This is a genomic window from Streptomyces sp. NPDC012888 (assembly GCF_042900645.1).
Lineage (GTDB): Bacteria > Actinomycetota > Actinomycetes > Streptomycetales > Streptomycetaceae > Streptomyces.
The window spans coordinates 457,662-513,529 of sequence record NZ_JBIBBM010000001.1; the positions used below are offsets into that span (position 1 = coordinate 457,662).

At 73.0% G+C, this 55,868-nt stretch carries 52 protein-coding genes, 1 pseudogene and 1 riboswitch (2 of these 54 cut by a window edge); of the genes and pseudogenes, 28 read left to right on the forward strand and 25 right to left on the reverse strand.

The window, feature by feature from the left end:
- Together tal and tkt are read right to left on the reverse strand one after the other, a co-directional pair.
- Positions 1-264, reverse strand: the beginning of a protein-coding gene (gene tal / locus ACFY61_RS01970) for a transaldolase (protein ID WP_389465635.1). 855 nt of this gene lie to the left of the window's left edge; only the first 264 of its 1,119 coding nucleotides appear in the window; the start codon lies at positions 262-264; the stop codon falls past the left edge of the window.
- Positions 265-301: 37 nt separating this feature from the next.
- Positions 302-2,389 (reverse strand): transketolase, encoded by a 2,088-nt coding sequence (gene tkt, locus ACFY61_RS01975; RefSeq protein WP_389465637.1) that lies wholly within the window; start codon positions 2,387-2,389, stop codon positions 302-304.
- A gap of 279 nt (positions 2,390-2,668) precedes the next feature.
- On the opposite strand from tkt, the gene ACFY61_RS01980 reads away from it, so the two are divergent.
- From ACFY61_RS01980 to ACFY61_RS01990, 3 genes and pseudogenes are all read left to right on the forward strand, one after another.
- Positions 2,669-3,616, forward strand: coding sequence for a heme o synthase (locus tag ACFY61_RS01980; RefSeq protein WP_389465640.1), 948 nt, complete (start codon positions 2,669-2,671; stop codon positions 3,614-3,616).
- 15 nt (positions 3,617-3,631) lie between these two features.
- Positions 3,632-3,961: pseudogene (locus ACFY61_RS01985) on the forward strand (hypothetical protein); the annotation flags it as partial.
- A gap of 197 nt (positions 3,962-4,158) precedes the next feature.
- A complete protein-coding gene (locus ACFY61_RS01990) occupies positions 4,159-5,346 on the forward strand; it encodes an amidohydrolase family protein (protein WP_389465642.1) in 1,188 nt (395 codons plus the stop codon).
- On the opposite strand, the gene ACFY61_RS01995 is transcribed toward ACFY61_RS01990, so the two are convergent.
- The 4 genes from ACFY61_RS01995 to ACFY61_RS02010 all read right to left on the reverse strand — a co-directional run bounded on the left by ACFY61_RS01995 (position 5,339) and on the right by ACFY61_RS02010 (position 9,252).
- Positions 5,339-6,331: a heme A synthase gene (locus ACFY61_RS01995; protein WP_389465644.1), complete on the reverse strand. Its 993-nt coding sequence runs from the start codon at positions 6,329-6,331 to the stop codon at positions 5,339-5,341. The two genes, ACFY61_RS01990 and ACFY61_RS01995, sit on opposite strands and share 8 nt — an antisense overlap.
- A 4-nt stretch (positions 6,332-6,335) precedes the next feature.
- Entirely contained in the window at positions 6,336-7,496 is a 1,161-nt protein-coding gene (locus tag ACFY61_RS02000; protein ID WP_389465646.1) for a hypothetical protein, read from the reverse strand.
- A 65-nt stretch (positions 7,497-7,561) separates the two neighbouring features.
- Positions 7,562-8,329 (reverse strand): ABC transporter permease, encoded by a 768-nt coding sequence (locus tag ACFY61_RS02005; protein ID WP_389465649.1) that lies wholly within the window; start codon positions 8,327-8,329, stop codon positions 7,562-7,564.
- Complete coding sequence (locus ACFY61_RS02010) at positions 8,326-9,252, reverse strand: ABC transporter ATP-binding protein (RefSeq protein WP_389465650.1); 927 nt, start codon at positions 9,250-9,252, stop codon at positions 8,326-8,328. The genes ACFY61_RS02005 and ACFY61_RS02010 overlap by 4 nt, the downstream gene beginning before the upstream one ends.
- Before the next feature lie 165 nt (positions 9,253-9,417).
- Between ACFY61_RS02010 and ACFY61_RS02015 the strand changes: the two genes are divergently transcribed.
- The 10 genes from ACFY61_RS02015 (at position 9,418) to ACFY61_RS02060 (ending at position 17,059) form a co-directional block, all read left to right on the forward strand.
- Positions 9,418-10,173: a helix-turn-helix transcriptional regulator gene (locus ACFY61_RS02015; protein WP_389465653.1), complete on the forward strand. Its 756-nt coding sequence runs from the start codon at positions 9,418-9,420 to the stop codon at positions 10,171-10,173.
- The gene (gene sufB / locus ACFY61_RS02020) at positions 10,170-11,585 is read left to right on the forward strand and encodes a Fe-S cluster assembly protein SufB (protein WP_389465656.1); all 1,416 of its coding nucleotides are present in this window, start codon (positions 10,170-10,172) and stop codon (positions 11,583-11,585) included. Before ACFY61_RS02015 ends, sufB begins: the two co-directional genes overlap by 4 nt.
- A 71-nt stretch (positions 11,586-11,656) precedes the next feature.
- Positions 11,657-12,835, forward strand: coding sequence for a Fe-S cluster assembly protein SufD (gene sufD, locus ACFY61_RS02025; protein WP_389465658.1), 1,179 nt, complete (start codon positions 11,657-11,659; stop codon positions 12,833-12,835).
- A complete protein-coding gene (locus ACFY61_RS02030) occupies positions 12,835-13,152 on the forward strand; it encodes a bifunctional 3-phenylpropionate/cinnamic acid dioxygenase ferredoxin subunit (protein WP_389465660.1) in 318 nt (105 codons plus the stop codon). The genes sufD and ACFY61_RS02030 overlap by 1 nt, the downstream gene beginning before the upstream one ends.
- Positions 13,153-13,159: 7 nt before the next feature.
- A complete protein-coding gene (sufC, locus tag ACFY61_RS02035) occupies positions 13,160-13,924 on the forward strand; it encodes a Fe-S cluster assembly ATPase SufC (protein ID WP_389465663.1) in 765 nt (254 codons plus the stop codon).
- A complete protein-coding gene (locus ACFY61_RS02040; RefSeq protein ID WP_389465666.1) occupies positions 13,921-15,177 on the forward strand; it encodes a cysteine desulfurase in 1,257 nt (418 codons plus the stop codon). The genes sufC and ACFY61_RS02040 overlap by 4 nt, the downstream gene beginning before the upstream one ends.
- A 15-nt stretch (positions 15,178-15,192) precedes the next feature.
- Positions 15,193-15,657, forward strand: a complete 465-nt coding sequence (gene sufU, locus ACFY61_RS02045; protein WP_389465668.1) for a Fe-S cluster assembly sulfur transfer protein SufU — start codon at positions 15,193-15,195, stop codon at positions 15,655-15,657.
- Complete coding sequence (locus ACFY61_RS02050) at positions 15,654-15,998, forward strand: metal-sulfur cluster assembly factor (RefSeq protein WP_389465671.1); 345 nt, start codon at positions 15,654-15,656, stop codon at positions 15,996-15,998. Before sufU ends, ACFY61_RS02050 begins: the two co-directional genes overlap by 4 nt.
- A 111-nt stretch (positions 15,999-16,109) precedes the next feature.
- On the forward strand, positions 16,110-16,430 hold the full coding sequence (locus ACFY61_RS02055) for a DMT family transporter (RefSeq protein WP_389465674.1): 321 nt from the start codon (positions 16,110-16,112) through the stop codon (positions 16,428-16,430).
- A complete protein-coding gene (locus tag ACFY61_RS02060) occupies positions 16,430-17,059 on the forward strand; it encodes a TetR/AcrR family transcriptional regulator (RefSeq protein WP_389465677.1) in 630 nt (209 codons plus the stop codon). Before ACFY61_RS02055 ends, ACFY61_RS02060 begins: the two co-directional genes overlap by 1 nt.
- Here the strand turns inward: ACFY61_RS02060 and ACFY61_RS02065 are convergent.
- Positions 17,022-17,897: a winged helix-turn-helix transcriptional regulator gene (locus ACFY61_RS02065; protein ID WP_389465678.1), complete on the reverse strand. Its 876-nt coding sequence runs from the start codon at positions 17,895-17,897 to the stop codon at positions 17,022-17,024. The genes ACFY61_RS02060 and ACFY61_RS02065 overlap by 38 nt on opposite strands.
- A 99-nt stretch (positions 17,898-17,996) precedes the next feature.
- Here ACFY61_RS02065 and ACFY61_RS02070 point away from each other — a divergent pair, with 99 nt between their 5' ends.
- Entirely contained in the window at positions 17,997-19,229 is a 1,233-nt protein-coding gene (locus ACFY61_RS02070) for an MFS transporter (protein WP_389465681.1), read from the forward strand.
- Between the two features lie 9 nt (positions 19,230-19,238).
- On the forward strand, positions 19,239-20,219 hold the full coding sequence (dapD, locus tag ACFY61_RS02075) for a 2,3,4,5-tetrahydropyridine-2,6-dicarboxylate N-succinyltransferase (RefSeq protein WP_389465684.1): 981 nt from the start codon (positions 19,239-19,241) through the stop codon (positions 20,217-20,219).
- Between the two features lie 109 nt (positions 20,220-20,328).
- Here the strand turns inward: dapD and ACFY61_RS02080 are convergent, their stop codons facing one another.
- From ACFY61_RS02080 to ACFY61_RS02095, 4 genes are all read right to left on the reverse strand, one after another.
- The gene (locus tag ACFY61_RS02080) at positions 20,329-21,294 is read right to left on the reverse strand and encodes an MAE_28990/MAE_18760 family HEPN-like nuclease (protein ID WP_389465687.1); all 966 of its coding nucleotides are present in this window, start codon (positions 21,292-21,294) and stop codon (positions 20,329-20,331) included.
- Between the two features lie 86 nt (positions 21,295-21,380).
- Positions 21,381-22,625, reverse strand: a complete 1,245-nt coding sequence (locus ACFY61_RS02085; RefSeq protein ID WP_389465690.1) for a DUF262 domain-containing protein — start codon at positions 22,623-22,625, stop codon at positions 21,381-21,383.
- 96 nt (positions 22,626-22,721) lie between these two features.
- Entirely contained in the window at positions 22,722-22,976 is a 255-nt protein-coding gene (locus ACFY61_RS02090; protein WP_389465693.1) for a hypothetical protein, read from the reverse strand.
- A gap of 287 nt (positions 22,977-23,263) precedes the next feature.
- Complete coding sequence (locus ACFY61_RS02095) at positions 23,264-25,105, reverse strand: endonuclease/exonuclease/phosphatase family protein (protein ID WP_389465696.1); 1,842 nt, start codon at positions 25,103-25,105, stop codon at positions 23,264-23,266.
- Between the two features lie 278 nt (positions 25,106-25,383).
- On the opposite strand from ACFY61_RS02095, the gene ACFY61_RS02100 reads away from it, so the two are divergent.
- Both ACFY61_RS02100 and ACFY61_RS02105 read left to right on the forward strand, forming a co-directional pair.
- A complete protein-coding gene (locus ACFY61_RS02100; RefSeq protein WP_389465699.1) occupies positions 25,384-26,904 on the forward strand; it encodes a hypothetical protein in 1,521 nt (506 codons plus the stop codon).
- Positions 26,905-27,092: 188 nt separating this feature from the next.
- Positions 27,093-28,526 (forward strand): alkaline phosphatase PhoX, encoded by a 1,434-nt coding sequence (locus tag ACFY61_RS02105; protein ID WP_389465937.1) that lies wholly within the window; start codon positions 27,093-27,095, stop codon positions 28,524-28,526.
- 13 nt (positions 28,527-28,539) lie between these two features.
- On the opposite strand, the gene ACFY61_RS02110 is transcribed toward ACFY61_RS02105, so the two are convergent.
- The 4 genes from ACFY61_RS02110 to ACFY61_RS02125 all read right to left on the reverse strand — a co-directional run bounded on the left by ACFY61_RS02110 (position 28,540) and on the right by ACFY61_RS02125 (position 31,934).
- Positions 28,540-28,722, reverse strand: coding sequence for a hypothetical protein (locus tag ACFY61_RS02110; protein ID WP_389465702.1), 183 nt, complete (start codon positions 28,720-28,722; stop codon positions 28,540-28,542).
- Positions 28,723-28,824: 102 nt separating this feature from the next.
- Positions 28,825-30,072 (reverse strand): TerD family protein, encoded by a 1,248-nt coding sequence (locus tag ACFY61_RS02115; protein WP_389465939.1) that lies wholly within the window; start codon positions 30,070-30,072, stop codon positions 28,825-28,827.
- A 73-nt stretch (positions 30,073-30,145) separates the two neighbouring features.
- Positions 30,146-30,373 carry a hypothetical protein gene (locus ACFY61_RS02120; RefSeq protein WP_389465704.1) on the reverse strand — a complete coding sequence of 76 codons (228 nt, stop codon included), beginning with the start codon at positions 30,371-30,373 and terminating at the stop codon, positions 30,146-30,148.
- A 43-nt stretch (positions 30,374-30,416) separates the two neighbouring features.
- Positions 30,417-31,934, reverse strand: a complete 1,518-nt coding sequence (locus ACFY61_RS02125) for an aldehyde dehydrogenase (NADP(+)) (protein ID WP_389465706.1) — start codon at positions 31,932-31,934, stop codon at positions 30,417-30,419.
- A 127-nt stretch (positions 31,935-32,061) separates the two neighbouring features.
- Between ACFY61_RS02125 and ACFY61_RS02130 the strand changes: the two genes are divergently transcribed.
- The 7 genes from ACFY61_RS02130 (at position 32,062) to ACFY61_RS02160 (ending at position 39,313) form a co-directional block, all read left to right on the forward strand.
- A complete protein-coding gene (locus ACFY61_RS02130) occupies positions 32,062-32,847 on the forward strand; it encodes an IclR family transcriptional regulator (RefSeq protein WP_389465708.1) in 786 nt (261 codons plus the stop codon).
- Between the two features lie 91 nt (positions 32,848-32,938).
- Positions 32,939-33,940, forward strand: a complete 1,002-nt coding sequence (locus tag ACFY61_RS02135) for a hypothetical protein (protein WP_389465710.1) — start codon at positions 32,939-32,941, stop codon at positions 33,938-33,940.
- The gene (locus tag ACFY61_RS02140) at positions 33,937-35,247 is read left to right on the forward strand and encodes a sensor histidine kinase (protein WP_389465711.1); all 1,311 of its coding nucleotides are present in this window, start codon (positions 33,937-33,939) and stop codon (positions 35,245-35,247) included. Before ACFY61_RS02135 ends, ACFY61_RS02140 begins: the two co-directional genes overlap by 4 nt.
- Positions 35,244-35,906 carry a response regulator gene (locus ACFY61_RS02145; RefSeq protein WP_389465715.1) on the forward strand — a complete coding sequence of 221 codons (663 nt, stop codon included), beginning with the start codon at positions 35,244-35,246 and terminating at the stop codon, positions 35,904-35,906. The genes ACFY61_RS02140 and ACFY61_RS02145 overlap by 4 nt, the downstream gene beginning before the upstream one ends.
- A gap of 62 nt (positions 35,907-35,968) precedes the next feature.
- Entirely contained in the window at positions 35,969-37,417 is a 1,449-nt protein-coding gene (locus ACFY61_RS02150; protein WP_389465718.1) for a peptidoglycan D,D-transpeptidase FtsI family protein, read from the forward strand.
- A 59-nt stretch (positions 37,418-37,476) separates the two neighbouring features.
- On the forward strand, positions 37,477-38,193 hold the full coding sequence (locus tag ACFY61_RS02155) for a DsbA family oxidoreductase (protein ID WP_389465721.1): 717 nt from the start codon (positions 37,477-37,479) through the stop codon (positions 38,191-38,193).
- A 70-nt stretch (positions 38,194-38,263) separates the two neighbouring features.
- On the forward strand, positions 38,264-39,313 hold the full coding sequence (locus tag ACFY61_RS02160; RefSeq protein ID WP_389465722.1) for an aminotransferase class V-fold PLP-dependent enzyme: 1,050 nt from the start codon (positions 38,264-38,266) through the stop codon (positions 39,311-39,313).
- 91 nt (positions 39,314-39,404) lie between these two features.
- On the opposite strand, the gene ACFY61_RS02165 is transcribed toward ACFY61_RS02160, so the two are convergent.
- Positions 39,405-40,493, reverse strand: a complete 1,089-nt coding sequence (locus tag ACFY61_RS02165) for a pyridoxal-phosphate-dependent aminotransferase family protein (protein WP_389465725.1) — start codon at positions 40,491-40,493, stop codon at positions 39,405-39,407.
- Between the two features lie 85 nt (positions 40,494-40,578).
- Here ACFY61_RS02165 and ACFY61_RS02170 point away from each other — a divergent pair, with 85 nt between their 5' ends.
- The gene (locus ACFY61_RS02170; protein ID WP_389465727.1) at positions 40,579-41,670 is read left to right on the forward strand and encodes an amidohydrolase family protein; all 1,092 of its coding nucleotides are present in this window, start codon (positions 40,579-40,581) and stop codon (positions 41,668-41,670) included.
- Between the two features lie 283 nt (positions 41,671-41,953).
- Positions 41,954-42,895 (forward strand): SCO1860 family LAETG-anchored protein, encoded by a 942-nt coding sequence (locus ACFY61_RS02175; protein WP_389465730.1) that lies wholly within the window; start codon positions 41,954-41,956, stop codon positions 42,893-42,895.
- Between the two features lie 62 nt (positions 42,896-42,957).
- Here the strand turns inward: ACFY61_RS02175 and ACFY61_RS02180 are convergent, their stop codons facing one another.
- Both ACFY61_RS02180 and cobC read right to left on the reverse strand, forming a co-directional pair.
- Positions 42,958-44,175, reverse strand: coding sequence for a CapA family protein (locus tag ACFY61_RS02180; RefSeq protein ID WP_389465733.1), 1,218 nt, complete (start codon positions 44,173-44,175; stop codon positions 42,958-42,960).
- Between the two features lie 111 nt (positions 44,176-44,286).
- Positions 44,287-45,705 (reverse strand): Rv2231c family pyridoxal phosphate-dependent protein CobC, encoded by a 1,419-nt coding sequence (gene cobC, locus ACFY61_RS02185; protein ID WP_389465736.1) that lies wholly within the window; start codon positions 45,703-45,705, stop codon positions 44,287-44,289.
- Between the two features lie 91 nt (positions 45,706-45,796).
- Between cobC and ACFY61_RS02190 the strand changes: the two genes are divergently transcribed.
- Positions 45,797-46,525, forward strand: a complete 729-nt coding sequence (locus ACFY61_RS02190; protein WP_389465739.1) for a ZIP family metal transporter — start codon at positions 45,797-45,799, stop codon at positions 46,523-46,525.
- 2 nt (positions 46,526-46,527) lie between these two features.
- Here the strand turns inward: ACFY61_RS02190 and ACFY61_RS02195 are convergent, their stop codons facing one another.
- The 7 genes from ACFY61_RS02195 to ACFY61_RS02225 form a co-directional block, all read right to left on the reverse strand.
- Positions 46,528-47,943 carry a cobyrinate a,c-diamide synthase gene (locus ACFY61_RS02195; RefSeq protein WP_389465741.1) on the reverse strand — a complete coding sequence of 472 codons (1,416 nt, stop codon included), beginning with the start codon at positions 47,941-47,943 and terminating at the stop codon, positions 46,528-46,530.
- Complete coding sequence (cobO, locus tag ACFY61_RS02200) at positions 47,937-48,536, reverse strand: cob(I)yrinic acid a,c-diamide adenosyltransferase (protein ID WP_389465744.1); 600 nt, start codon at positions 48,534-48,536, stop codon at positions 47,937-47,939. The genes ACFY61_RS02195 and cobO overlap by 7 nt, the downstream gene beginning before the upstream one ends.
- Positions 48,536-50,677, reverse strand: a complete 2,142-nt coding sequence (locus ACFY61_RS02205) for a putative cobaltochelatase (protein WP_389465746.1) — start codon at positions 50,675-50,677, stop codon at positions 48,536-48,538. Before ACFY61_RS02205 ends, cobO begins: the two co-directional genes overlap by 1 nt.
- Before the next feature lie 166 nt (positions 50,678-50,843).
- Positions 50,844-52,367 carry a cobyric acid synthase gene (locus ACFY61_RS02210; protein ID WP_389465749.1) on the reverse strand — a complete coding sequence of 508 codons (1,524 nt, stop codon included), beginning with the start codon at positions 52,365-52,367 and terminating at the stop codon, positions 50,844-50,846.
- Complete coding sequence (locus ACFY61_RS02215; RefSeq protein WP_389465751.1) at positions 52,364-53,353, reverse strand: cobalamin biosynthesis protein; 990 nt, start codon at positions 53,351-53,353, stop codon at positions 52,364-52,366. Before ACFY61_RS02215 ends, ACFY61_RS02210 begins: the two co-directional genes overlap by 4 nt.
- 58 nt (positions 53,354-53,411) lie before the next feature.
- Positions 53,412-53,503, reverse strand: a riboswitch (cobalamin riboswitch).
- Between the two features lie 141 nt (positions 53,504-53,644).
- On the reverse strand, positions 53,645-53,866 hold the full coding sequence (locus ACFY61_RS02220) for a hypothetical protein (protein WP_389465752.1): 222 nt from the start codon (positions 53,864-53,866) through the stop codon (positions 53,645-53,647).
- 23 nt (positions 53,867-53,889) lie between these two features.
- Positions 53,890-55,152, reverse strand: coding sequence for an anion permease (locus ACFY61_RS02225; RefSeq protein WP_389465754.1), 1,263 nt, complete (start codon positions 55,150-55,152; stop codon positions 53,890-53,892).
- Between the two features lie 284 nt (positions 55,153-55,436).
- Here ACFY61_RS02225 and ACFY61_RS02230 point away from each other — a divergent pair, with 284 nt between their 5' ends.
- Positions 55,437-55,868: the 5' end (the start) of an alpha/beta hydrolase family protein gene (locus ACFY61_RS02230; RefSeq protein ID WP_389465756.1), read on the forward strand. The gene runs 696 nt beyond the window's last position; 432 of the gene's 1,128 nt are visible here — the first part of the coding sequence; the start codon lies at positions 55,437-55,439; its stop codon lies off the right edge, out of view.

The following is a 55,868-nucleotide window of genomic DNA, read 5'->3' on the forward strand; positions in this document are numbered from 1 at the left end:
CGCGTCGCGGACGTCCGCCGTGGTGATCATGCGGATGGCCTCGTCGACCGTGACCCGGCGGGCCGCCAGGTCGGCGAGCTGCTGCTCGTAGCCCTCGCCGCCGCTGATGGCCTTCTGGAAGATCGCCGGGTTGGTGGTGACGCCTACGACGTGCTGCTGGTCGATCAGCTCGGCCAGGTTGCCCGACGTGATGCGCTTGCGGGACAGGTCGTCCAGCCAGATCGCCACGCCTTCGTCGGAGAGGCGCTTGAGTGCGTCTGTCATGGGAATTGCATCTCCTACTTGCTACTCGGTACGGGCGTCAGCGCGCGGCGTCGGCCAGCGAGGCCTTCGCGGCGGCGGTCACGGCCTCGGCGGTGAAGCCGAACTCGCGGAACAGCACCTTGGCGTCGGCGGAGGCGCCGAAGTGCTCCAGCGAGACGATCCGGCCGGCGTCGCCGACGTAGCGGTGCCAGGTCAGGCCGATGCCCGCCTCCACCGCGACGCGGGCCTTGACGGAGGCCGGCAGCACGCTCGCCTTGTAGGCCTCGTCCTGCTCCTCGAACCACTCGACGGACGGCATGGAGACCACGCGGGTCGGGATGCCCTCGGCCTGGAGCTGCTCGCGGGCCGCGACGGCCAGCTGCACCTCGGAACCGGTGCCGATCAGCACGACCTGGGCGTCGCCGCCCTCGGCCTCGAAGAGCACGTAGCCGCCCTTGGCCGCGTCCTCGTTCGGGGCGTAGGTCGGCACGCCCTGGCGGGTCAGCGCCAGGCCGTGCGGGGCGCCCTTGCCGAACACCTTGGTGTGGCGCCGGAGGATCTCGCGCCAGGCGATGACGGTCTCGTTGGCGTCGGCCGGGCGGACGACGTTCAGGCCCGGGATGGCGCGCAGCGAGGCCAGGTGCTCGACCGGCTGGTGGGTGGGGCCGTCCTCGCCGAGGCCGATGGAGTCGTGCGTCCACACGTAGGTCACCGGAAGGTGCATCAGCGCGGACAGGCGGACGGCGTTGCGCATGTAGTCGGAGAACACCAGGAAGGTGCCGCCGTAGATGCGGGTGTGGCCGTGCAGGGCGATGCCGTTCATGGCCGCGGCCATGGAGTGCTCGCGGATGCCGAAGTGGACGGTGCGGCCGTACGGGTCGGCCTCCGGCAGCGGGTTGCCCTTCGGCAGGAACGAGGAGTTCTTGTCGATGGTGGTGTTGTTGGAGCCGGCCAGGTCGGCCGAGCCGCCCCAGAGCTCCGGGATGACGGAGCCGAGCGCGGCGAGCACCTTGCCGGAGGCGGCGCGGGTGGCGACACCGGTGCCCGGCTCGAAGACGGGGAGCTTGTCCTCCCAGCCCGCGGGGAGCTCGTTGGCGTTGATGCGGTCGAACTCGGCGGCGCGCTCGGCGTTGGCGCCGCGCCAGGCGGAGAACTCCTTCTCCCACGCGGCCCGGGCCTCGCGGCCGCGGTCCAGCAGGGATCGGGTGTGCGCGATGACCTCGTCGGAGACCTCGAAGGTCTGCTCCGGGTCGAAGCCGAGGACGCGCTTGGTGGCGGCCACCTCGTCGTCGCCGAGCGCCGAGCCGTGCGCCGCCTCGGTGCCCTGGGCGTGCGGGGCCGGCCAGGCGATGATCGAGCGCATGGCGATGAAGGACGGGCGCTCGGTCTCGGCCTTGGCCGCCTGCAGCGCCTCGTACAGCGCCTTCGGGTCGAGGTCGCCGTTGGCCTGCTGCGCGACGCGCTGGACGTGCCAGCCGTACGCCTCGTAGCGCTTGAGGGTGTCCTCGGAGACGGCCGTCTCCGTGTCGCCCTCGATGGAGATGTGGTTGTCGTCCCACAGCAGGACCAGGTTGCCGAGCTTCTGGTGGCCCGCGAGGGAGGAGGCCTCGGCGGCGATGCCCTCCTGGAGGCAGCCGTCACCGGCGATCGCGTAGACCATGTGGTCGAACGGAGAGGTGCCGGGCGCCGCCTCCGGGTCGAACAGACCGCGCTCGTACCGGGCGGCCATCGCCATGCCCACGGCGTTGGCGACGCCCTGGCCGAGCGGGCCGGTGGTGGTCTCCACACCCGCGGTGTGGCCGTACTCGGGGTGGCCGGGGGTCTTCGAACCCCAGGTGCGGAACGCCTTGAGGTCGTCCAGCTCCAGTCCGAAGCCGCCCAGGTAGAGCTGGGTGTACAGGGTGAGGGACGAGTGGCCCGCCGAGAGCACGAAACGGTCGCGGCCGACCCACTCGGGGTCGGCCGGGTCGTGCCGCATCACCTTCTGGAAGAGCGTGTAGGCGGCGGGGGCGAGGCTCATGGCCGTGCCCGGGTGGCCGTTTCCGACCTTCTGTACCGCGTCAGCGGCCAGGATGCGGGCGGTGTCGACGGCCCGCTGATCCAGTTCGGTCCACTCGAGCTCTGTGGTCGTCGGCTTGGTGCTCACCGTGCGTCAGGGCTCCTCTCCACATGTCTGATGTCCCGGTGACGAACGGTGCACCGGCGCGGTTCCGAGCCTACCCTCGACGGGGCGTGCAGCTATTCGAGTGCCTCCGCTCCGTCACTACCCTGTCACGTCTGTCCGGCGGTCGGCCCAACACGAGGCGACCCCGGCGCGGGGCCACGTGAGGGCAGCGTCTAGAGTGGCGTGGTACGCGCAAGTCCTTACCGGACGTCCACGGCCTGATTCCGCGGTCCGGGGCTTGCCAGGAGTCTTTCGTCAGGGGTGTGCGTGACGGCCGTCGAATCCCGTCCAGCGGGGGTGCTCGGGACGAGCCCCGATCACCGGCCGTTCGGGGCCCGGGTCATGGCTTTCGTGGCATTGACCAAGCCGCGGATCATCGAACTTCTGCTGATCACCACAGTGCCGGTGATGTTCCTCGCCGAGCAGGGCGTCCCGTCGCTGTGGCTGGTGCTCGCCACGTGCGTCGGCGGCTACCTGTCGGCGGGCGGCGCCAACGCGCTGAACATGTACATCGACCGGGACATCGACGCGCTGATGGACCGCACCTCGCAGCGGCCCCTGGTGACCGGCATGGTCAGCCCGCGCGAGGCCCTGGTCTTCGGCATCACCCTCGGCGTGGTCTCGACGCTCTGGTTCGGCCTGCTGGTCAACTGGCTGTCGGCCGCGCTGGCGCTCGGCGCGCTCCTCTTCTACGTGGTCGTCTACACGATGCTGCTCAAGCGCCGGACCACGCAGAACATCGTCTGGGGCGGTATCGCCGGCTGCCTGCCGGTGCTCATCGGCTGGTCCGCGGTGACCAACTCCATGTCCTGGGCCGCGGTCATCCTCTTCCTCGTCATCTTCTTCTGGACCCCGCCGCACTACTGGCCGCTGTCCATGAAGGTGAAGGAGGACTACGCGCGGGTCGGCGTGCCGATGCTGCCGGTCGTCGCCGGCAACAAGGTGGTGGCGCGGCAGATCGTCCTCTACAGCTGGGTGATGGTCGGCGTGTCGCTGCTGCTCACCCCGCTGGGTTACACCGGCTGGTTCTACACCTCGGTGGCGCTGGTCGCGGGCGGCTGGTGGCTGTGGGAGGCGCACGCGCTGCAGGCGCGGGCGAAGGCGGGCGTGACGGGCGCGAAGCTCAAGGAGATGCGCCTGTTCCACTGGTCGATCACCTATGTGTCGCTTCTCTTCGTCGCCGTGGCCGTGGATCCCTTCCTCCGCTGATTACTCGCCGGTAGCATGGCTGCCATGGGTTCTACGGACGACACCAAGCAGCAGCGCACCGCGGCGAAGCTCGCCAAGCAGATCGGCGCGTTCGGCAAGCAGCACGGCGGGGCGGAGGGCCAGCTGGCGTACATCGGCCAGGGCGGCACCCGCATCGTCCTGGTCGGCGAGGACGGCGGCTGGGGTGACCTGGTGGCCCCCACGCACGAGGTCGCGCGGCTGGCGGCGGAGAAGGCAGGCCTGAAGCTCCACGAGGAGTTCGACGGCGAGTTCGCGGCGAAGGTGCGGACCGGGCCGTACGAGTGGACCCGCATGGCCGGCATCCAGCTCGGCGGCCCCGCCAACCCGGCGCCGGCGCCGGCGCCGGTTGTCTCCGCGCAGCCCGAGCCCGAGCCCGAGCCCGCAGCCGAGGCGGAGCCGAAGCCCGAAGCCTGACGGGCGCGCCCCCTCGGGCACCTGCGCGAGCAACACCTTGACGCGGGGTCACCCGTTAGGACGTGTGGAAGAAGCGCACAGCCCACGTCCGCAAACGGGATGCCCGGATGATCGAAACGCCGCCCCTGGTGGACCAGCACTGCCACGGCGTGCTCCGCACCGAGCTCGGACTGGCCGCCTTCGAGGCCCAGCTGAGCCGCTCCGCGGCCCCGCCCGCCCCGGGGACCACCTTCTTCGACTCCCAGGCCGGCTTCGCCGTGCGCCGCTGGTGCCCGCCGCTGCTGGGGCTGGAGCCGCACTGCCCGCCCGTCCGCTACCTGGCCAGGCGGCGCGAGCTCGGCGTACTGGAGACCGGCCGGAGGCTGCTGCGCGGCTCCGGTACCGGCACGTACCTCGTGGACACCGGGGCCGCGGGCGACCTCACCCGGCCGGGTGAACTCGCCTCCGCCGGCGCCGCCCGGGCCCACGAGGTGGTCCGTCTCGAAACCCTGGCCGAACAGACCGCCGACACCTCCGGCACCGTCGGGGCGTTCCTCACCAACCTCGCCGAGGCCGTCCACGCGGCCGCCGCCACCGCCGTCGCCTTCACCTGTGCCGCCTCCGCGGCCTCGGCCGCCTCCGCCACCTCGGCACTCCCCGGCGGCGACGCCCCGGACTCCGCGGACACCCGTGCCGCCGCCGGCCGCTGGCTGGCCCACCGCGCCCGGGGCGGCCCGCTGCGGGACCCCGTACTGCTGCGGCACCTGCTGTGGAGCGCCGTGGAGACCGGCCTGCCGCTCCAGCTGCGCACCGGTGCCGGCACGCCGTACGAACGGCTCGACCGGACCGACCCCGCCCTGCTCACGGACTTCGTATGGGCCACCGCCGGACTCGGCACCGACCTGGTGCTGCTGCACGGCTACCCGTACCACCGCCAGGCCGCCCACCTGGCGGCCGCCTTCCCGCACGTGTACGCCGACCTGGGCGCGGCCCTCGGCCACACCGGGCCGCGGGCCGCCGAGGTGCTCGCCGAGCTCCTCGAACTGGCGCCGTTCGGCAAGCTGCTGTTCTCCAGCGGCGGCCGGAACCTGCCCGAGCTGCACGTGGTGGCCGCCCGGGTGTTCCGGGAGGCGCTCGGGCGCGTGCTCGGCGGCTGGGTGGCCGACGGGGCGTGGTCGCTGCGGGACGCCGAGCGGGTGGCCGGGATGCTCGCGGCGGGCAACGCCCACCGCGTCTACCGGCTGCCGGCCGGGACCGGGACGCCGTGCCCGCGCCGGCCGGTCCCGGCGGGAGCCGAGCCGGAAGGGCCTAGTTGACGGCGGACAGCGCCGGGTCGTTCTGCGCCGGGATGCCGGCCCGCTCGACGGGCCGTTCGCGCAGGGACAGGGCCAGCCGGAGCACCGCGATCCACACCAGGCAGGAGCCCAGCATGTGCGCCCCGACCAGGACCTCGGGCAGCTCGCTGAAGAACTGGACGTAACCGAGGGCGCCCTGGGCGAGCAGCACGAGGAGCAGGTCCCGGGCCCGGGCCCGGGTGTCGTCGGGGGCGTCGACCACCCGCAGCACCAGCCACATCGCCAGGGCCAGCGCGCACACCGCCCAGGCGGCCACGGCGTGCACGTGCGCGGTGGTCTCCCAGTCGAAGCCCATCCGCTTCACCTCGCTGCTGTCACCGGCGTGCGGACCGGAGCCGGTCACCACGGTGCCGGCGGCGATCAGTACGAAGGTGGTGACGAGCAGCGCCCGCGAGAGCTGACGGACCGGGGCCGGGACCCGGGGCCTGGCGGGGCCGTCCCCCTCGCGGGTGCGCTGCCAGGCGAGGGTGGTCACGCCGATCAGCGCGGTGGCGAGCAGGAAGTGCCCGGCGACGCTGTACGGGTTGAGGCCGGTCCGGACGGTGATGCCGCCCAGGACGGCGTTCGCGCAGACGATCCAGAACTGCGTCCAGCCGAGCCGGGTCAGCGAGCGGCGCCAGGGCTTGGCGGACCGGGCGGCGAGGATGTACCAGCCGACGGCCCCGCTGACCACGTAGGTCAGCATGCGGTTGCCGAACTCGATGATGCCGTGGAAGCCCTGTTCCGGAGTGGTGATCAGGCTGTCGTCGGTGCACTTGGGCCAGGTGTCGCAGCCGAGTCCGGATCCGGTCAGCCGCACCGCGCCGCCGGTGACGACGATGACCACCGTCATGACGAGCGCGGCGAGCGCGGCCCGCTGGACGATCCGGGGTGACGGGGTCCAGCGGGCGGCGATGAAGGCGAGGGGGTTCAACACGCCCCATATCGTAGGCGAACCCTTGTGCAAACTTTCACGAGGGGGTGCCGGACGGTGTCGGGGCGGCGGTGTCGGGGCCGGCCAGCAGCCGGAACCGGGCCCCGGCCGGGTCGCCCTCCTCCTGCCACCAGACGTGGACCCGCCAATAACCGGACGGACCCGGATAGTCCGGGCAGTTCATCCAGCCGTGCAGCAGCTCGGCACCCACGTCCTCCGCCGTCCGGTTCCGCACTTCCGCGGTGCTGTGCCAGGGATGTGACAGTACGTTCCACAGCCCGTCCGGGCCGCGCACCTCGAACCGCCACACCGCCAGCCACGGGGTGACCTCCAGCATCGTGGCCACGTGCTCCGGGTCCAGGCCCAGTCCCGCCGCGATCCGGTCCTCCTCGACGCCCTGGATCCTGGCCGCCACCACCGCCTGCGGCAGCAGCCGCTCGGGCAGCAGCCCGCCGGACCGCAGACCGGCCAGGGAGTCGAAGGACAGGTACCGCAGCCGCAGTTCCAGCTGCCGGCCGACGTGGTCCAGCGCCTCCTCGGCCTCCTGGAGCACGGCCGGATCCGTCTCACCGCCGGGGCCGGCCAGCAGCAGCCGGCGGAAGTCGCCCTCCGCGTCCACCGCCCAGGCCACGGCCTCCTCGGTCAGCCCCAGCTCGGCGAGCCGGTCCCCGAGGAACACCTTGGCCTGGGCCAGGCCGCGCCGGTTCACCTGGTCGTGCTGGTCGAGCCCGGCCCAGATCTCCACCGCGGTCCGGGTCAGGTCACGGGCCCGCTCGCCGGCTGCCCGCTCCATCGGGTTCGGGGACTCCTCGCCGGCCGCGCCCAGCGGGTACCGGGGCAGCCGCAGGGCGTCGCTGAGCGGCCAGGCCAGCCAGACCCCCTGGTTGATCAGGCCGCGGGCGTACCAGCGCGCGTACTCGGGGGAGTGGCCGGCGGCCTGCTGGGAGTGGTGCAGCCCCTCCTCCACCGCCGAGAGCGCCCCCGGCCGGTCGCCGCGGCCGAACCGCCGGGCCGCCAGATCGGCCAGCCGCAGGCCCAGCCGGGCCGCGCACTCCGGATCGGTCCGGGCGGGCTCGCGCAGCGCCGTGATCAGCTCGTCCAGCAGCCGGTCGGCCTCCGCCGGCTCGGCGTCCACGCCCTGCGCCCTGATCCGCGCCCACTGTTCGTCCAGCCGTAGAACGGCCTCTCGCTGCGCCATGCCCGCCCCCCGGCGTCACGTCCTGTGGTCAGGCGTACATCCTGGCACGGCCGGGGCGGAGGGGTTCATTCCCAGCGGAAGAAGCGGGCCGCGGCCCCCAGGCCCAGCACCGCCCAGCCCGCCAGCACCGCCGCCGCGCGCCAGGGCAGCACGGCCCCGTGCTGCAGCACGTCGCGCAGCCCGTCCGACAGCGCGGTGATCGGCAGCAGGCCCAGCACCGCCCGGGCGGCCTCCGGGAACTTCTCCAGCGGCACGATCACCCCGCCGCCGACCAGCAGCAGCAGGAAGACCAGGTTGGCCGCGGCCAGGGTCGCCTCGGCCCGCAGGGTGCCGGCCATCAGCAGCCCCAGCCCGGAGAACGCGGCCGTCCCCAGCAGGAGCAGCACGGCCACCGACAGCGGGTCGCCCTGCGGGGACCAGCCCAGCGCCAGCGCGATCACCGTCAGCAGCGCCACCTGGAGCACCTCGGTGACCAGCACCGACAGGGTCTTGGCGGCCATCAGCGCCCAGCGCGGCAGCGGCGAGGCGCCCAGTCGCTTGAGCACCCCGTAGCGCCGGTCGAAGCCGGTGGCGATGGCCTGGCCGGTGAAGGCGGTGGACATCACGGCGAGGGCGAGGACACCCGGGGCCAGGAAGTCCACGGACCTCTCCGCCCCCGTGTCGACGATGTCGACGGCCGAGAACAGCACCAGCAGCAGCGCCGGGATGACGACCGTCAGCAGCAGCTGCTCGCCGTTGCGCAGCAGCATCCGGGTCTCCAGCGCGGTCTGCGCGGCGATCATCCGGGTGACCGGGGCGGCCCCGGGGTTCGGGGTGAACGTACCGGCGGTCATCCGCGCAGCTCCTTGCCAGTCAGTTCGAGGAAGACGTCCTCCAGGGTGTGCCGCTCGACGGCGAGGCTGTCCGGCAGCACCCCGTGCTGGGCGCACCAGGACGCGACGGTGGCCAGCAGCTGCGGGTCCACGTCGCCGGCCACCCGGTAGACGCCCTGGGTGATCTCGGCCGCGCGGACCCCGTCGGGCAGGGCCTTGAGGAGGGAACCCAGGTCGAGTCCCGGGCGCCCGGTGAAGCGCAGGGTGTTCTCGGCGCCGCCACGGCACAGCTGCTCGGGGGTGCCGTGGGCGATCACCCGGCCGGCGTCGACGATGGCGACCTCGTCGGCGAGCTGCTCGGCCTCGTCCATGTGGTGGGTGGTGAGCACGACCGAGACGCCGTCGGCGCGCAGCTCCCGGACGAGGTCCCAGGTGGCGCGGCGGGCCTGCGGGTCCAGTCCGGCGGTGGGTTCGTCCAGGAAGACCAGCTCGGGGCGCCCGACCACGGCCATGGCCAGGGAGAGTCGCTGCTGCTGGCCGCCGGAGAGCCGGCGGTAGGGCGTACGGCCGCAGCCGCCCAGGCCCAGCCGTTCGACCAGGGCGGGGACGTCGAGGGGGTCGGCGTGCAGGGCGGCCATGTGGCGGAGCATCTCGACGGCCCGGGCGCCGGAGTAGACGCCGCCGGACTGGAGCATGACCCCGATGCGGGGGCGCAGGGCGGCGGCGTCGGCGAACGGGTCGAGCCCGAGCACGCGGACGGTGCCGGCGTCGGGGCGGCGGTAGCCCTCCGCGGTCTCCACGGTGGTGGTCTTGCCCGCGCCGTTCGGCCCGAGGACCGCGGTGACCGCCGACCGCCGTACGGTCAGGTCCAGGCCGTCCACCGCGGTCTTGGTGCCGTACCGCTTCACCAGTCCGCGGATCTCCACCGCGGGGTCGTTGCTCATGCGGGTGAGTCTACGGAGGGCGACAAGAGTGCCTCCGGGCCGGGGCGGCAGCCTCGTCCCTTAACTCTCCGTACATTAATTAGGTAACCCTTAGTGATGGATGCCACCAGTAGTGGCGTCCATCACGGCTTGTCGCCCCTCGGTTAATTACGCAACAATGGCGTTGTGAAAAACGGCGAACGGCTGATCGAGACCCCCCAGGGGGAACTCGCTACCGGGGAGCGGTCAACCCGCAACCGGGTCGCGCGGTCCATCCTGGACCACGGTCCGTCCACCGTCGCCGACCTCGCACAGCGTCTCGGCCTCACCCAGGCCGCCGTCCGCCGCCACCTCGACGCGCTCGTCGCCGACGACGTCGTCGCACCCCGTGAGCAGCGTGTGTACGGAGCGCGCACCCGGGGCCGGCCCGCCAAGGTCTTCGCGCTCACCGACTGCGGCCGCGACGCCTTCGACCAGTCCTACGACTCCCTCGCCGTGGACGCGCTCCGCTGGATCGCGCAGTCCGCCGGCGGCGGTGAGCGCGGCGAGGCGGCGGTGGCCGCGTTCGCCCGTGCCCGCCTGGAGTCGCAGGCCGAGACCTACCGGGAGGCCGTGGACGCGGTCGCCCCCGCGCAGCGCACCGAGGCCCTTGCCAAGGCGTTGACGGCGGACGGGTACGCTGCTACGGCGAAGAGCGCTCCCGGTCCGCACAGCGGTGAACAGCTCTGTCAGCACCACTGCCCGGTGGCCCATGTCGCCGAGCAGTACCCGCAGCTCTGCGAGGCGGAGACCGAGGTCTTCTCCCGCCTGCTCGGGACGCACGTGCAGCGACTCGCCACCATCGCCCACGGCGACGGGGTGTGTACGACCTTCATCCCGCGAGGCGCGGCACCCGCAACCACATCAGCATCTGCAAGCACGGCCGGGAGGAACCCCGCATGACCACGGAGACTGCTCACCCTGAGCTCGAGGGTCTGGGCAAGTACGAGTACGGCTGGGCCGACTCCGACGCGGCCGGTGCCGCTGCCAAGCGAGGCCTGGGCGAGGACGTCGTCCGCGACATCTCGGCGAAGAAGAACGAGCCCGAGTGGATGCTGAAGCTCCGCCTCAAGGGCCTGAAGCTCTTCGACAAGAAGCCCATGCCGACGTGGGGCTCCGACCTGTCCGGCATCGACTTCGACAACATCAAGTACTTCGTGCGTTCCACCGAGAAGCAGGCCGCTTCCTGGGAGGAACTGCCCGAGGACATCAAGAACACGTACGACAAGCTCGGCATCCCGGAGGCGGAGAAGCAGCGCCTCGTCGCCGGTGTCGCCGCCCAGTACGAGTCCGAGGTCGTCTACCACCAGATCCGCGAGGACCTGGAGGCCCAGGGCGTCATCTTCCTGGACACCGACACCGCGCTGAAGGAGCACCCGGAGCTCTTCCAGGAGTACTTCGGCACCGTCATCCCGGTCGGCGACAACAAGTTCGCGTCGCTGAACACCGCCGTGTGGTCCGGTGGCTCCTTCATCTACGTGCCCAAGGGTGTCCACGTCGACATCCCGCTGCAGGCCTACTTCCGGATCAACACCGAGAACATGGGCCAGTTCGAGCGGACGCTGATCATCGTCGACGAGGACGCCTACGTCCACTACGTCGAGGGCTGCACCGCCCCGATCTACTCCTCGGACTCCCTGCACAGCGCCGTCGTCGAGATCATCGTGAAGAAGGGCGGCCGCTGCCGCTACACGACGATCCAGAACTGGTCGAACAACGTCTACAACCTGGTCACCAAGCGCGCCGTGGCCTACGAGGGCGCGACCATGGAGTGGATCGACGGCAACATCGGCTCCAAGGTCACCATGAAGTACCCGGCCGTCTACCTGATGGGCGAGCACGCCAAGGGCGAGACCCTCTCCATCGCCTTCGCGGGCGAGGGCCAGCACCAGGACGCCGGCTCCAAGATGGTCCACATGGCGCCGAACACCTCCTCGAACATCGTGTCCAAGTCGGTGGCCCGCGGCGGCGGCCGCACCTCCTACCGCGGCCTGGTCGAGATCGGCGAGGGCGCGGCCGGATCGAAGAGCAACGTCCTCTGCGACGCCCTGCTCGTCGACACCATCTCCCGCTCGGACACCTACCCCTACGTCGACGTCCGCGAGGACGACGTGACGATGGGCCACGAGGCGACCGTCTCCAAGGTCTCCGACGACCAGCTCTTCTACCTGATGCAGCGCGGTCTCACCGAGTTCGAGGCCATGGCCATGATCGTGCGCGGCTTCGTCGAGCCGATCGCCAAGGAGCTGCCCATGGAGTACGCGCTGGAGCTCAACCGGCTGATCGAGCTGCAGATGGAGGGCTCGGTCGGCTGACGCCGCCCGCAGGCCCCCGCAGCGCAGATCCCCTTTGACGCAAGACGCAGGAAGAGAGCAAGACGACAGCCATGGCTGAGGCCCAGAACATTCCGGTGGGTTCCACCACCGCCGGCTCGATCGCGGTGGCCGCCGAGTCCACCGTCGCCACCAGGATGAGCGCGCCCCCGTCCTTCGACGTGGCCGACTTCCCCGTGCCGCACGGCCGCGAGGAGGAGTGGCGCTTCACCCCGCTGGAGCGGCTGCGCGGACTCCACGACGGCACCGCGGTCGCGAACGGCACCATGAAGGCCCAGATCGACGCGCCCGAAGGGGTCACCGTCGAGTCGGTGGAGCGCGGCGACGAGCGCATCGGCAAGGCCGGCACGCCGGTCGACCGGGTCTCCGCCCAGGCCTTCTCCTCGTTCGCCAAGGCCACGGTCGTCACCGTGCCCAAGGAGACCGTGCTCGCCGAGCCGATCCGGGTCGCCCTGCACGGCGAGGGCGGCACGACCTTCGGGCACACCGTGTTCGACATCAAGCCGTTCGCCGAGGCGATCATCGTGATCGACCACACCGGTGACGGCGTGCGCGCCGCCAACGTCGACATCCTCGTGGGCGACGGCGCCAAGGTCACCTTCGTGTCCGTGCAGGACTGGGACGACACCGCCGTCCACACCTCCCAGCACAACGCGCTGGTCGGCCGTGACGCCACCTTCAAGTCCGTCGTCGTGACCTTCGGCGGCGACCTGGTCCGCCTGCACCCCCGCGTCAGCTACGCCGGTCCCGGCGGCGAGGCGGAGATGCTGGGCGTGTACTTCACCGACGCCGGGCAGCACCAGGAGCACCGCCTGCTGGTCACCCACGACGCCCCGCACTGCAAGTCCAACGTGGTCTACAAGGGTGCCCTGCAGGGCGAGGGCGCCCACGCGGTGTGGATCGGCGACGTCCTCATCGAGAAGACCGCCGAGGGCACCGACACCTACGAGATGAACCGCAACCTCGTCCTCACCGACGGCGCGCGGGTCGACTCGGTGCCGAACCTCGAGATCGAGACCGGCGAGATCGTCGGCGCCGGCCACGCCTCGGCGACCGGCCGCTTCGACGACGAGCAGCTGTTCTACCTCCAGGCCCGCGGCATCCCGGCCGACGAGGCGCGCCGCCTGGTCGTGCGCGGCTTCTTCGCCGAGCTCGTCCAGCAGATCGGCGTCGCGGACATCGAGGAGCGTCTGATCGCCAAGATCGAGGCCGAGCTCGAGGCGTCCGTCTGATGACGTACCTCAAGGCCTGTGCGCTGAGCGAGCTGGAAGAGAACTCCCCCAAGCGGGTGGAGCTCGACGGCACGCCGGTGTCCATCGTCTCCACCGAGGGCGAGGTGTTCGCCATCCACGACATCTGCTCGCACGCGAACGTCTCCCTCTCGGAGGGCGAGGTCGAAGACTGCATGATCGAGTGCTGGCTGCACGGCTCGGCGTTCGACCTGCGCACCGGCAAGCCGTCCGGGCTCCCCGCGACGCGCCCCGTCCCCGTATACCCCGTAAAGATCGAAGGGGACGACGTTCTCGTCTCCCTCACCCAGGAGTCCTGAGGCACCCATGGCAACGCTTGAAATCCACGACCTGCACGTCTCCGTCGAGGCCGAGAACGGCGCCCGCGAGATCCTCAAGGGCGTCGACCTCACCGTCAAGCAGGGTGAGACGCACGCCATCATGGGCCCCAACGGCTCCGGCAAGTCCACCCTGGCGTACTCGCTGGCCGGTCACCCGAAGTACACCATCACCGGCGGCACGGTGACCCTCGACGGCGAGGACGTGCTGGCCATGGAGGTCGACGAGCGCGCCCGTGCCGGCGTCTTCCTCGCCATGCAGTACCCGGTCGAGGTCCCCGGCGTCTCGGTCTCCAACTTCCTGCGCACCTCCGCCACCGCCATCCGCGGCGAGGCCCCCAAGCTGCGCACCTGGGTGAAGGAGGTCAAGGAGGCCATGGAGCGTCTCCAGATGGACCCTGCCTTCGCCGAGCGCAACGTCAACGAGGGCTTCTCCGGCGGTGAGAAGAAGCGCCACGAGATCCTCCAGCTCGAGCTGCTCAAGCCGAAGATCGCGATCCTCGACGAGACCGACTCCGGCCTGGACGTCGACGCGCTGCGCATCGTCTCCGAGGGCGTCAACCGGGTCCGCGAGAGCGGTGAGGTCGGCACCCTGCTGATCACCCACTACACGCGCATCCTGCGCTACATCAAGCCCGACTTCGTGCACGTGTTCGCGAACGGCCGCATCGCCGAGTCCGGCGGCGCCGAGCTCGCCGACCAGCTGGAGGCCGAGGGCTACGACAAGTACGTGAAGGGTGGCGCGACCGCGTGACACAGCTGCCTGGCCTCCTCGACATCGAGGCGATCCGCAAGGACTTCCCCCTGCTGGATCGTGTGGTCCACGACGGGAAGAAGATCGTCTACCTGGACTCCGCGGCGACCTCGCAGAAGCCGCGCCAGGTGCTCGACGCGCTGAACGAGTACTACGAGCGGCACAACGCCAACGTCCACCGCGGCGTGTACTTGGTCGCCGAGGAGGCCACGGCCCTGTACGAGGGCGCCCGCGACAAGGTCGCCGCCTTCGTCAACGCGCCGAGCCGCGACGAGGTGATCTTCACGAAGAACGCCTCGGAGTCGCTCAACCTGGTCGCCAACATGCTCGGCTGGGCCGACGAGCCCTACCGGGTCGACCACGAGACCGAGATCGCCATCACGGAGATGGAGCACCACTCCAACATCGTCCCGTGGCAGCTGCTGTCGCAGCGCACCGGCGCGAAGCTGAAGTGGTTCGGCCTCACCGACGACGGCCGGCTCGACCTGTCGAACATCGAAGAGGTCATCACGGAGAAGACGAAGATCGTCTCCTTCACGCTGGTCTCCAACCTGCTCGGCACCGTCAACCCGGTCGAGACCATCGTCCGGCGGGCGCAGGAGGTCGGCGCCCTGGTGCTGATCGACGCCTCGCAGGCCGCTCCGCACATGCCGCTGGACGTGCAGGCCCTCGGCGCCGACTTCGTGGCCTTCACCGGCCACAAGATGTGCGGCCCGACCGGCATCGGCGTCCTCTGGGGCCGCCAGGAGCTGCTGGAGGACCTGCCCCCGTTCCTCGGCGGCGGCGAGATGATCGAGACCGTCTCGATGCACTCGTCGACGTACGCCCCGGCCCCCCACAAGTTCGAGGCCGGCACGCCCCCGATCGCCCAGGCCGTCGGCCTGGGAGCGGCCGTGGACTACCTGTCCGCGATCGGCATGGACAAGATCGCCGCCCACGAGCACGCGATCACCGAGTACGCCGTCCGGCGCCTGGCGGAGGTCCCCGACCTGCGGATCATCGGCCCCACCACGGCCGAGGACCGCGGCGCCGCGATCTCCTTCACGCTGGGCGACATCCACCCGCACGACGTCGGCCAGGTGCTGGACGAGCAGGGCATCGCGGTCCGCGTGGGTCACCACTGCGCCCGTCCGGTCTGCCTGCGGTACGGAATTCCCGCGACCACGCGAGCGTCTTTCTACCTGTACTCCTCTCCCGCCGAGGTCGACGCGCTGGTCGACGGGCTGGAGCACGTACGGAACTTCTTCGGCTGACGAGGACGAGGCGCTGTGAAGCTGGATTCGATGTACCAGGAACTGATCCTGGACCACTACAAGCACCCGCACGGGCGTGGCCTGCGCGACGGTGACGCCGAGGTGCATCACGTCAACCCGACGTGCGGCGACGAGATCACGCTGCGCGTGAAGTACGACGGCGAGACGCTCACCGACGTCTCGTACGAGGGCCAGGGCTGCTCCATCAGCCAGGCCAGCGCCTCCGTCCTGAACGAGCTGCTGGTCGGCAAGAAGCTGGACGAGGCGCAGCGGATCCAGGACACGTTCCTGGAGATGATGCAGTCCAAGGGCAAGATCGAGCCCGACGAGGCGATGGAGGAGGTGCTGGAGGACGCGGTCGCGTTCGTCGGCGTCTCCAAGTACCCGGCTCGTGTGAAGTGTGCTCTGCTGAGCTGGATGGCGTGGAAGGACGCGACGGCCCAGGCTCTGGGCGACGCCGCGGAGAGGAAGACGGCATGACCGAGAACGCGACGCCCGAGGCGTCGATCAAGCCGGCCACCGAGGAGGAGGTCCGCGAGGCCCTCTACGACGTGGTCGACCCCGAGCTGGGCATCGACGTCGTCAACCTGGGCCTGATCTACGGCATCCACATCGACGACTCGAACGTGGCCACGCTGGACATGACCCTGACGTCGGCGGCCTGCCCGCTGACGGACGTGATCGAGGACCAGGCCAAGTCCGCGACCGAGGGCATCGTCAGCGAGCTGCGGATCAACTGGGTGTGGATGCCGCCGTGGGGCCCTGACAAGATCACCGACGACGGCCGCGAGCAGCTCCGCGCGCTCGGCTTCAACGTCTGATCCGGTTCCTCCGGCCGAGAAGCCCCCGAAACCCCCGGCACCGCCGTGCCGGGGGTTTTGTCGTCCCACCGTTGCGTACGCTCGTACACAACGATGTGTACAGTCGTACGCATGCCTTACGTACTGCTCGCCGCAGCCATCGCCGCCGAGGTCGCCGGGACCACCGCCATGAAGTACAGCGAGGGGTTCAGCCGGCTCTGGCCCTCGCTCGGGACCGTGCTCGGCTACGCCATAGCCTTCACCCTGCTCGCCCAGACCCTGAAGAGCATGTCCGTCAGCACCGCCTACGCCATCTGGTCCGGGGTCGGCACCGCGGCCATCGCCGCCATCGGGATGTGCTTCCTGGGGGAGGCCGCCACGGCCGCGAAGATCGCCGGCATCGCGCTGGTGATCGGCGGAGTGGTGCTCCTGAACGTGGGCGGGGCCCACTGATGGCCGGCTCCGCGCGCCGCTACGACCCCGGCCGCCGGGACCGGATCATCGACGCCGCGATCCGCGTGGTCGGGGCCCGGGGGATCGCCGGGCTCAGCCACCGCAGCGTGGCCGCGGAGGCCGACGTACCGCTCGGCTCCACCACCTACCACTTCAAGACCCTCGACGAGCTGCTGGTGGCGGCCCTCCGCCGGGCCAACGAGGGCTTCGCGGCCGCGGTGGCGGCCAGCCCGGCCGTCGCCGACCCCCGGGCCGTTCTCGGGGAGGCCCTGGCCCGGCTGCTCGGCGAGTTCCTCGCCGCCGACCGCGGCCGGGTGGAGCTGGAGTACGAGCTCTACCTGGCCGCGCTGCGCCGGCCCGCGCTGCGCCCGGTCGCGGCCGAGTGGTGCGAGGCGGTGGCCGGGGCGCTGGCCGGCCGTACGGACCCGGTCACCGCCCGCGCGCTGGTGGCGGTGATGGACGGGATCTGCCTCCAGGTGCTGCTCACGGGCGGTGCGTACGACGAGGAGTACGCCCGCGATCTGCTGGACCGGGTCCTGGCCGGCCCGGCCGCCGGCCCGGCCGCCGGCGCGGCTGCCGGCCGCGGCCCCGTCAGCCCGCCGCCCGCACCGCGGCCAGGGCCGCGCTGACGCCCGCCTCGACGTCCGGGACCGGGTAGAACACCTCGCGGACGGTGCGGGAGCGGTCGACCACCAGGGTCAGCCGCTTGAGCCGGCTGACCCCGGCCGCGCGGAAGGTGGGCAGCCGCAGGGCCGCGGTCAGCTCCAGCCCCGCGTCCGAGAGCAGGGGGAAGCGGAGCCCCTCGTGCTCGGCGAACTCCCGCTGCTCGTCGGGACGCTGCGTGGACACGCCGTGCACGGTCGCGCCCGCGGCGGCGAACTCGGCCAGCCGGTCCCGGTAGGTGCAGGACTCCAGCGTGCAGCCGCGGGCCCCGGGGATCCCGGCCCAGCCGGGAGGGTAGGACTCGGCGCGGGCGTAGGCGCCGGGGAAGCAGTACAGGACGGTGAAGGCGGTGTCGGCGACCGGGTCGCGATGCTCGCCGAAACGGTCCGGCAGCCGCAGTTCCGGGATCCGGGTGCCGCGCAGCCCGTGCACGCGTTCCGCCTCCCGCGAGGCCTCGTCGGTGGTCGCCATCGTCTCTCCTTCGCCCAGGACCCAGGTGTCCCCCCAGTCCTGGAGGGCCACGAGCACCGGGAGCAGCGCCCGCCCGCGGGCGGTCAGCCGGTACGCGTGGCGCACCGGTCGCTCCTGGTACGGCTCCCGGGTCAGCACGTCCGCGTCGACGAGCAGCTTCAGCCGTTCCGCCAGCACCTTCCTGGAGACGCCGAGCTCGCTCTGGAACTCCTCGAAGCGGTGCAGGCCGCGGGCCGCGTCGCGCACGATCAGCAGCGTCCACCAGTCGCCCACCACGTCCAGTGCCTGGGCGATGGCGCAGTCGGCGTCGGCGAGCCGGGTGCGCTGGGCCATGGGAGCTCCTCCGTCGTGAACGTCCGTTGACCCGAGGCTGCCATGCTGACATAGTCAGTTCCCAAAAGGAACTTACGCGGCCTCGGGGGGAGATCCGGCGTGCGCCAGGGATTCAAGGACGTGCCGCGGGTGGTGTGGCTGCTCTCGGCCGGCGTGTTCGTCAACGCCGTCGTCAGCTTCACCTTCGTCTTCGTGTTCCTCTGGCTGACCGGCCCCCGCGGACTCGGCGCCCCCGAGGCCGGCCTGGTCACCGGCATCGGCGGGATCGGCCTCGTGGCCGGCAACTTCACCGGCGGCTGGTACGGCGACCGGTTCGGGCACCGACGGGTGCTGCTGGCCGCCGCCGTGGTCACCGGCCTGCTCCTGGCCCTGCTGCCGACGCTGCCCACGGCGGCGCTGTACCTCGCGCTGCCCGCCGCCCAGTACGCCGCCGGGGTGATCAGGGCCGCCAACTCGGCCCTGGTCGCGGTCACCGTGCCGGACGGGGCCCGGCGGCAGGCCTTCGCGGTCGTCCGCTGCGCCTCCAACGCGGGTTTCACGGTCGGCCCGCCGCTCGGCGCGCTGGTCGCCGTGGGCCTCTCGTACGACTGGCTGTTCGTCGCGGACGGGCTCGGCACCCTCTTCTTCGCGCTGTGGACCGCCCGGGTGGTCCCCGCCCGCGGAGCCTCCCGCCCCGCCGAGGCCCCGGACGGGGGTCGGGGCCGCGGCGGGGTGTGGCGGGAGCTGCGCGCCCGGCCGGCCGTGCCGGTCCTGCTCGCCGCCGTGCTGGTGACCGACGTGGTCTACCGGCAGCAGTACTCCACCTTCCCCGTCTACCTCCAGGACCACGGCCTGGACGTCTCCGCCTTCGGGCTGATCGTCGCGCTGAACGGCGCGGTCATCCTGCTGCTCGAACTCCCGGCCGCCGTCGCCCTGCGGGACCGCCCGCCGCTGCCCGTCATCGGCACCGGGCTGCTGCTGGTCGCCGCCGGGTACGCGGTCCTGCCGGCCGGCCCGGGCGCGGCCGCGGCGGTGGCCATGATGGTGCTGCTCAGCCTCGGCGAGATCCTCTACAAGACCACGGCCACGGCGTACGTCGCCGACCAGGCCCCCGAGCACGCCGCCGGGCGGTTCCAGAGCCTGTACGCCGGGGTCTCCGTCAGCGGCACCGTGCTCGCCGCACCCCTGGGCGGCACGCTGTACGCCGCGGCCCCCGGACTGCTGTGGCCGGTGTGCGCGCTGCTGGCCGCCGGGGCCGGGGCGGCCGTACTGCTGGCGGGGCGGACCCCGGGGACCGGACCGACACGACCGGCACATGAGACCGGTTCGCGACCTCGGGCCGTCGCCGGTTAGGTTTCCCGTATGACTGCTACGCGTACCACCGGCGCCGTCGCCGCCGGACTTGCCACCATCGCCGCCGACGGCACCGTCCTCGACACCTGGTTCCCCGCCCCCGAGCTGGTCGAAGAGGCCGGCCCGGCCGGCACCGAGCGCCTCTCCGCCGAGCGCGCCGCCGAGCTCCTCGGGGCCGCCGCCGCGAAGGCGGTGCGCTCGGACGCGGTCCGCGGTGTCGAGGTCGTAGCCGTCCGCACCGTCATCTCCTCCCTGGACGACAAGCCGCTCGACGCGCACGACGCGTACCTGCGCCTGCACCTGCTGAGCCACCGCCTGGTCAAGCCGCACGGCCAGAGCCTCGACGGTCTCTTCGGCGTGCTCGCGAACGTCGCCTGGACCTCCCTGGGCCCGGTCGCCGTCGACCAGGTCGAGACGGTCCGCCTGAACGCCCGCGCCGAGGGCCTGCACCTCCAGGTCACCTCGATCGACAAGTTCCCGCGGATGACGGACTACGTCGCCCCCAAGGGCGTCCGCATCGCCGACGCCGACCGCGTCCGCCTCGGCGCGCACCTCGCCGAGGGCACCACCGTCATGCACGAGGGCTTCGTCAACTTCAACGCCGGCACGCTGGGCGTCTCCATGGTCGAGGGCCGCATCTCCGCGGGCGTCGTCGTCGGCGACGGCTCCGACATCGGCGGCGGCGCCTCCACCATGGGCACCCTCTCGGGCGGCGGCAAGCAGATCATCTCGATCGGCGAGCGCTGCCTGGTCGGCGCCGAGGCAGGCGTGGGCATCGCCCTGGGCGACGAGTGCATCGTCGAGGCCGGCCTCTACGTCACCGCCGGCACCCGGGTCACCCTCCCGGACGGCCAGGTCGTCAAGGCCCTGGAGCTCTCCGGCGCCAGCAACATCCTCTTCCGCCGCAACTCGGTCACCGGCGCCGTCGAGGCCCGCCCCAACAACGCGGTCTGGGGCGGCCTCAACGAGGTCCTGCACAGCCACAACTGATGCGGTGGGTCGGCGAACCTCCGTGGGTCGCCGGCTGTGAACGTACCCGCCCGCTCCTTCCGTCTGGCGACCGAAGGAGCGGGCGGGCGCGTTCCGTGCCCGAGCGCCGTCAGTTCGCGTCGCGGGGCAGGAGGTACCCGCTGCCGTCCGGCATCAGGAAGAGCCTGCTGCGCTGTGTCAGCGGCGGTCCGATGGACACCCCCGTCGAGGCGCCCAGTTCCGCATGGGCCACCTGGGCGTTCTCAACCTGGATCGACGTCACGCGGGCGCACCGGGCGCGCCCTTCCCCGTCGATGACGGCGACGATGTCGCCTACGGCGACACGCTGCGGCAGCTGTTCGAAACCTGCTATCGAGTGCCTGAACACCCGGTCCGGTTTTCCGAGCTGGCGTCCGACGTGCGGGACGACCGCGTTGACCAGGTGTGAGGTGACGTCTTCCAGCAGGGCCTGGGCGAAGGACTCCACTACGTCCAGATAGGACTCCAGGATCTCGGGGGAGAGCAGCTCGCTGGCCGCCCCGTGTGCGACCTCGTTCCGGCGTTCGGCCAGGTCGTCCACGACGAAGAAGGGGCGGGACGAACCGGGGAAGTGCCGGTCCATTGCCTGGACGAGGGACGCTGAGCGAGAGAGCTTCTTCAGGTCCACGCCGACGCGGTTGAAGCAGAACAGGATGACGTCCGACCGGAAGTTCGCCGTGTGATGGGCGAAGACCACGTCGTTGAGCGTGAACGTGTGGGCGCCCGAGAGGCAGCTGTGCAGGCTCGCGATGAGGGTTCGCTCGTCGAGCTTCCCCTGGTATTTTCCGGTACCCAGCTTCCCCAGCACTTCCAGGGTGAGGGGAAGGTGGTGCGCCCTGATCGGCTCCGGTAGGTCGTCGTAGGTACGGGATGCGGCCGACACCCGCCTGACGAACTCGGAGAGCAGGCCTTCGACGAAGTGCTCGAGCAGGCCGTACAGCCCCACGATGACGCCGTTGTAGTAGAAGGTGTGCAAGTTGGCGGTGGAGCCGGCTGACGCATGCAGGTCGTTGAGCTTCGCGGACTCGGGGTGCCCCTCGAAGGTGGCAGGGGACATCCGGACGAAGGACCTCAGCCCGCTCAGCACCCTTAACTGGTGGCGGAGATCACGCACCCCGGCTGACAGCGCGGTGAAGTGCTCCCTCACGCCGACCCTCGGCTCAGCACCTTGTCCACGAAGAGGGAGACGAGGGAATCCCTTTCACGCAGATTGCGCATGTTCGTCATCCGTGCATCGAAGTACTCCACGTACTGTTCGTAGAACGCGGGGATCTCCTTCCGGAACGCATCGGATGCCGCCCGCAGGGCAGGGGCCCGGTGCAGGTTCTGGCTGAAGACGAACATGAAGGCGTCATAGGCGGTGGTGGTCGGGCGCTCGAGCCACCCCCACTTGTTGTGCCGGAACCGCCAGAGCCAGAAGGCGCGGTCGCCCAGCACCTCGTGGACGAGGGCGATGGTCTCGACGAACAGGGACTCCAGGTTGTCCAGGGTCTCCTCCGGGTAGAGGTTGCCCTTCTTCAGGTACGAGTCCAGGTAGGTGCGGAGGGCCCCGGTGCCGATCCGGCGCCGCTGGCGGTGGGCGAAGAACCGCAACACCAGTTCCACGTCGTGCATGGTGCGGTAGTGAGTGTTCTGTTCGAGCTCATCCGGGATGTCCCCGGCCTCTTCCTCGGGGGTGGGCAGCGGAATGCCCCACATCCGGCACAGGTGCTCGTTCCGGGAGAGCTTGATGCACAACTTGTTCAGGCGGCCGTTGTAGATGGCATTTCGCGTCTCCTGCTCCTTGAGGGCGACGCCGCCGCTGTTGATGCGCTCGAACACCAGCTGCTTGAGCCGCTCGGCCTCCAGCGCGGTCTTCGCGGTCTCCCGGAGCAGGATGATCGACGAAAGGTAGCGGCGGTCGACGCCGCGCCGGATCTGCTCCGGTAGGTCGCTGTACTTACGGCCGTTGAGCTCCGGCCATTCCTCCAGGCCGACCAGCGTGAGCTCGTCGTTGTAGAAGGCCGAGATCGCCGTCAGCCGCTGAAGGCCGTCCATCACCTCGTAGTGGGAGAATTCGTCCTCGTAGAGGAAGATCGGCGGCACGGGGACGTTCATGATGAACGACTCGATCAGCCGCGACTGCTTTCCCGCGTTCCAGCGGTGCCTTCGCTGGAACTCCGGGTTGAGCTCGTAGTCGTCGCCGCTCACCATGCCGGAGATCGTGTTCAGCGGGTAGCGGGCCTGCTCCGTGACGATCCGCACCTCTCCGGTGGCGTAGCGGAGGTTGAGATCGTCGTCACCCGAGGAGCGGGTGGCTCCCAGCTCCGCGTCGCTGAACGAAAGCTGCTCACCGTGAAAGTAGTTGGGCTCGGGCGGCGACGGGAGATCTCCCAGCGGCTCCAGCATGCTGTTCCCTCTTCACACGTAGGCGATCGGAAGGTTCATCGTAAGAGCCGGTGATGCCCGCTGGTCGGCTTCGTTCGTCCTGCCGGAGCCCGGGCCTCAGGGGCGGGGGAGGCGGCGGACGAGGTGGGCGAAGGCCTGCTGCTCGGCTTCGGTGAGCTCGACGCGCTCCATGGGGTGGGAGGAGGAGCTCCGTTGGGACGGGATGACCTTCAGCCCCTCGAACGCGGCCGGCTCGGGCTGGTGGAAGCGGCTGTCCCACAGCACGTGACCGAGGCCCACGACCCATACGAGGCCGGCCCCGAACAGGACGATCAGGCCGATTTCCTGGGCGAGCGAGATGGAGGGGAACACGCGGTCCTCCAAACGGGAGAGCGGGGGCGGTGCAAGATCGGGCTTTGGGCCACTCAACACCACAAAACGCCCTTTGAGTAGGGGTGTGTCCAGTATCACGCCAGGGTCGAAGGTCCCGAACCTGCCCGCGACCGGTCCCGATTCCCGGCCGTCGGTGCTGGAGGTGCAGCCCGCAGCCCCGCTCGCGGGCCCGCTCCGCCGCCGGCCGCATCAGCGACCACTGCCCGGAACGTGGCAGAGGGCCCCGGCCGGGACGGCGGCCGGGGCCCTCCTTCCGTCCGTGGTGGTTACGGGCGGAAGCGCAGGACCTGCGGGTCGTGGTCGCTGTCCTGCTCCGCGAACTCCGCGTTGACGTGAACGCTGTCGTACGTGAACTTCTTGATCGCCGGGCTGGTCAGGATCTGGTCCAGTACCTGCGAGTTGCCCTGGAAGACGTACGAGTAGCGCTCCGACTTCGGCAGCGACTGGATCGCCGGGTAGAGGACCCCGCCGTCGGTCAGTGCCTTGGTGGTGTCCGAGAAGTCGAAGTCGTTGATGTCGCCGAGGACCACGACGTTGGCGTTGTGCTGCGCGGCGAGGAGCTCCTTCACGAAGGAGTTGACCGCCTGCGCCTGCTGGAGCCGCTTGACCTCCGACGGGCGGGCCGGCGGCTGGTGGTGCGAGGTCAGGGACTCGTCGCCGCCCTTGGAGCCGAAGTGGTTGGCGATCACGAAGACCGTGCGGCCGCGGAAGACGAACTCGCCGGCCAGCGGCTTGCGGCTGCTCTCCCAGGCGGTGTTCGCCGGGTCGATCCGGCCGGGGGAGTGGGTCAGGGCGGCCTTGCCCTCCTCCTGCACCACGCCGGTGGGCGTGGTCGCGCCGCCGGCGGCGCGGTCGGTGAAGGAGACCCGCTCCGGGTTGAACAGGAAGACCTGGCGGATGTTGCCGCCGGGCTCGCCGCCGTCCTTGTTGTTCTCCGGGTCGACGGTGCGCCACTCGTACGCCGGGCCGCCCGCGGCCTTGATCGCGTCGGTGAACTTGGTGAGGGTCTGGTCCGCGGAAACGATTCCGTCGTTCTTGGCGCCCGTGTTGTCCTGGATCTCCTCCAGAGCCAGGATGTCGGGCGCGGCCAGGTTCTCGACGACGGCCTTCGCCAGCGCGTCGAACTTCTCCTGCGGGTCGCTCGGGTCGAGGTTCTCGACGTTGTACGTCGCGATCGCGAGTTCGCCCTGGGCCTGCGGCTTGGTCTTCTCGCGCTGCAGGTCCTTGGAGACCACGGTGCCCATGGTGCGGGCGGTCAGCGTGTAGCCGCCGAACTGGTTGAAGTCGAGCGGGCCCTCGGTGGTGCCGGTCAGCCGGTCGCCGACGTTCGCCACCGGGAACGGCTGCTGGGCGAGCGGGGCCAGCTGCTGGACCATGAGGCGGCCGGTGTTCTGGGACTCGTAGGAGCCGTAGAGGGTGCCGCCGCGGCGGGTGCTGTTCTCCCAGCCCTTCACGGTGACCCAGAGGTCGGCGTACGGGGAGGTCGCGCCGACCACCCGGGAGGTCCCGATGCGGACGTTCGTGCCCTCCAGGGACTCGTAGTAGTCCAGGGCGAACCGGGACGGGTCCAGGGTCAGGCCGTTGATGCTGCCGCCGGCGGCCGGGTCGCCGGCCGGGGCGTACTCGGCGGGCACCGAGTACTCGTTGATGTGGACGGCCTCGGGCAGCGGGTTGCCGGAGGAGACCACGGTGACGGTGGGCTTGGAGATCTGCGTCACCGACTGGTTGCCCGAGTTGAGGCCGCCGGGGACGTACTCGCCCACCAGGCCCGAGACCTTGACGGCGTCGCCGACGGCCACGGTCGGGACCGAGCTGGTGAAGACGAAGATGCCCTCGCTGGTCGCGTCGTCGTCGTCGGCCTGCGGGTCCTGGATCCAGAATCCGCGCGAACCGTACGTCCGCACACCGGTGACGATGCCCTCGACGTCGGCAACCTGCTTGCCCACCAGGGGGGATATGCGCGTGGTGCCCTGGATGTCGTGGATGCGCACGGGGGCGGCGGAGGTGTCGGTGTCGGCGGCACCGGCGGAGCCGGCGAGCAGGCCGGAGGCGATGGCGGTCGCCACCAGGGCCGCTACCGCGGCGGAACGGGGATGCGAGGAGCGCATGGTCAGTGACTCCGGTGTGTGGAGGAGGGTGAATGGGGCGGCGGTGCGATGAGTCGCATCTACGCGCGTCAAATTTCTGTGCGACCAGGACAGTTGTCAAGGCCTCCAGGGCATACGTCGGATTACTGTCGGATGAACCAACGTCATCCCCCCGCCAGGGGCGGCCGGAAATGCGTCTACGCTGGACCGCGCAGTCGCCCTGCAACCGCCCTCCAGCCGCCCCTCCGGCCGCCCGGGCACCAGCCGTCGCAGCCCCACCGCCGAGGAGAGCACGTTCCATGACCGCGGACCCGCACCGGTCGTACGCCACCCTGCCGCCGGTACGGCTGCCCTCCGACACCGAGCTGGCCCGCCAGGCCCTGGCCGCACCGCTGTTCTCCGGAGCCGTACGACTGGCCCGCTGGGCCCGGCCCGGCCTGCGGGTCGGCGCGGGCGGCGAACTGCTCGACGCCCGGCTTCCGGAGGCCGCCGCACTCCTCGGGCTCGCCGCCGACCCGGACGGACCCGCCCTGGCCGCCCAGACCTGGCGGATCGCGGTGGAGACCGGACTGGTCGACGTAGACGAGCCGGGGGACGCCGCCGGTGACGGCCCGGAAGGCGGACCTGGGGACGCCACCGCGGCCGGAGCCGGTACGGACGGGTTCGCCACGGCCGGCCCGGGCGAGGACCTGGCCCTGGTCACGGCGGGCGGCCCCGCCGACGTCCTGGGCCTCTGGCTCGCCGCGCTGGACTCGGTGCTCGCCGAGGCGGCCGTGCCCGACCTGGACGACCTGGTCGACGCCCTGGATGCCGGCGGCGGCGTCGACTTCGGGCACCTGGACTGGGACCCCCAGCGCGAGGCCGACTTCCTCGACGACGTCCTCGCCAACCTCTACCTGCTCACCGTCTCCGAGGGCGGCGCCGGCGACGGCCCGGTGCCCCTGCCCGTGCTGGCCGCGTCGCTGGTGATGCCCGAGGACATGGGCGAGCCCACCGAGGAGGTACTGGAGCGCATCTCCGACGCGATGATGCGGCTGGACGACCAGTTCCGTCAGCTGGAGCCCGTCGGACTGGTCGAGTTCCACCCGGTGGACGAGGCGCTGATGGCCGAGGCCGACGACGAGGAGTTCGCCGGCCGCGACCTCGACGAGGAGGACGTCTCCCGCTACGGGATGGTCCGCCTGACCCCGCTCGGCCTCTACGGGGTCCGCGCCCGCATGCTCGACGCCGGGGTGGAGGCGCCGGCCGTCGGGGACCTCGCCGACAAGGGCGCGGACCTGCTGCTGGACGTCACCTCGGGCTGGCCGGAGGCGACGGCCCAGGCCGAGTTCGAGCACTGGCTGGATGCCGGCCGTGAACTGTCGGCGGCCGTGGCCGAGCTGCTCGCCGCCGCCCGCGGCGCCGACGAGGGCGCCCCGCTGCGCCGGCTGCGCTGCCAGCAGGCCCTCGCCCTGGCCGGGGCCGGGGCGGAGCCGGTCGTCCGGGGCGTCCTGGGCGATCCGGAGCTCGGCGGCCTCGCCAGGGTCTGGCTGGCCGCGCGCGGTGCCGCCGACGTACCCGCACCCGACGACGCGATGGTGTTCTGGCTGACGGTCGACACCATCGCCGCGCAGCTCGCGGCCGACGGCGAGACCGATGAACTGCCCGAGCTGATGGCCGGCCTGACCGAGCGCTACGCCGGGTTCTTCGACGCGGCGTGGCGGGTGGAACACCCCGCGACGGCGGAGGTGCTGGAGGCCATGGGGCGGCTGCACCCCGACCGGAAGGCCGCCAAGGAAGCCCGCAAGGCCGCCTTCAAGGCTCGCTCCCGGCACTCCTGAGGTGGCCCCCGGCACGGCAGTGTGCACCGGTAACTGGCCTTTCTGAGGCAGGAGTTGGCCATTCCGCCCGGGGGTGAGGGGTCGTTCGCCGGCCGTAGGGAATTCAGCCGCCGTTCACGTGCGGGCGGGAACCTGTGCGCCGACCGCACGTCAGGCGTACCACTCCCACCCCTGGAGGACCGATGCCGATGCCGCTCAGCCGCAGAGACTTCGCCGCCCGCTCCGTCCTGGCCGGTGCGGGCGTCGCCCTCACCGGATCGGTCGGGGCGCTCGCCACCGCGCCCGGCGCCCTGGCGGCCGACGAGAGCACGCTGCGCGACGCGGACGGCCGGCCCTGCGAACCCGGGTACGGCCCGCTGCTGCCCGACCCCGCGGGGATCCTGGCCCTCCCCGCCGGGTTCCGCTACCGCGTCCTGACGCACAGCGGGGTCACCCGGCTGGAGTCCGGCGAATCCACCCCCGAGCGCCACGACGGGACGGCGGCCTTCGAAGGCCGCCGCGGGGTCACCCTGCTGGTCAACAACCACGAGCTGAAGGGCCGGCGGTCGGACTGGAGGTACCCGGTGCCGGCGGCCGAGGGCCTCGTCTACGACCCGGCGGCGGCCGGTGGCTGCACGGTCGTCGAGGTCCGGCGGGACGGCGCCGTCGCCGAATGGGTCGGCATCGCCGGTACGTCGACCAACTGCGCGGGCGGCACCACGCCCTGGGGGACCTGGCTGACCTGCGAGGAGAACTCGGACCTGGCCGGCAAGAACGGCATGACCAAGGACCACGGCTACGTCTTCGAGGTCGACCCTCAGGACCGCCGTGCCAACCTCGACCCCAGGCCCGTCAAGGCCTTCGGCCGGTACGACCACGAGGCCGTGGTCATCGACCCCCGGCGCGGCCACGCCTACCTGACCGAGGACGCCTCCGGGCCCAACGGGCTGCTCTACCGCTGGACCCCGCCCGAGGGCTTCCGGCACGGCCGCGGCCGGCTGCGCACCCTCGCGGACGACGCCGGTGTGCTCGCCGCCGCCAAGTGCTTCGACAGCACGGGCCGGCTCGTGGACGACCTGTCGCGCGCCACCAGGATCGGCACCGTCTACGGGGTGGACTGGGCGGTGGTGCCGGACCGCGACGCGCGGACCGTGCCGGTGCGCAAGCAGTTCGCCGACGGGGCGGTCACCCGTGGCCGGAAGCTGGAGGGCATGTGGTGGGCGGACGGCGGTGCGTACTTCGTCTCCTCCTACGCGCGGGAGGAGAGCCCGGGCGCCGCGCATGACGGCCAGGTGTGGTTCTACGACCCGAAGCGGCGGACGATCCGGCTGACCGTGCTGCTCGGGGTGAACGCCGACCCGTCCGCGCCCGGCGGGTACGACGGGCCCGACAACATCACCGTCTCCCCGCACGGCGGACTGGTCCTGGCGGAGGACGGCGACGGGCTCCAGTACCTGTTCGGGGCGACGGATTCCGGCCGGACCTACCCGCTGGCCCGGAACGACCTCAACATCGGGACGCCGGAGGAGCCGGAGTACTCGGAGTTCGCCGGGGTGTGCTTCTCCCCGGACGGGCGGACGCTGTTCGCCGGGATCCAGGATCCGGGGATCCTGGTGGCCATCACCGGGCCCTGGCGGCGCTGAGCCCGGCGGGAGTTCAGCGCACCAGGCTGCCGGCCACGTCCGCGTGGTCGGCGGCGGCCCACTCGGAGAGCAGGAACTCGTACGCCTCCGCGGGCCACTCCTCGCCCTCGGTACGGCTCTCGACCAGATGGCGTATCGCGTCGTTCGCCTCGGCGGCGGACGGGCGGGCCGGACCCGGGCGGAGTGTCTCGTACATGCTTACAAGGCTACGGGCGGGCACTGACAGTCACCTCCGATTTCTGCGTGTGCTGGGTCACCCGGCCGGGAACACCGGGGTGCCGCAGGCCCGCCCACCTGCTCAGAGGGCCTGGGCCCCCGGCTTGACCATGCCCCGCACTGTGCGGGACTTCACAAACTCGCCCATGGCTGTCATCTCCCATTCCCCGGAGAACTGGCGGATCAGCTTCGCCATCATCACGCCCGTCTGCGGCTCGGCGGTGGTGAGGTCGAAGCGGACGAGCTCCTCGCCGGTGGCCGCGTCGATCAGGCGGCAGTACGCCTTCGCCACCTCGGTGAACTTCTGCCCGGAGAAGGAGTTCACGGTGAAGACCAGGCCGGTGGCCTCGGCGGGCAGCCGGCCGAGGTCCACCACGATGACCTCGTCGTCGCCCGCGCCCTCGCCGGTCAGGTTGTCACCCGAATGCTTGACCGAGCCGTTCAGGATGGAGAGCCGGCCGAAGTAGCAGCTGTCGAGGTGGTTGCGCTGCGGGCCGTAGGCGATGACGGAGGCGTCGAGGTCGATGTCCCGGCCACGGTAGGCCGGCTCCCAGCCCAGGCCCATCTTGACCTGGGACAGCAGCGGTCTGCCGCCCTTGACCAGCGACACCGTCTGGTTCTTCTGGAGGTTGACCCGGCCCTTGTCCAGGTTGATCTTCCCGGCGCCCGGCGCGGGCGCGGGCGGCGCCGGGGGAGCCGGCGGGGCGGCGGGCGCCGGGTGGGCGACCGGCGCCCCGTAGGTGGCCGGGGCGGCCGGGGCGGGCGGGGCCGGCGTGGCCGGAGAGGTGACGGGCGGTGCGGGGGCCGCGGACGCCGGGGCCGCCGGGGCGGCGGGCTCCTCGTCCACGGACACCCCGAAGTCGGTGGCGATGCCGGCCAGCCCGTTGGCATAGCCCTGGCCCACCGCACGGACCTTCCACGCGCCTCCGCGCAGGTAGAGCTCGACGACGATCAGCGCGGTCTCGGTGGCCAGGCGGGGCGGGGTGAAGGTGGAGATGACCGCGCCGCCGTCCGCGTCACGCACGGTGGCGGTGGGCTCGATGCCCTGGAAGGTCTGCCCGGCGGCGTCCGGGCTGGCGGTGACCACGATCCGCTCGATGCCCGGGGGCAGCGCGGCGGTGTCCACGGTGATCGAGTCCGGTGCCGCTCCGCCGCCGGACCGGTAGGTCACACCGGGCCCGGACGGCTGGTTGTAGAAGATGAAGTCGGCGTCGGAGCGCACCTTGCCGTCGGCTGTGAGCAGCAGCCCCGACACGTCGAGCCGCACCGGGGCGGCGACCTCCACCGTCACCCGGGCGGTGCCCAGCGGCAGGTTCGAACCAGGAGTCATAGCGGTCATGCCCGCTCAACGACCGAGGTGCTTTTGCCGTTCCCTTACCTTCGGGTGGATTCGGCGGTCCGGCTCAGCGGTGTCCGGCGTTGCGCGGGTGGTTCTTCGCGGTGCGCTCGTTGCCGAACTTGTACGCCCCCGTCCAGCGGGCCATCACCAGCTGCGCGTCCCCGCTCCCGACGTCGGCGAGGAACTTCTCCGCCCGGCCCCCGCGCAGGGTGGTCGCGGCCCGGCCCCGGTGGACGATCAGGACGGTGCCGTCGTTGCGCTGTTCGTAACTGAATCCGCTCGGTCTTGGCATGGGCGAAGCCTGCCCGCCCGTGGCGGGGCGGGCAACGCGTTTTTCACGGGGTGACCCGGCGGGGCAGGCCCAGCGGGTTCGCCTCCCGCAGCTCGGGCGGCAGCAGCGGTTCCGGAACGGACTGGAAGGCCACCGGGCGCAGCCAGCGCTCGATGGCGGTGCCGCCGACGGAGGTGGAGTGGGAGGTCGCCGCCGGGTAGGGCCCGCCGTGGTGCTGGGCGGGGGCGACGGCCACGCCGGTCGGCCAGCCGTTCACCACCACCCGCCCGGCGAGCGCGGTGACCCGGCCGATCAGGTCGGCCGCCGGGCCGGAGGCGCCCTCGGTCTCGGCCGCCGACAGCTGGAGGGTGGCGCTCAGGTTCCCGGCGAGCCGGGCGAGCACCGCGCCGGCCTCGTCCTGGCCGGCGTACCGGGCCAGGACGGTGACGGGGCCGAAGCACTCCTCCAGCAGCACCTCGTACGCCGGGTCGGTGAGCCGGTCCGCCGGTACCGACAGGAAGCCGGGTGCGACGGCGTGCTCGCCGTCCGGGCCGGGGGCCCGGGTGGCCTCGACGCCGGGGAGGGCGGCCCGCTCGCGTACCCCGGTGAGGAAGGCCGCGCGCATCCGCTGGTCGAGCAGAACGCCGGGGGCGGCCGCCCCGATCGCCTGCGCCAGGTGGTCGGCGACCCGGTCGCCGTCGGTGCCCTGGGGCAGCAGCACCAGGCCCGGCTTGACGCAGAACTGGCCGACGCCCAGGGTCACCGAGCCGGCCAGACCGGTGCCGATCTCCTCGGCCCGCTCGGCCGCGGCGGCAGGGGTGACCACGACCGGGTTGAGGGAACCCAGTTCGCCGTGGAAGGGGATGGGGACGGGACGGGCGGCGGCCGCGTCGAACAGGGCGCGGCCGCCCCGGACGGAACCGGTGAACCCGGCCGCGGCCACCAGCGGGTGGCGGACGAGTTCCAGGCCGGCGTCGAAGCCGTGGACCACGGACAGGACTCCGGCGGGAAGTCCGTGCTCCGCGGCGGCCCGGCGCAGCAGGGACGCGCAGAGTTCGGAGGTGGCGGGGTGGTCGGGGTGGGCCTTGACCACGACCGGGCAGCCTGCCGCCAGCGCGCTGGCGGTGTCCCCGCCGGGGACCGAGAACGCCAGGGGGAAGTTGGAGGCGGCGTACACGGCCGTCACGCCGAGCGGCACCTTGTAGCGGCGCAGTTCGGGGCGGGGCGGGACGAGGGAGGGGTCGGGGCGGTCGATGCGGATGTCGAGGTACCCGCCGTCCTCGACGGCGTCGGCGAAGGCGCGCAGCTGGTAGGTGGTGCGGGCGAGTTCGCCGGTGAGGCGTGCCGCGCCGAGCGCGGTCTCGGCGTCGGCGGTCTCCACGACCTCGGCCACCGCCGCGTCGAGCAGGTCGGCGGCCGTGCGGAGGAAGGCGATCCGGGTGGTGCGGTCGGCGAGCGCGGCGCGGGCCGCGTGGGCCGCCCGTACGGCCGCGTCCACGTCCTGGGGTGTGGCCTCCACCGCAACCTGTTCCAGCTGCTTCCCGGTGCGGGGGTCCACACTCCAGACTGGTGCTGCTGACATGCCCACTGCCTCCTCGGCTGTTCAGTATTCTGAACGGCGTTCCGGTGGATGAATGATCAAACCTGCTGCGGACTCTATTTCCGCGTCCTCCGGGTGACAAGAGGCGACAAGAGGGGATGGGCGGTCGATGGCGACAGCTGAACGGACGGCGGAGCAGCCGGCGGCGGCACCGGTCAAGTCGGCGGTGCGGACGGTCCTGTTGCTCGAACACTTCGCGGCCCGGCCCGGCCTGCACAGCCTGGCCGACATCCAGAACGACCTCGGGCTTCCCAAGTCCAGCCTGTACATGCTGCTGCGCACGCTGGTCGACCTCGGCTGGGTGGAGACCGACACGAGCGGCACCCGCTACGGGATCGGCGTACGGGCGCTGCTCGTCGGCAGCTCGTACATCGACGGCGACGAGGTGGTCGCGGCCGCCCGGCCCACCCTGGACCGGCTCTCGGAGGAGACCACCGAGACCATCCACCTGGCCCGGATGGACGGCACCAGCGTGGTCTACCTGGCCACCCGACAGTCCCAGCACCACCTGAGGCCCTTCACCCGGGTGGGCCGGCGGCTCCCCGTGCACTCGACCGCGCTGGGCAAGGCGCTGCTCGCCACGCACACCGACGACGAGGTGCGGGCGCTGCTGCCGGAGCGGCTGGAGGCGGTCACCCAGCACACCATCACCGACCGGGAGCAGCTGGTGGAGGAGCTCGCGATGGTGCGCGAGCAGGGGTACGCGGTGGACCGCGAGGAGAACACCCTGGGGCTGTGCTGCTTCGGGGTCGCCGTCCCGTACCGGACTCCGGCCCGGGACGCGGTCAGCTGCTCGGTGCCGGTGGCGCGCCTGACGACGGAGCACGAACAGGCCATCCGGGCGGCCCTGTTCGACGGCCGGGACCGGCTGGCGCTGGTGACCCGCCGCATGTGAGCCGAGGAGGAGGCCTTCCTCCCCCGTGCGGGGGAGGCGGTTCCCCTTCGCGGGGGATCCGGGGCGGCGCGGCGGGCCCGATCGTGGAGACATGACCACGGGATACGCGAACCGGACCGCATCCGAACCGGAATCCACCCCGGGGGCCGCGCACGCTCCGCTCGGAGCGGTGCCCCGGACCCTCACGGGCGTCGCGATCGCGGCGACGCTGCCCTACCTGACGCTGAAGACGGCCTGGCTGGCCGGGAGCCTCGTCGGGATACCCGAGGGCAGCGTGCTGCGCGAGCCCGGCCCGTTCTTCACCGTCGCCAACGCCGTGACCCTGCTGATGGACGCGGCCCTGGTGGTGGTCGTCCTCGCCCTCACCCGGCCCTGGGGGCGGCGCATACCGGCCTGGCTGATGGCGGTGCCGGTGTTCACCGCCACCGGGCTCCTCACCCCGATCCTCGGGGGCTTCCCCGGCCAGCTGCTGATACGGGCACTGGGAGGCGGGCCGGAGCACGGCGGCCGGGACGCCACCGCCGAGCCCTTCCTCGACCCCTGGGTGTTCAACGTCGTCTACCTGGGCTTCTCGGTCCAGGCCCTGGCGCTCGCCGGACTGTTCGTGCCCTACGCCCGGCAGCGCTGGGGACGGCTCTGGCAGGGCCGGCTCGGGGCTCCCGCGTCCGGCCCGGTACGGGCGGTCGCGGTGGCGGGGGCGGCCGGGGCGCTGGCCTTCACCGGTGTCGAGCTGTACTGGGCTTTCGGCGGCGACGCGGGCCTCAGCCCCCATCAGGCGGCGACGTGGTCCGCGGACCAGACGATGACGGCCGTCCTGCACTCGCTGCTGGCCCTGGCCGCGGCGGCGGGCGGGCTGCTGCTGGCCTTCGGCGGTCGGCGGGCCGTTCGAGGACCCCTCGCCCTGGCCTGGGTGGGCGGTTCCGCCGCGGCCGCCTGGGGGGCCTGGCTGAGCATCGCCGGGCTCGCCCCGGTGGACGATCCGGCGAAGGCGCCCGCCGCCCTGCTGCATCTCGCCTACGCTGGCCAAATGATCACTGGACTGCTCGTGGCGACCGTGCTGACGCGGTTCCTCACGGCCCGCCGCGGCGGATGAGGCGGCTGCTCCCGGCCGGGCTGGGGCTCCGCTGGATCCACCAGATACTCGGCGGCGCCCTGCTGATGCCCTACTTCCTGCTGGCCTCGGTGGCCATCGGGACGGCGAGCGGGAACGGCGACGTCTACTCCTCCCTGCCGCTGGTGCTCCTCTCCTACGCGGCGGCCCTGCCGATGGTCGCCGCCACCGCGGCCCTCCCGTTGGTCCGGCCGCTGTCGGTGGCCGCGGTGCGGGCGATGTGCCGGGTGCCCGGGGAGCGCCTGGCCGAGGGGCCGGCCCGGTCCTGGGCGGCGCGGGGCCGGACCGGCGTCTGGTGGACCCTGCACCTCGGGGTCGGGGCGCTGGTCAGCGGGATGACCCTGGCCGTGCCGCCGATGGCGGTGGTGCTGCTGGCGGTGCCGTTCACGCCCGCGCTGCGGCGGGGCGAGCTCGGGGCGGGCCTTCCCCTCTCGCAGGGCGGGGGCTACGCCGCCCCGCTCCTGGGCCTGGGGATGCTGGCCGGCCTGACCCTGGTCGCGGCCGGCGCCGGCGCCCTGCTGGCCCGGGTGGCGCCGGTGCTGCTGGGGCCGACCGGGGCGGACCGGCTGGCCGCCGCCGAGGAGCGGGCCGCGGACCTGGCCGTGCGCAACCGGCTCGCCCGGGAGCTGCACGACGCGGTGGGGCACGCCCTGAGCGCGGTCACCCTCCAGGCCGCGGCGGCCCGGCGGGTGCTGGACACCGACCCGGAGTTCGCCCGCGAGGCGCTGGCCGCGATCGAGGACACCACCCGGCGCACGGTCGGCGAACTCGACGCCGTACTGGGGCTCCTGCGGGACGGCGACGCGGCCCGGCCCGACGCGGCACCCGCGCCGGTCCTGCACACGGACCTCGAACCGTTGCTGGCACGAACCAGGGCGGCCGGCACCCCGGTCACCGTCCACCGCGAACCCGGTGATCCGGGGCACTGGGAGCAGCTGCCGGCCATCGTCTCCAGGGAGGCGTACCGGATCGTCCAGGAAGGACTGAACAACGCCATGAAACACGGCACGGGACCCGTGGACCTGACCGTCGCCGTGCGGCACCGCACCGAGGGGGAACACCGGATGAGCGCACTGGAGATCGACATGACCAACCGGCCGGGCCGCGCGCCCGCCGCCGGGCCACCGCAGCGCACCACCGGCGGCCGCGGCCTGCGCGGCACGGCCGAACGCGCCGCCCTGCTCGGCGGCACCGTACAGGCCGGACCCGACCGGGGGCTGTGGCGGCTGCACGCCGTCCTGCCACTGGCGGGCGCGGACCACACAGCCGCGTACGGCGGTGGCCGATGAGCCCGCCGCCGCTGCGCGTCGTCCTCGCCGACGACGAGCGGATGGTCCGCACCGCCCTGCGGGCCATTCTGGAGGCCGAACCGGACCTGACCGTGGTCGGAGAGGCGGCCGACGGCGCCGAAGCGGTCTCCGTGGTCCGGGCCACCACACCCGACGTCGTCCTCATGGACGTCCGGATGCCCGGCATCGACGGCATACGCGCCACCGAGCAGATCCTCGGCGGGATGGCCGAGCCGCCCAGGATCCTCGTCGTCACCACCTTCGAGAACGACGCCTACGTCTACGACGCGTTGCGGGCCGGAGCCGCCGGGTTCCTGCTGAAGCGAGCCTCGCCCGAGGAGCTGCTGGGCGCCGTCCGGCTGATCGCCCGGGGCGACTCCCTGCTCTTCCCCACCGCCGTCCGCTCCCTGGCCGCCGCCCACGTCCGGGCCGCCGCCCCGGCAGCCCCGTGGGTGGCCAGGCTGACCGACCGCGAGGCCGACGTCCTGCGGCTGATGGCCACCGGCCTGTCGAACCACGAGATGAGCGAGCGGCTCGGCGTCGGACCGCAGACCGTCAAGACCCACGTGGCGGCGGTCCTGGCCAAGACCGGCTCCCGCGACCGGACCCAGGCGGTGATCGCCGCGTACGAAGGGGGCTTCAACATGAAGAAAGGCTGAGAACCCCGCCACAATCGGGGCAGAGCGGAACGCCCGGGACGGCTGCCGCGTCATCCAGAAGGATGAACAAGACAATCAGGCGCGCGTCGGTCTTCTGTCTGCTGCTGGTCCTGGCCCTGCTGGTCCGGGTCACCTGGGTGCAGGCGTACCAAGGCCAGGCCCTCGCAGACGACGACAACAACAAGCGGAACACCATCGCCCGGTACGCCAACCCGCTCGGCAACATCATCGTGGCCGGCGAGGCCGTCACCGGGTCGAAGAAGGTGGACCAGGGCGACTTCGGGTACAAGCGGACGTACACCGACGGCGAGCTCTACGCGCCGGTCACCGGGTACAGCTCGCAGGCCTTCGGCAAGACCCAGCTCGAAGGCGTCTTCAAGGACGTCCTCGACGGCTCCGACAGCCGCCTGAAGAGCCCGCTGGACGTGTTCACCAACAAGCGCGCCGACCCGGGCAACGTGCTGACCACCATCGACCCCGAGGTCCAGAAGGCCGGCTACCGGGCCCTCCAGGGCAAGGAGGGCGCCGCCGTGGCCATCGACCCCGCCACGGGCGAGATCCTCGCCATGGTCTCCAACCCGTCCTTCGACCCCAACCGGATCACCGCCGCCACCGACGGCGCCGCCTGGAAGGAGCTCTCGGCGGACAACGGCAGGAAGATGGAGAACCTCGCCGTCCGCAAGCCGATGGCCCCGGGCTCCACCTTCAAGCTGGTCACCCTCGCCGCCGCGCTGGAGAACGGACTCTTCACCTCCATCGACACCCCGACCGGCATCAAGGACCCGTACGTCATCCCCGGCACCGTCACCCCGCTGAAGAGCGAGGCGGCGACCCCCGCCTGCGACAACGTCTCGCTGCGCACCGCCCTACGGCTGTCCTGCAACAACGTGTTCGCCGAGCTCGCCCACCGGCTGGGCCAGCAGAAGATGCTGGAGACGAGTGAGAAGCTCGGCTTCAACGACAAGAAGCAGGACATCCCCTACCGGGCGACCGCGAGCAAGTACCCCTCGGGCAAGATCTCCAAGGACCAGGTCGCCCAGACCGGCATCGGCCAGTTCGACGTGCAGGCCACCCCGCTCCAGATGGCCATGGTCGCCGCCGCGATCGAGAACGACGGCAAGCTGGTCGCCCCGCACGTGGTCTCCGAGGTCACCGACGCCGACGGCAACGTGCTGGAGAGTTTCAAGGAGCCCCGCACCAAGCAGGTGATGAGCGAGCGGACCGCCTCCATGATCCGTGACGCCATGCGCACCGTGGTCGACGAGGGCGGCGGCAAGCCGGCCAGGATCGCCGGGGCCGAGGTCGGCGGCAAGACCGGTACCGCCCAGCGCGGCGTCAACAACAGCATCCCGCCGCTCGCCTGGTTCGCCTCCTACGCCAAGGCCGGCGGCAAGCAGGTGGCGGTGGCCGTCATGATCGTCAACTCGGACACCGACCGCTCCGAGATCGGCGGCGGCAGGCTGGCCGCACCGGTCGCCCAGAAGATGATGGCCGCGGCCCTCGAGGAATGAGACGTTCCGTACCGGTGTTCCAGCACCTGACCCCCGCCGCATCGGAGAGAAGAAGGAACATGCGCGTCGAGATCTGGAGCGACATCGCCTGCCCGTGGTGCTACATCGGCAAGGCCCGGTTCGAGAAGGGGCTGGCCGCGTTCGCGCACCGCGACGGGGTGGAGGTGGTCTTCCGCTCCTTCGAGCTCGACCCGGACAGCCCCAGGGGCCGGACCGCGCCCGTCACCGAGATGCTCGCCGCGAAGTACGGCCGCACCCTGGACGAGGCGCGCGGCATGGAGGAGCACGTGGCGCGCACGGCGCACGCCGAGGGCCTGGACTACCAGGTCGAGGGCCGCGACCACGGCAACACCTTCGACGTCCACCGGCTGCTGCACCTGGCCGCGGCCCGGGGCCGCCAGAACGCCCTTCTCGACCTGGCCTTCCGCGCCAACTTCGCCGAGGACCGGTCCGTGTTCGACCCGGAGGTTCTGCTCGCCCTCGCCGTCGAGGCCGGCCTGGACGAGGCCGAGGCCCGCACCGTCCTCGCCGACCCCACGGCGTACGCCGGCGCCGTCCGCGCGGACGAGCGGGAGGCGGCCGAACTCGGCGCCACCGCCGTGCCGTTCTTCGTCCTCGACCGCCGTTACGGGATCTCCGGTGGTCAGCCCGCCGAGGTGTTCACCCGGGCCCTGGAGCAGGCGTGGGCCGGTCGCGCGGTGCAGGAGCCGGAATCCGCGGCCGAGGCCTGCGGGCCCGAGGAGGCGTGCGCGGTCCCGCGGCAGGCCCAGGCATAAGAATCTCTTTGAGGTCCAACAGCGAACTCGGCAATGGACTTTGGGATGGTCCTGGCGCAGAGTGGAGCCCATGGACCTTGCCTTCCTGAAAGCCGAGTTCGCTCCCACCACCACCTACGTCAACACCGCCACCTGCGGGGTCCTGCCGCGCAGCGCCGCCGACGCGGTACGCGCCCTCGCGGAAGCCGCGGGCGCCGGGGACCCGGCGGGGTTCGGCGACTTCGAGACGGTCTCGCGGGCGCGGGAGGCCTTCGCCCGGCTCGTCGGGGTCGGCCCCGACCGGGTCGCGGCCGGGTCCTCCGTGGCCGCCCACGTCGGCCTGATCGCCGCCTCGCTGCCTCCTGGCGCGGAAGTCCTCCTCGCCGAGGGCGACTTCGCGTCCGTGATCAACCCGTTCGTGGTGCGCGGGGACCTCAAGGCGCGGTTCGTGCCGCTTGAGGAACTCGCGGGCGCGGTCGGTCCGGGCACCGCCCTGGTGGCGGTGAGCGCCGTGCAGTCGGCCGACGGCCGGGCCGCCGACCTCGCCGCGGTCCGCGCGGCCGCGGCGGAACACGGCGCGCGCACGCTGGTGGACGCCACGCAGGCGGCGGGATGGCTGCCGTTCGACGCCCGGCCCTACGACTACACGGTCACCGCCGCCTACAAGTGGCTGCTGGGGGCCCGCGGGGCCTCGTTCCTCACCGTGTCCGAGCAGGCGCAGCCCGGGCTGGTCCCGCTGCACGCCGGCTGGGTGGCGGCCGAGTCCCCGTGGGAGGCGACGTACGGACCCATGCCGGAACTCGCGCACGACGCCCGCCGCTTCGACGAGTCCCCGGCGTTCCTGGCCTACCACGCGGCAGCCGCCGGCCTCGCCGTACTGGAGCGGATCGGCATCGACCGCGTGCACGCGCACGACACCGCGCTGGCCGCGCGCTACCGGGAGGGGCTCGCCGCCCTCGGGCACGAGCCGGTACCCGGTGACGGTGCGATCGTGTCCGTGCCGGGGCTGGCCGGGGAGCAGCCCAGGCTGGCGCGGGCCGGGGTCGTCACGGCGGCCCGGGCCGGGTCGCTGCGGGCCTCGTTCCACCTGCACAACACCGAGGCCGACGTGGACCGCCTCCTCGACGTCCTGTCCGGCTGACGGGCGCCGGGCGCGCCGGCCCCCGGCGACCCGGCCGGGGTGGCCGGCCGTCCGGCCCGGGCGCCCCGCCCCGCCGGCCCGGCCGGTGCGTTCAGGCCGTCGAGGTCGCCGACCAGGCCGCGCCCGCCGCGGCGAGCGCCGGCGCCGCGGACACCGCCAGGGCCCCCGCCAGGGCCGTCAGCGCGGTCTGCACCGGGCCGAGCCCGGCCGCCGCCCCGTAATGGTTGACCCGCACCATCGAGGAAGCCAGTGCGCCCCCGCCGGCGGCCAGCACCGCCGACGGCTCCGCCGCCAGGGCCTTCGCCACCACCTCCGCGGCCCGCTCCACCCGCAGCGTCGTCGCCACCGGCGCGGCCTCCGAAACGAGCGGAACGTACGGCTCCAGGCCCAGGGCCGACGCCCCCGCCCGGGTCGCCGCCGCGGCCGCCCCGTGCCGCGCTTCCACGGCCGGCAGGCCCTCCGCCGCGATCCGGTCCAGGCAGGCCTCCAGCGCCAGCATCTCCAGCTGCGCCGGCGCGTGCGGCAGGGCGCCGCGGCCGGCGTCGATCCAGCGTTCCTTCCAGTCCAGCAGGGACAGGTACGAGCGCCGCGGCGCCGCCGGGTTCGCCGCGAAACGGGCCCAGGCACGCTCGGAGACCGACACCGCGGACACCCCCGCCGGCCCGCCCATCGCCTTCTGCGCGCCGATCACGCACAGGTCGACGCCCCACGCGTCCGGCAGCAGCGGCTCCGCCCCCACGGAGGCCACCGCGTCCAGCATGAACAGGGCGCCGTGCGCCCGGACCACCTCACCGACGCCGGCCACCGGATTGGTGTTGCCCGTCGCCGCCTCCGCGTGCACCAGCGAGACGAAGTCGATCTCCGGGTTCCGCTCCAGGGCCTCGGCGACCAGATCGGCGGTCACGGCCGTGTGGAACGGCACCTCCAGGTCCACGACCCGCGCGCCGCAGTCCCGCAGCCAGTTCCCGAAGGTCGTCCCGTACGGACCCGTCACCACGTTCAGCGCCGTGGAACCGGGCCGCGCCCCGGAACGGACACACCCCTCCAGCGGGAGCAGCGCCTCGCCCTGAGTGATCACCACGTCCTGGCCGGTGCCGAGGAGCCCGGCGACCCCCCTCTCGATCGACGCGAAACGCTCCGCCGTCAGCGGCGGCAGGTCCAGCAGGGGGTGGGTGCTCAAGGCCGTGCTCTCTCTTCGTCCGTTACTTCCGGGGTTGTCCCGGATACCCCGGAGAGCCTACCGACCGCTTGCGTACAGTGCGCTCATGAGCGAAGTGCTGCATGTGAAGGGGCGCGTGCTGGTCGGGCCCGAGGAGGTCCGCGACGAGCTCTGGGTCGTCGGCGGCCGGATCACGTACGAGCGGCCGCGCGCCGCCCGCGCGGCCGAGGTGACCACGGTGTCCGGCTGGGTGCTGCCGGGCCTGGTGGACGCCCACTGCCACGTCGGACTCGACCGGCACGGCCCGGTCGACGAGGGCACCAGCGAGAAGCAGGCGCTGACCGACCGGGACGCCGGCACCCTGCTGATCCGGGACGCCGGATCGCCGTCCGACACCCGCTGGATCGACGACCGCGACGACCTCCCGAAGATCGTCAGGGCGGGCCGGCACATCGCCCGGACCCGCCGCTACATCCGCAACTACGCCCACGAGATCGAGCCCGCGGACCTGGTCGCGTACGTGGCCCGCGAGGCCGTCCGCGGCGACGGCTGGGTGAAGCTCGTGGGCGACTGGATCGACCGCGAGGCGGGCGACCTGACGGCCTGCTGGCCGCGGGCCGAGGTCGAGGCGGCGATCGCCGAGGCGCACCGCCTAGGTGCCCGCGTCACCGCCCACTGCTTCGCCGAGGACTCGCTGCGCGACCTGGTCGAGGCGGGCATCGACTGCATCGAGCACGCCACCGGCCTCACCGAGGACACCATCCCGCTGTTCGCCGAACGCGGGGTGGCGATCGTGCCGACCCTGGTGAACATCGCGACCTTCCCGCACCTCGCGGACGGCGGCGAGGCCAAGTTCCCCCGCTGGTCGGCGCACATGCGGCGGCTCCACGAGCGCCGCTACGACACGGTCCGGTCGGCCTACGACGCCGGCGTCCCGGTCTACGTCGGCACCGACGCCGGCGGTTCGCTGCCGCACGGCCTGGTCGCGGCGGAGGTCGCGGAGCTGGTCAAGGCGGGCCTGCCGGTCCTGGACGCGCTGTCCGCGACCACCTGGGGCGCCCGGAAGTGGCTGGGCCGCCCCGGGCTCGCCGAGGGAGCCCCGGCCGACCTGGTCGTGTACGGGGCGGATCCGCGCGAGGACGTCGGGGTGCTGGCGGACCCGCTGAGGGTGGTGCTCCGCGGCCGGGTGTGGGCTTGACGGCCGCGTGACGCGAGGGCGCCGGCACTCGTTGGAAGGGCCGGCCCGCGGCTCGCGGGCGGCCGGCGCCCCGGCGCGGGTGTGACGGGAAGGCCTTCACGTTCCACCAGAGGCGAGAAAAATCGAATACATGCGTGGAAACCACCCCTTGGGGTGAACTCACGCCAGGTGCCTGCCTGTTCACCCACAGTGCGTAAAGATTCCCGGGTCGAGGCCGTCGGCGCGCGCAATGTCCCCCATTGGCGGCGCGACGGCTCCATAACTCCATGGGGGTTCCACCACCTTGAACAGCAACACCCTCCGCACACCCGCGGCCCTGCTCGCCGCCGCCGTCCCCGTCGTCCTGTTCGCCGCCGCCCCCGCGCACGCGACCGGCGGTCCCGGTGCCGGATCCGGTGCCGAGGGGAAGGCCAGTGCGGCGGTCCTCCGCACCGGGCTCGACGTCGGCCTGCTCAACAAGACCGTCCACGTGCCGCTGAAGGCCTCCCTGAACGAGGTCAGCGCCCCGGCCACCGCCGGGAAGACCGCCCTGACCGTCACCCTCGACGGAGTCGACCAGGGCAAGCCCGTCAGCGTGCTGCGCGCGGACGTGGCCACGGCCAGGGCGAGCGCCGACCGGACGCGGGCGGCGGCCGAGACCAACCTGGTCAACGCCAAGGTGCACGTGCCGGGCCTGCCCCTGCTCTCCCTGGTCCAGGTGGAGAAGGTCAGCTCCAAGGCCGTGTGCGAGGCCGGACGGCAGCCGGTGGCCAGCGCCAACCTGCTCGGCTCGGTGACCGTGCTCGGCAAGCGGACCACCCTGACCACCGGCGGCCCCACCCGGGTCGAGGTGCCGGGCGTCGGCGAGGTCAGCCTGGTGCTCTCCGGCACCGAGACCACCACCCGCACGGCCGCCGCGTCCGCGCTGCGGCTCAAGGTCTCGGTCAACCCGCTCAAGCTGAACGTGGCCGAGGTGGAGGGCGAACTCGTCCTCGCCGAGGCCCGCTGCGAGTCCCCGGTGCCCGCGTCCCCGGCCCCGCCCGCACCCCAGCCGTCCGCCAAGCCCTCCTCGTCGGCCTCCGCCCTGCCCGATGTGAAACCCCAGACCTCCGGCACCCAGGCCAACCTCGCCGAGACCGGCGGCAGTTCGCTCACCCCGTACGTGGCGGGCGGCGCGGTGGTCCTGCTGGGCGTGGGCGCCGGCGCCCTGGTCCTCGGCCGCGGACGCCACCGCAACGGAGCCTGACCGGCCGGGCGCCGGAACCCCGTCGACCGGTGCCGCGTCGCTCCGCGGAGCTCCGCCGGGCGCTACGGGCGGGTCGCGCGGGTCAGCCCCTGCGCACCCGCCCCCCGGGACAGCACCGCCTCGCCGACCTGCCGGTCCACCGCCGCGTAGTCACCGCGGCCCTGCGGCGCCCCCTCACAGGAGGTGCACACCACCCGGAACGGCGGCCCCATGTCCGAGTACTGGGTGAAGTACTCCGCCTTCACCACCTCCCAGCGGCCCGGGTGGGCGGCCGACGGAGCGAAGGTGAAGCGGGGTACCGAGGACATGTTGCCGCGCTTCTTGTCGGCCGGCACGAAGCTCGCCACCTGGTCGCCCATGCCGAACACCACCCAGGTGCCGTTGATCCGCTCGTACGGCTGCGGCACGTGGTTGTGGGTGCCCAGGATCAGGTCGATGTCGGGCCGGCCGTCGGTGACCGAGGCCGTCAGCGCTTGCGCCAGCTCCCGCTGCCGGGCGTCCGGCGCGGTCTGCCACTCGGTGCCCCAGTGGATGCTGAGCACCACCACCTGCGCCCCGGCGGCCCGCGCGGCCCGGGCGTCCGCGACGATCCGGTCCTTGTCGATCAGGTTCACCGCCCACGGCTTGCCCGCCGGGAGCGGTATCCCGTTGGTGCCGTACGTGTACGAGAGCTGGGCGATCCGGGCACCGCCCGCCGAGAGCAGCGCGGGAGCCCTGGACTCCTCGGCGCTGCGGGCCGAGCCGACGTGTCCGACGCCCACCCGGTCGAGGTGGTCCAGTGTGCGGACGAGACCCTCGTACCCGGCGTCCAGCGTGTGGTTCGACGCCGTGGAACACGCGTCGTAGCCGGTGTCCTTGAGCGCGTCGGCCAGCTGGTGCGGGGCCTTGAACGTCGGATAGCCGGTGTAGGGGCCACCGGGCGGGCCGTACGGTATCTCGTGGTGGCACAACGCCACGTCGGCAGCCGACACCAGGGGCTTCACCCCCGCGAGTATCTTCCGGAAGTCGTACCCCGAACCGCCCGCGTCCTGTGCGGCGCGCTGGACTATCGACGGGTACGGGATGATGTCGCCCGTCGCCACCAGCGTGAACGGCCGCGCCTCCGAGGAGGTCCCGGCCCCGTTGCCCGGCAGCGCGGGCGGCCGCGCCGAAGGCCCCAACCGCTGTGCCGCGGCCCCGCCCCCACCCGCGTCGAACAGCCCGGCACCGGCCCAGACCGCCGCCCCGACCACACCCAGCGCGGCGGTGACGGCCGCCCCGGTCTTCGCCCTCGTCCGCATGCCGTCCCCCCCTGGACCCGGTTACCCGCCCACTGTCGCACGTCCGTTCACCGTACGCAGGGGCGGCCCGCCGGCGCCCCCCACGGCGGCGGGCCCGCCGCCGTACGGCCGCTACCGCGAGGTCAGCGCCAGCGCCCGGTCCAGCGCCTGCAGGAACCGGCCCGTGACCGCCCGCCCCCGCACCGCCACCCGCAGCCAGTCCGGGCCCAGCCCCGGGAAGGTGTCCCCGCGCCGCACCGCGAACCCCAGCGCCCGCAGCCGCGTACGCACCTCGGCAGCACGGTCCACCCGCACCAGCACGAACGGGGCCTCGGCCGCGGCGACCACGGTCAGCTCCTCGAACTCCGCCAGCCCGGCCAGCAGATGGGCCCGGTCCACGGCGATCCGCCGGGCCGCCGCGTCGGCCTCCGCCAGGGCCGCCGGCGACACGCACGCCTCGGCCGCGACCAGCGCCGGAGTGGACACCGGCCACAGCGGCTGCACCCGCTCCAGCGCCGCGATCACCCCGGGCTCCGCCAGCACGTAGCCGATCCGCAGCCCCGCCAGCCCCCAGGTCTTCGTCAGGCTCCGCAGGACCACGAGCCCCGGCAGGTCGGTGCGCCCGGCCAGCGCCTCCCGCTCGCCCGGCACCGCGTCCATGAAGGCCTCGTCCACCACCAGGGTGCGCCCCGGCCGGGCCAGCGCTGCCAGGGTCGCCGCCGGGTGCAGCACCGAGGTGGGGTTGGTCGGGTTGCCGACCACCACCAGGTCCGCGTCGTCCGGCACCGCCGCCGGGTCCAGGCGGAACCCGTCCGCCTCCCGCAACAGCACCCGGTCCACCCGGTGGCCCGCGTCCCGCAGGGCCGCCTCCGGCTCGGTGAACTGCGGGTGCACCACCACCGGCCGGGCCGGCCGCAGCGCCCGGGCGAGCAGGACGAAGGCCTCCGCCGCCCCGGCCGTCAGCAGCACCCGTTCCGCCGGCAGCCCGTGCCGTGCCGCGACCGCCGCCCGGGCGGCCCGCCCGTCGGGGTAGGCCGCCAGGGCGTCCAGCGAGCCCGCGATCCGCTCCTTCAGCCAGGCCGGCGGCGTGTCGGACCGTACGTTGACGGCGAGGTCGACCAGACCGGCCCCGGCGTCCACCACCTCGGCGTCCCCGTGGTGGCGCAGGTCGTGCGCCTCCGCCGTGGCGACCGCGCAGGTCGCCGCCGCCGACCGGCGCTTGGGCACCAGCAGCCGCCCGCCCCCCGCGAGGGCGGCGGCCTCCGCCACCGAGGGCGTGCCCACGGCCGCCGCGGCGGCCTCCGACGGCCGCTCCACGGGGACCCCGGCCAGCCGCTCCGCCGGGTAGCCGATCAGCGGCACGCCGAAACGTTTCGCCGCCTCGGCGATCCCCGCCTCCCCGGTCTTCGACTCGACCGTCGCGAGCGCCGTCACCGCGCCGCGGCCCAGCCCGGCACCGCGCAACGCCTCCTCGACCAGCCCGCAGACCTCCTCCGCCGAAACCCCGGCGCGCCCGCCGACCCCGACGACCACCTGCTCGTACTCACCCATCCGGGGTCCTTTCCCAGTCCTCGGGTCCTTGTTGGCGGTTGCCCCGCGCGCGCACGTGCGTCCGGCCCCGGCCGTCGGTTTTCCTGGGCACATGGCCGTGATCGTGGCGCTGGGCGCGTTCCTGATGACCCTCGCGGGCGGGTGGACGGCGCAGCGCGTCACCGACCGCCGCCACCTCGTCCTCGGCCTCGCCGGCGGGCTGATGCTCGGGGTCGTCGGCCTGGACCTCCTCCCCGAGGCACTGGGCGCGGCGGGCCGGCCGGTCTTCGGGGTCCCCCTCGCCCTGCTGCTCTTCGTCGCCGGCTTCCTCGCCGCGCACTGCGTGGAACGCCTGCTCGCCCTGCGCCAGGCCGCGCACGGAGCGGAGAACGGCGGCGGCCGCGTCCCCCAGGTCGGCCTGACCGCCGCGGCGGCCATGGTCGTCCACAGCCTGGCCGACGGCATCGCGCTCGGCGCCGCCTTCCAGGTCGGCGGCGGCATGGGCGTGGCCGTCGCGCTGGCCGTCATCACCCACGACTTCGCCGACGGCTTCAACACCTACACCCTCACCCGGGTGTACGGGAACGCCCGCCGCAAGGCCCTGCTGATGCTGTTCGCGGACGCCCTCGCACCCGTCGTCGGAGCGGCGTCCACCCTGCTGGTCACGTTTCCCGAGGGCCTGCTCGGCGGATACCTCGGCTTCTTCGGCGGGGTACTGCTCTACCTGGCCGCCGCCGAGATCCTGCCCGAGGCCCACCACCGGCACCCGGCCCTGTCCACCCTGCTGTGCACGGTGGGCGGGGTGGCCGGCATCTGGCTGGTGGTGGGCGTCGCGGAATGAACTCACCGTTCGGCCCGGGACTCCCGCGCGGCCCCGAACTCCCGCGCCGCCCGCGCGAACCGCGAGGCCACCGAGGGCAGGGCGGCCCAGTGCGTGTGCAGGTAGCTGGCGTGCACCCCCTGCCGTACGAAGCCCTCCACGCGCCGCTCGGGATGGGTGAACCCCCACGCCGGGGCGGCACCGGCACCCGGCTCCACCACCGTGCGGTGGAACTCGTGCCCGCGCATCCGGGTCCCGGTGGCCGCCAGCGGGCTGTCCGACACGGCGACCGCCTCCCGGTAGCCCAGGGTCAGCCGTTCCGACATCCGCGCGTCCGCGTCCAGCACCCCGCACATCGGCCTGCCGTCCAGCGAACGCGCCAGGTACAGCAGCCCGGCGCACTCCGCGGCGACCGGCGCGCCCGCCGCGGCCAGCTCCGCCACGGCCTTGCGCAGCGGCTCGTTCGAGGCGAGCTCCGGGGCGTACACCTCGGGGAAGCCACCGCCGACCACGAGGCCCGCCGTACCCTCCGGCAGATCCTCGTCGTGCAGCGGGTCGAAGCCGACGACCTCCGCCCCGGCCGCGGTGAGCAGTTCGGCGTGCTCGGCGTACGAGAAGGTGAACGCGGGGCCTCCGGCGACGGCGACCCGGGGGCGCCCCGCGGTGTCCGGCGCGTCCGCACCCGTGCCGGCCTCCGTCCCCGCCACGGCGGTGGCCGGATCCCACGCCGTGACCGCGAGCGGCGGCGCCGAACGGGCCAGCGCCAGCAGGGCTTCCAGGTCGCAGCCCGCCCGCACCTGCTCCGCCAGCGCGGCGACCGCCGCCAGCGCGTCCGCCCGCCGTTCCGCCACCGGCACCAGACCCAGGTGCCGCGACGGCGTCGACACCTGCGGAGCCCGCCGCAGCACGCCGAGCACCGGCGTGCCGGCCTCCTCCAGCGCCTCCCGCAGCATCGCCTCGTGCCGGTCCGAGCCGACCTTGTTCAGGATCACCCCGCCCAACCGCACCTGCGGGTCGAACGAGGCGAAACCGTGCACCAGCGCCGCCACCGACCGGGACTGCGAGGACGCGTCCACCACCAGCACCACCGGCGCCCGCAGCAGCTTCGCCACCTGCGCCGTCGACGCCAGCTCGCCCCGCCCCGCGGCCCCGTCGTACAGGCCCATCACGCCCTCGACCACGGCCAGGTCGCAGCCGGCCGCCCCGTGCGCGAACAGCGGGCCGATCAGCTCCGTCCCGCACATGAACGCGTCCAGGTTGCGGCCCGCCCGCCCCGTGGCCAGCGCGTGGTAGCCGGGGTCGATGTAGTCCGGGCCGGTCTTGTGCGGGGACACGGCCAGGCCGCGCTCCGCGAACGCGGCCATCAGCCCCGTCGCGACGGTGGTCTTGCCGCTGCCCGACGAAGGAGCGGCGACGACCAGACGCGGAACGTTCACCACTCGATGCCCTTCTGGCCCTTCTGGCCGGCGTCCATCGGGTGCTTGACCTTGGTCATCTCGGTGACCAGGTCCGCGAACTCCACCAGCTTCCCCGGCGCGTTGCGGCCGGTGATCACCACGTGCTGGGTGCCGGGCCGGTTCCGCAGCACCTCGATCACCTCGTCCACGTCGATCCACCCCCAGTGCATCGGGTACGCGAACTCGTCGAGCACGTAGAGGCGGTGGGTCTCGGCCGCGAGGTCCCGCTTGACCTGCTCCCAGCCCTCCTTCGCCGCCTGCTCGTTGTCCAGCTGGGCGTCCCGCTGCACCCAGGACCAGCCCTCGCCCATCTTGTGCCAGACGACCGTGCCGCCCTCACCGGAGGCGCCGAGCACCTTGAGCGCGTTCTCCTCGCCCACCTTCCACTTCGCCGACTTGACGAACTGGAACACCCCGATCGGCCAGCCCTGGTTCCAGGCGCGCAGCGCCAGCCCGAAGGCCGCCGTCGACTTCCCCTTGCCCGGCCCGGTGTGGACGAAGACCAGCGGACGGTTGCGCCGCTGGCGCGTGGTCAGACCGTCGTCGGGAATCACGGTCGGCTGTCCCTGGGGCATTACGCGACCCTCCTGTTGTCGTAGTGGTGCGAAACGGATGTACGTACGTCCTTCACGAGCCCGGCCAGCGAGTCGGCCCGCAACCCGTCGAGGGTGACCGCCGGACCGCCCAGGTCCGCGGCCAGCGCCCCGGCCAGCCCCAGCCGCACCGGGCCGGACTCGCAGTCCACGACCACCGAGGCGATGCCCTCGGCGGCCAGCAGCCCCGCGCCGCGCCGGGCGGCCTCCCGCGGGTCCCCGCCCACCGGCCCGGCCGAGGTGGCCCGGCCGTCGGTGACCACGACCAGCAGCGGCCGGCGGGAGGGGTCCCGCAGCCGCTCGACCCGCAGCACCTCACGGGCCTTCAGCAGGCCGGCGACCAGCGGCGTCCGGCCGCCCGTCGGCAGCCGGTCCAGCCGGGCCGCGGCCGCGTCGACCGACGAGGTCGGCGGCAGCGCCAGTTCGGCCTCCGCCCCCCGGAAGGTGACCAGGCCCACCTTGTCCCGGCGCTGGTAGGCGTCCAGCAGCAGCGACAGCACCGCCCCCTTGACGGCGGCCATGCGCTGCCGGGCCGCCATCGAGCCGGAGGCGTCGACCACGAACAGCACCAGGTTGCCCTCCCGGCCCTCCCGGGTCGCCTGCCGCAGGTCGTCCTTGCGGACGACCAGGCCGCGCCCGGACCGGCCGCGGGCCCGCTGGTGCGGCGCGGCCGCCCACACGGTCGCCGCCAGGTGCAGCTTCGTCAGCTGCCCGCGCGGCCGCTGCGCGCCGGTGGTGCGCCCGTGTGCCGTACGGGCGCGGGAGCGGCGCCCGGACGCGCCCTCGCCGAGGCCCGGCACGCTGAGCACGCGGGTCCGGAACGGGTCGCCCGCGCGTACGGCGGGCTGCTCGGCGGCGGCCCCGCCGCGGGCGGGGGCCGGCTCCGGCTCCTGCTCCGGCCCGTCGCCGGGCTCCGGCGCGGGGCCCTCCGGGGGCTCCTGGGTGCGGTCCGGCCCGTCGGCGGGCCCGGTCTGGGGCGGCACCCCGCCGCCGTCGGGGCCGCCGTCGGGGCCGCCGCCCTCCGGGCCGCCGTCGCCGTCCGGGCCCTGGTCGGGCTCGGGCTCCGGGTCCGGGTCCGGCTCCGGGGCGGGGTCCTGGTCGGGGTCCTCGTCGGGGAAGCCGTCCAGGATCCGGTCCAGCAGGTCCTCGTCCAGGCCGGGCGCGTCGAACGGGCTGCGCCGCCGCCGGTGGGGGAGCGCCAGCAGGGCCGCCTGCCGGACGTCCTCCTTCCGTACGGAGGTCCGGCCGGCCCACGCCGCCAGCGCGGTCGCGGTGCGGGCCATGACCAGGTCCGCGCGCATGCCGTCCACCTCGAAGCCGGCGCAGACCGCGGCGATCCGGAGCAGCGCGCCGTCCCCGAGCCGGACCTGCGGCAGCAGCGCCCGCGCCGCCACCACCCGGGCCCGGACCTCGGCCTCGCTCCCGGCCCAGCGCTCGGCGAACGCGGCGGGGTCGTCCTCGTACGCGAGCCTGCGCCGGACCACCTCGACCCGCTGCTCGGGCTCCCGGGAGGCGGCGACCTCGACGGTCAGGCCGAACCGGTCCAGCAACTGCGGGCGCAGCTCGCCCTCTTCGGGGTTCATCGTGCCGACGAGCATGAACCGGGCGGCGTGCCGGACGGAGACGCCCTCGCGCTCGATGTGGCAACTGCCCATGGCGGCGGCGTCCAGCAACGAGTCCACCAAGTGATCATGGAGCAGATTGACCTCGTCGACGTAGAGGATGCCGCGGTGCGCGGCCGCGAGCAGGCCCGGCTCGAAGGCCTTCACCCCCTCGGCGAGAGCCCGTTCGATGTCGAGCGCGCCGACCAGGCGGTCCTCGGAGGCGCCGACCGGAAGCTCCACCATCCGGGTGAGCCGTGCCGTACCGGGGCCCGGCTCGTGGGGGCCGTCAGGGCAAGCCGGGTCCGGGACGGCGGGCACGCAGCTGAAGCGGCAGCCGGGTACGACGTCGACCTCCGGCAGCACGGCGGAAAGTGCACGCACCGCCGTCGATTTGGCCGTACCCTTCTCGCCACGCACCAGCACCCCGCCGACCGCCGGGCTGACGGCGTTGAGGAGCAGCGCCAGCCGGAGGTCGTCCTGGCCGACCACGGCCGAGAAAGGGAAGAAGGCGCTACTCATGAACCGATCACTCCTTCGAGTGGCTTGATGTCGATGCGCACGCTCAGCCGTCCGGGGGCACCCGGACTGACTGCATGCTCCCTGCCCCGGCAGGGCTGATCCGCTCCTGCACGACCACCTGGTGGATGTGCTTCCGTGCTCCCCGCACGTGCGGGGATGGTGCCGGTCACGGCGCGCCCGGCGGGAGGAACGGGAGGTCCGCCGGGGCGCCGGACTCGATCAGGCGGAGCAGGGCGTCCGTGTCCGCGTGTTCCTCGACGAGGTCGGCCAGCAGCTCCAGCTGTTCCTCCCGGAGGGAGGAGAACGACGTGTCCGGCGCCGGCACGAAGCGGCGGCCCGCCGCCGCCGCGACCTCGCGCAGGAAGGCCCGGCGGAAGCCGTCCGACTCCAGGGAGCCGTGCCAGTGCGTGCCCCACACCGAGCCCACCCGGCAGCCGTCCAGGAACGGCTCCCCGCCCAGGACCTCGGCCACGCCGTGGTGGATCTCGTAGCCGTCGACGGGCTCACCGAGCGCCGTGCCCGCCGGCCGGGCCAGGGTCTTCTCCCGGGCGAAGCGGACCCGGACCGGCAGCAGGCCGAGGCCGGCCACCACGCCCGCCCGGGACTCCACCTCGTCCTCGATCCGCTCGCCCAGCGCCTGGAAGCCGCCGCAGATGCCCAGCACCGGCCGGCCCTCGGCGGCCCGCCGGGCCAGAGCCGCGGCCAGCCCCCGCTCCCGCAGCCACTCCAGGGCCTTCACCGTGCCCCGGGTGCCGGGGACCACGACGAGGTCCGCGTCGGACAGCTCCTCCGGCCGGTCCACGAACCGCACGACCACGCCGGGCTCGGCCGCCAGCGCGTCCACGTCCGTGAAGTTGGACATCAGCGGCACCGCGCAGACGGCGACCCGCAGCACGTCCTCGCCGACCGGCGGGGCGACGACCGACTCGCGCACGGCGCCGCGCAGGGAGACCCGCAGCCCGTCCTCCTCGTCGATGCCCAGCCCGTGCCGGAACGGCAGCACCCCGTACGTGGCCCGCCCGGTCATCGACCGGAGCATCTCCATGCCGGGCTCCAGCAGGGACACGTCCCCGCGGAACTTGTTGACCAGGTAGCCGGCGATCAGCGACTGGTCCTCGCGGGACAGCAGGGCCGTGGTGCCGAAGAAGGAGGCGAAGACCCCGCCCCGGTCGATGTCCCCGACCACCACCACCGGGAACCGCGCGGCACGCGCGATCCCCATGTTCACGATGTCGGTGCGCCGCAGGTTGATCTCGGCGGGACTGCCCGCGCCCTCGCAGATCACCGCGTCGTAGGTTGCCCGCAGCTGCTCCAGGCAGTCGGTGACCACGCCGAGCAGCTGCTCCTGCCGGCCCCCGTGGTAGCCGCGCGCGCTCATCTCGCCGACCGGCTTGCCCAGCAGCACCACCTGGCTGGAGCGGTCACTGCCCGGCTTGAGCAGTACCGGGTTCATCAGGGCGGTCGGCTCGACCCGGGCCGCCTGCGCCTGCATGGCCTGCGCCCGGCCGATCTCCGCGCCCTCGCGGGTCACGAACGAGTTCAGCGACATGTTCTGCGCCTTGAACGGGGCCACCTTCACGCCCCGGCGCACCAGCCACCGGCAGATGCCCGCCGTGACCACGCTCTTGCCCGCGTCGGAGGTGGTGCCCGCGACGAGCAGCCCCCCGCCGCGCCTGCCGGTCCCGCTCATCCGCGTCCCCTCCGTACCCCTCGGCTCCGTACCCCTCGGCTCCGCACCGCCCGCCCGGCCAGCAGCCGCGCCGCCGCGCACGCACCCAGCGCCAGCCAGGTCACCTGCCGGGACAGCCGGACCGCCCGCTCGATGTCCGCGACCTCCACCGGCCGCCCCGTCCCGCCGTTCAGCACCGCCCGGTGCTCGGTCCGGCCCCCGTACGAGAGGGTCCCGCCGAGCCGGACCCCGAGGGCGCCGGCGAAGGACGCCTCGACCGGGCCGGCGTTGGGGCTCGGGTGCGCGGCCGCGTCGGCCCGCCAGGCCCGGACCGCCCCCCGGCGGTCCGGGCCGGCGACCACCGCGGCCAGTGCGGTCAGCCGGGCGCCCGGCCAGCCCGCCACGTCGTCCAGCCGGGCGGAGGCCCAGCCGTAGCGCAGGTAGCGGGGCGACTTGTGGCCGACCATCGCGTCCAGGGTGTTCACGGCGCGGAAGGCGAGCAGCCCGGGCACGCCCGCGACGGCCCCCCACACCAGGGCGCCCACGACCGCGTCGGAGGTGTTCTCGGCGACGGACTCCACCACGGCGCGGGCCATCTGCTGCCCGTCGAGGGAGTGCGGATCGCGTCCGCACAGGTGGGGGAGGCGCTCCCGGGCCACGTCGGTGTCCCCGACGGCCAGGGCCCCGCCGATGGCACGGGCCTCGCGGGCCAGGGAGGTGCCGCCGACCACGGCCCAGGTGGCCGCCGCGGTCAGCGCGACACGGGCGGCCGCGGGCCGGGAACGCACGGCGCGCGCGCCCAGCACGCCCACCGCGGCGGCGCCCCCGGCGCAGACCAGGGTGTGCACCACACCCCGTGAGCGCCGGTCGCGCCAGAGGGCGCGTTCCACGGCGGCAGCGGCTCTTCCGAAGGCGGCGACGGGGTGCCCGCGGCGAGGATCCCCGAGGATCCGGTCGCCGATCAGGCCCACCGTGGCGCCGTACGCGAAAACGCGGTCGGCACGCATGTGGCAGGTATGTCCTCACTCAGGGTCCGCGCCCTGGTTCGACGTGTTCCGGCGGTGAGAGTTCCTGGCTCCCGTCGGGCACGTACGCGTCGTCCGTGCCCTGACGGTGACAGTGGCGGGACCGCGCCGGATTCGCACCGGACTTCCTCTCCTGCCGCCGTGATGGCTCGGGCAGTCCACCACGCACCGCGAGGGCCCGTCAACTTCCCGTTGACCTGCGGCGAACGGGGGCCGGGCATGCGAAAACTCCCCCCGGAGGACCGGGGGGAGCCTTCGTCGGTACGCGGTGCCTCAGACGACGATCAGGTAGATCCCGTAGGCGACGGCCGCGGCGCACAGGGCGAAGCAGGCGTAGGCGCCGGTGCGGGCCAGGTTGGCCGCGCCGCCCGCGTCGGTGGCGGCCTCGTGCTTGGAGAGGCCGACCATGCCGAGGGTGAACAGGGCCACCAGCGCGACGGTGGCGGAGAGGCTGACCCCGAAGACGGAGCCCAGAGCTGCCCAGTCGATCTTCATGCTGCGGAAACCTTCTCTGATCGTCAGACCGCTGCGGCCGGGGCCGCCGGGGTCTCGGGGGCGTGCGCGGTGCTCGCCGGGATCGTGGCCTTGAGGTCCTCGTCGGTGACGGCGGCGGTGGTGCCGGCCGGCGGGACGGCGACGGCCGCGATCGCGGTGGTCACCACGCCGGGCTCCTCGGCGGCCTCGACGTCGTTGACGTTGTTGTGGTCGACGACCTGGCGGCGGGAGACCAGCCAGATGGCGAGGCAGGAGCCGACCAGGAAGACGGTGACGGCGGCGATGCCGATGTCACCCGTGCGCATGACCAGCTCGGCCAGGGCCGAGACCAGCGCGGCGGCCGGCAGGGTCAGGCCCCACGCGACGAACATGCGGGTGGCGGTGGACCAGCGGACCACACCGCCCTTGCGGCCCAGGCCCGCACCCATGACCGCGCCGGAGCACGAGTGGGTGGTGGAGAGGGAGAAGCCGAGGTTGGAGGAGGCCAGGATGACGGCCGCGGCCGAGGTCTGGGCGGCGAAGCCCTGCTGCGGCTGCAGGTCGGTCAGGCCCTTGCCCATCGTGCGGATGATGCGCCAGCCGCCGAGGTAGGTGCCGAGCGCGATGGCCAGACCGGCCGAGACGATGACCCACACCGGCGGGTTGGCGCTGGCCGGGAGGGCGCCGCCGGCCACCAGGGCCAGGGTGATGATGCCCATCGTCTTCTGCGCGTCGTTGGTGCCGTGCGCCAGGGAGACCAGACCCGCGGAGGCGATCTGACCGGCCCGGTAGCCCTTGGCCGAGGTCTTCTCGCCGACGTTCCTGCCCAGCTTGTACGTGACCTTCGTGGCGAGCATCGCGGCGACGCCGGCGACGATCGGCGCGGCGATCGCGGGGATCAGCACCTTGGTGACCAGCGTGCCGCCGTTGACGGCGCCCATGCCGGCGGAGGCGACCGCGGCACCGATCAGGCCGCCCATCAGGGCGTGGGAGGAGCTGGAAGGCAGTCCGACCAGCCAGGTCAGGAGGTTCCAGAGGATGGCGCCGACGAGCGCCGCGAAGATCACCTCAGGCTGGATGCCCTCTTCGTTGACGAGTCCCTTGGAGATCGTCTTGGCGACCTCCACGGACATGAAGGCGCCGACGAGGTTGAGCACGGCGGACATGGCCACCGCCGTCTTGGGCTTGAGGGCGCCGGTCGAGATGGTGGTCGCCATCGCGTTGGCTGTGTCGTGAAAACCGTTCGTGAAGTCGAACACGAGAGCGGTGATGATCACGATCCCGAGGAGAAGCGTTATGTGCTCCATTTACCCAGGCTTCTGTTTGGCGTCAGTGGCTCGGCGACCGTAGGCAACCTAGGTGAACGAGAAGTGAACTGACCTGGTCCGCATGGTGTCCCCGTCCGGCGGACGTTCGGGACCCTCGTCCCGATTGTGACCTGGATGCGCCGATTCGTGCACGTCAGGAGGGGGGCGCCGGACCCCGCCCGGCGGCCCGGGGGCCCCGCCAAACCTCGCCGGGACCCAACCGGAAGAGAGGTATGTCACCCTTCCCGCTGGCCGCGCCCGATGCCCCGGCCGAAACTGGAACGGTGCGTACCGTGACAGCGACGGCTGCTGCCGTCACCACCACCCTCCTCGGCGCCGGAACAGCCGCCGTCCTGGCCGGCCGGTACGCCGCCGACGCCGCCCTGCGCCACCGGCCCGGCCGGCCGCTGCCCGGCCCCGGCCTCGTCGTCCACGGCACCGCCCCCGGCCGCGTCGCCCTGACCCGCTCCCTGTCCTCCCTGCGCCCCGGAACGTACGGCCTCGACGCACCCGGCGTGCACGCCGTGGTCGGCCGGGTCCTCACCGGGGCCCCGCACGCCCCCGACACCGTCGTCCGCGAACTCCTGCGCGTCACCCACGGCGAGCTGGCCCCCGGCACCCGGGTCCGGCTCACCCCCCAGGTCCACCTCGGGAACCCGCGCACCGCACTCGGCCTCGACCACGCCGACGTCGACGTCCCGGGCGAGCTCGGCCCC

Excerpts from the sequence above, each read along its gene's own strand:
- ACFY61_RS01990 (WP_389465642.1), top strand. The coding sequence starts at position 4,159 with ATGATCGAAACGCCGCCCCTGGTGGACCAGCACTGCCACGGCGTGCTC.
- ACFY61_RS02000 (WP_389465646.1), bottom strand. The coding sequence starts at position 7,496 with ATGGCGCAGCGAGAGGCCGTTCTACGGCTGGACGAACAGTGGGCGCGG.
- ACFY61_RS02005 (WP_389465649.1), bottom strand. The coding sequence starts at position 8,329 with ATGACCGCCGGTACGTTCACCCCGAACCCCGGGGCCGCCCCGGTCACC.
- ACFY61_RS02010 (WP_389465650.1), bottom strand. The coding sequence starts at position 9,252 with ATGAGCAACGACCCCGCGGTGGAGATCCGCGGACTGGTGAAGCGGTAC.
- sufB (WP_389465656.1), top strand. The coding sequence starts at position 10,170 with ATGACCACGGAGACTGCTCACCCTGAGCTCGAGGGTCTGGGCAAGTAC.
- sufD (WP_389465658.1), top strand. The coding sequence starts at position 11,657 with ATGGCTGAGGCCCAGAACATTCCGGTGGGTTCCACCACCGCCGGCTCG.
- ACFY61_RS02030 (WP_389465660.1), top strand. The coding sequence starts at position 12,835 with ATGACGTACCTCAAGGCCTGTGCGCTGAGCGAGCTGGAAGAGAACTCC.
- sufC (WP_389465663.1), top strand. The coding sequence starts at position 13,160 with ATGGCAACGCTTGAAATCCACGACCTGCACGTCTCCGTCGAGGCCGAG.
- ACFY61_RS02050 (WP_389465671.1), top strand. The coding sequence starts at position 15,654 with ATGACCGAGAACGCGACGCCCGAGGCGTCGATCAAGCCGGCCACCGAG.
- ACFY61_RS02055 (WP_389465674.1), top strand. The coding sequence starts at position 16,110 with ATGCCTTACGTACTGCTCGCCGCAGCCATCGCCGCCGAGGTCGCCGGG.
- ACFY61_RS02060 (WP_389465677.1), top strand. The coding sequence starts at position 16,430 with ATGGCCGGCTCCGCGCGCCGCTACGACCCCGGCCGCCGGGACCGGATC.
- ACFY61_RS02065 (WP_389465678.1), bottom strand. The coding sequence starts at position 17,897 with ATGGCCCAGCGCACCCGGCTCGCCGACGCCGACTGCGCCATCGCCCAG.
- dapD (WP_389465684.1), top strand. The coding sequence starts at position 19,239 with ATGACTGCTACGCGTACCACCGGCGCCGTCGCCGCCGGACTTGCCACC.
- ACFY61_RS02080 (WP_389465687.1), bottom strand. The coding sequence starts at position 21,294 with ATGTCCCCTGCCACCTTCGAGGGGCACCCCGAGTCCGCGAAGCTCAAC.
- ACFY61_RS02085 (WP_389465690.1), bottom strand. The coding sequence starts at position 22,625 with ATGCTGGAGCCGCTGGGAGATCTCCCGTCGCCGCCCGAGCCCAACTAC.
- ACFY61_RS02095 (WP_389465696.1), bottom strand. The coding sequence starts at position 25,105 with ATGCGCTCCTCGCATCCCCGTTCCGCCGCGGTAGCGGCCCTGGTGGCG.
- ACFY61_RS02100 (WP_389465699.1), top strand. The coding sequence starts at position 25,384 with ATGACCGCGGACCCGCACCGGTCGTACGCCACCCTGCCGCCGGTACGG.
- ACFY61_RS02105 (WP_389465937.1), top strand. The coding sequence starts at position 27,093 with ATGCCGCTCAGCCGCAGAGACTTCGCCGCCCGCTCCGTCCTGGCCGGT.
- ACFY61_RS02110 (WP_389465702.1), bottom strand. The coding sequence starts at position 28,722 with ATGTACGAGACACTCCGCCCGGGTCCGGCCCGCCCGTCCGCCGCCGAG.
- ACFY61_RS02115 (WP_389465939.1), bottom strand. The coding sequence starts at position 30,072 with ATGACTCCTGGTTCGAACCTGCCGCTGGGCACCGCCCGGGTGACGGTG.
- ACFY61_RS02120 (WP_389465704.1), bottom strand. The coding sequence starts at position 30,373 with ATGCCAAGACCGAGCGGATTCAGTTACGAACAGCGCAACGACGGCACC.
- ACFY61_RS02125 (WP_389465706.1), bottom strand. The coding sequence starts at position 31,934 with ATGTCAGCAGCACCAGTCTGGAGTGTGGACCCCCGCACCGGGAAGCAG.
- ACFY61_RS02130 (WP_389465708.1), top strand. The coding sequence starts at position 32,062 with ATGGCGACAGCTGAACGGACGGCGGAGCAGCCGGCGGCGGCACCGGTC.
- ACFY61_RS02135 (WP_389465710.1), top strand. The coding sequence starts at position 32,939 with ATGACCACGGGATACGCGAACCGGACCGCATCCGAACCGGAATCCACC.
- ACFY61_RS02140 (WP_389465711.1), top strand. The coding sequence starts at position 33,937 with ATGAGGCGGCTGCTCCCGGCCGGGCTGGGGCTCCGCTGGATCCACCAG.
- ACFY61_RS02145 (WP_389465715.1), top strand. The coding sequence starts at position 35,244 with ATGAGCCCGCCGCCGCTGCGCGTCGTCCTCGCCGACGACGAGCGGATG.
- ACFY61_RS02150 (WP_389465718.1), top strand. The coding sequence starts at position 35,969 with ATGAACAAGACAATCAGGCGCGCGTCGGTCTTCTGTCTGCTGCTGGTC.
- ACFY61_RS02155 (WP_389465721.1), top strand. The coding sequence starts at position 37,477 with ATGCGCGTCGAGATCTGGAGCGACATCGCCTGCCCGTGGTGCTACATC.
- ACFY61_RS02160 (WP_389465722.1), top strand. The coding sequence starts at position 38,264 with ATGGACCTTGCCTTCCTGAAAGCCGAGTTCGCTCCCACCACCACCTAC.
- ACFY61_RS02170 (WP_389465727.1), top strand. The coding sequence starts at position 40,579 with ATGAGCGAAGTGCTGCATGTGAAGGGGCGCGTGCTGGTCGGGCCCGAG.
- ACFY61_RS02180 (WP_389465733.1), bottom strand. The coding sequence starts at position 44,175 with ATGCGGACGAGGGCGAAGACCGGGGCGGCCGTCACCGCCGCGCTGGGT.
- cobC (WP_389465736.1), bottom strand. The coding sequence starts at position 45,705 with ATGGGTGAGTACGAGCAGGTGGTCGTCGGGGTCGGCGGGCGCGCCGGG.
- ACFY61_RS02190 (WP_389465739.1), top strand. The coding sequence starts at position 45,797 with ATGGCCGTGATCGTGGCGCTGGGCGCGTTCCTGATGACCCTCGCGGGC.
- cobO (WP_389465744.1), bottom strand. The coding sequence starts at position 48,536 with ATGCCCCAGGGACAGCCGACCGTGATTCCCGACGACGGTCTGACCACG.
- ACFY61_RS02205 (WP_389465746.1), bottom strand. The coding sequence starts at position 50,677 with ATGAGTAGCGCCTTCTTCCCTTTCTCGGCCGTGGTCGGCCAGGACGAC.
- ACFY61_RS02210 (WP_389465749.1), bottom strand. The coding sequence starts at position 52,367 with ATGAGCGGGACCGGCAGGCGCGGCGGGGGGCTGCTCGTCGCGGGCACC.
- ACFY61_RS02215 (WP_389465751.1), bottom strand. The coding sequence starts at position 53,353 with ATGCGTGCCGACCGCGTTTTCGCGTACGGCGCCACGGTGGGCCTGATC.
- ACFY61_RS02220 (WP_389465752.1), bottom strand. The coding sequence starts at position 53,866 with ATGAAGATCGACTGGGCAGCTCTGGGCTCCGTCTTCGGGGTCAGCCTC.
- ACFY61_RS02225 (WP_389465754.1), bottom strand. The coding sequence starts at position 55,152 with ATGGAGCACATAACGCTTCTCCTCGGGATCGTGATCATCACCGCTCTC.